Source organism: Streptococcus sp. HMSC072D03, from assembly GCF_001812855.1.
Lineage (GTDB): Bacteria > Bacillota > Bacilli > Lactobacillales > Streptococcaceae > Streptococcus > Streptococcus salivarius_D.
In genome coordinates this window covers 58,654-99,232 of record NZ_KV810634.1, presented here as the reverse complement: position 1 = coordinate 99,232, position 40,579 = coordinate 58,654, and the positions used below count along the sequence as shown (strand labels likewise).

At 39.2% G+C, this 40,579-nt stretch carries 42 protein-coding genes, 1 tRNA gene and 3 pseudogenes; 38 read left to right on the top strand and 8 right to left on the bottom strand.

The features are described from left to right. The first annotated feature begins 96 nt into the window (after positions 1-96). A complete protein-coding gene (gene pfkA, locus HMPREF2877_RS02850) occupies positions 97-1,116 on the top strand; it encodes a 6-phosphofructokinase (protein WP_049528851.1) in 1,020 nt (339 codons plus the stop codon). 70 nt (positions 1,117-1,186) lie between these two features. Then, complete coding sequence (pyk, locus tag HMPREF2877_RS02845) at positions 1,187-2,689, top strand: pyruvate kinase (RefSeq protein WP_004182640.1); 1,503 nt, start codon at positions 1,187-1,189, stop codon at positions 2,687-2,689. A 358-nt stretch (positions 2,690-3,047) separates the two neighbouring features. Here pyk and tnpA (HMPREF2877_RS02840) read toward each other — a convergent pair. Further along, positions 3,048-3,361: pseudogene (gene tnpA, locus HMPREF2877_RS02840) on the bottom strand (IS200/IS605 family transposase); the annotation flags it as partial. A gap of 96 nt (positions 3,362-3,457) precedes the next feature. On the opposite strand from tnpA (HMPREF2877_RS02840), the gene HMPREF2877_RS02835 reads away from it, so the two are divergent. From HMPREF2877_RS02835 to HMPREF2877_RS02770, 14 genes are all read left to right on the top strand, one after another. Beyond that, a complete protein-coding gene (locus HMPREF2877_RS02835) occupies positions 3,458-3,679 on the top strand; it encodes a DUF4649 family protein (protein ID WP_014633227.1) in 222 nt (73 codons plus the stop codon). Positions 3,680-3,815: 136 nt separating this feature from the next. Continuing rightward, positions 3,816-4,817, top strand: a complete 1,002-nt coding sequence (gene trpX, locus HMPREF2877_RS02830) for a tryptophan ABC transporter substrate-binding protein (RefSeq protein WP_014633226.1) — start codon at positions 3,816-3,818, stop codon at positions 4,815-4,817. A 9-nt stretch (positions 4,818-4,826) separates the two neighbouring features. Further along, positions 4,827-5,696 (top strand): ABC transporter permease, encoded by an 870-nt coding sequence (locus HMPREF2877_RS02825; RefSeq protein WP_002883493.1) that lies wholly within the window; start codon positions 4,827-4,829, stop codon positions 5,694-5,696. After that, entirely contained in the window at positions 5,693-6,451 is a 759-nt protein-coding gene (locus tag HMPREF2877_RS02820; RefSeq protein ID WP_002883503.1) for an ABC transporter ATP-binding protein, read from the top strand. The genes HMPREF2877_RS02825 and HMPREF2877_RS02820 overlap by 4 nt, the downstream gene beginning before the upstream one ends. A gap of 179 nt (positions 6,452-6,630) precedes the next feature. Next, complete coding sequence (locus tag HMPREF2877_RS02815; RefSeq protein ID WP_045772080.1) at positions 6,631-8,292, top strand: ribonuclease J; 1,662 nt, start codon at positions 6,631-6,633, stop codon at positions 8,290-8,292. 134 nt (positions 8,293-8,426) lie between these two features. Beyond that, entirely contained in the window at positions 8,427-9,209 is a 783-nt protein-coding gene (locus HMPREF2877_RS02810; protein WP_070578587.1) for an alpha/beta hydrolase, read from the top strand. A gap of 119 nt (positions 9,210-9,328) precedes the next feature. Next, complete coding sequence (locus HMPREF2877_RS02805; RefSeq protein WP_070578585.1) at positions 9,329-10,048, top strand: matrixin family metalloprotease; 720 nt, start codon at positions 9,329-9,331, stop codon at positions 10,046-10,048. 12 nt (positions 10,049-10,060) lie between these two features. Further along, positions 10,061-10,432 (top strand): hypothetical protein, encoded by a 372-nt coding sequence (locus HMPREF2877_RS02800; RefSeq protein WP_037611697.1) that lies wholly within the window; start codon positions 10,061-10,063, stop codon positions 10,430-10,432. A gap of 85 nt (positions 10,433-10,517) precedes the next feature. Beyond that, on the top strand, positions 10,518-10,961 hold the full coding sequence (locus HMPREF2877_RS02795) for a flavodoxin (RefSeq protein ID WP_002888085.1): 444 nt from the start codon (positions 10,518-10,520) through the stop codon (positions 10,959-10,961). Positions 10,962-11,010: 49 nt separating this feature from the next. Beyond that, complete coding sequence (locus HMPREF2877_RS02790) at positions 11,011-12,546, top strand: ClC family H(+)/Cl(-) exchange transporter (protein ID WP_049553838.1); 1,536 nt, start codon at positions 11,011-11,013, stop codon at positions 12,544-12,546. A 73-nt stretch (positions 12,547-12,619) separates the two neighbouring features. Beyond that, positions 12,620-12,904 carry a chorismate mutase gene (locus tag HMPREF2877_RS02785; protein ID WP_049553837.1) on the top strand — a complete coding sequence of 95 codons (285 nt, stop codon included), beginning with the start codon at positions 12,620-12,622 and terminating at the stop codon, positions 12,902-12,904. Continuing rightward, entirely contained in the window at positions 12,901-14,127 is a 1,227-nt protein-coding gene (locus HMPREF2877_RS02780) for a voltage-gated chloride channel family protein (RefSeq protein ID WP_049553836.1), read from the top strand. Before HMPREF2877_RS02785 ends, HMPREF2877_RS02780 begins: the two co-directional genes overlap by 4 nt. A 127-nt stretch (positions 14,128-14,254) precedes the next feature. Beyond that, positions 14,255-14,602 carry a 50S ribosomal protein L19 gene (gene rplS, locus HMPREF2877_RS02775; protein WP_002883489.1) on the top strand — a complete coding sequence of 116 codons (348 nt, stop codon included), beginning with the start codon at positions 14,255-14,257 and terminating at the stop codon, positions 14,600-14,602. Positions 14,603-14,652: 50 nt separating this feature from the next. Further along, positions 14,653-14,724: transfer RNA gene (locus HMPREF2877_RS02770), tRNA-Arg, on the top strand. A gap of 11 nt (positions 14,725-14,735) precedes the next feature. Here the strand turns inward: HMPREF2877_RS02770 and HMPREF2877_RS02765 are convergent. Then, on the bottom strand, positions 14,736-15,185 hold the full coding sequence (locus tag HMPREF2877_RS02765; RefSeq protein WP_239665625.1) for a site-specific integrase: 450 nt from the start codon (positions 15,183-15,185) through the stop codon (positions 14,736-14,738). 119 nt (positions 15,186-15,304) lie between these two features. Here HMPREF2877_RS02765 and HMPREF2877_RS02760 point away from each other — a divergent pair, with 119 nt between their 5' ends. The 3 genes from HMPREF2877_RS02760 (at position 15,305) to HMPREF2877_RS02750 (ending at position 16,910) form a co-directional block, all read left to right on the top strand. Beyond that, entirely contained in the window at positions 15,305-16,018 is a 714-nt protein-coding gene (locus HMPREF2877_RS02760; protein ID WP_014633218.1) for a phage minor head protein, read from the top strand. Positions 16,019-16,223: 205 nt separating this feature from the next. Next, complete coding sequence (locus tag HMPREF2877_RS02755; RefSeq protein ID WP_013990700.1) at positions 16,224-16,466, top strand: hypothetical protein; 243 nt, start codon at positions 16,224-16,226, stop codon at positions 16,464-16,466. 303 nt (positions 16,467-16,769) lie between these two features. Further along, positions 16,770-16,910 (top strand): hypothetical protein, encoded by a 141-nt coding sequence (locus tag HMPREF2877_RS02750; protein WP_013990699.1) that lies wholly within the window; start codon positions 16,770-16,772, stop codon positions 16,908-16,910. Between the two features lie 363 nt (positions 16,911-17,273). Here the strand turns inward: HMPREF2877_RS02750 and HMPREF2877_RS02745 are convergent, their stop codons facing one another. Further along, positions 17,274-17,450, bottom strand: a complete 177-nt coding sequence (locus HMPREF2877_RS02745; RefSeq protein WP_003092510.1) for a DUF3042 family protein — start codon at positions 17,448-17,450, stop codon at positions 17,274-17,276. 75 nt (positions 17,451-17,525) lie between these two features. Between HMPREF2877_RS02745 and miaA the strand changes: the two genes are divergently transcribed. The 4 genes from miaA to HMPREF2877_RS10580 all read left to right on the top strand — a co-directional run bounded on the left by miaA (position 17,526) and on the right by HMPREF2877_RS10580 (position 21,026). Next, entirely contained in the window at positions 17,526-18,437 is a 912-nt protein-coding gene (miaA, locus tag HMPREF2877_RS02740) for a tRNA (adenosine(37)-N6)-dimethylallyltransferase MiaA (RefSeq protein ID WP_070578579.1), read from the top strand. A 33-nt stretch (positions 18,438-18,470) separates the two neighbouring features. Continuing rightward, entirely contained in the window at positions 18,471-18,971 is a 501-nt protein-coding gene (locus HMPREF2877_RS02735) for a GAF domain-containing protein (protein ID WP_305366762.1), read from the top strand. Further along, positions 18,971-20,623, top strand: a complete 1,653-nt coding sequence (gene dnaX, locus HMPREF2877_RS02730; protein WP_013990696.1) for a DNA polymerase III subunit gamma/tau — start codon at positions 18,971-18,973, stop codon at positions 20,621-20,623. The genes HMPREF2877_RS02735 and dnaX overlap by 1 nt, the downstream gene beginning before the upstream one ends. Before the next feature lie 217 nt (positions 20,624-20,840). Next, a complete protein-coding gene (locus HMPREF2877_RS10580; protein ID WP_002883500.1) occupies positions 20,841-21,026 on the top strand; it encodes a DUF3272 family protein in 186 nt (61 codons plus the stop codon). On the opposite strand, the gene birA is transcribed toward HMPREF2877_RS10580, so the two are convergent. Further along, entirely contained in the window at positions 21,013-21,951 is a 939-nt protein-coding gene (gene birA / locus HMPREF2877_RS02725) for a bifunctional biotin--[acetyl-CoA-carboxylase] ligase/biotin operon repressor BirA (protein WP_049528876.1), read from the bottom strand. The genes HMPREF2877_RS10580 and birA overlap by 14 nt on opposite strands. Positions 21,952-22,230: 279 nt before the next feature. Here birA and metK point away from each other — a divergent pair, with 279 nt between their 5' ends. The 11 genes and pseudogenes from metK to HMPREF2877_RS02675 all read left to right on the top strand — a co-directional run bounded on the left by metK (position 22,231) and on the right by HMPREF2877_RS02675 (position 33,808). Then, on the top strand, positions 22,231-23,424 hold the full coding sequence (metK, locus tag HMPREF2877_RS02720; protein ID WP_045772072.1) for a methionine adenosyltransferase: 1,194 nt from the start codon (positions 22,231-22,233) through the stop codon (positions 23,422-23,424). A 128-nt stretch (positions 23,425-23,552) separates the two neighbouring features. Beyond that, a pseudogene (gene tnpA / locus HMPREF2877_RS11180) lies at positions 23,553-23,975 on the top strand (IS200/IS605 family transposase). Between the two features lie 184 nt (positions 23,976-24,159). Beyond that, positions 24,160-25,191 (top strand): annotated as a pseudogene (locus HMPREF2877_RS10825) (IS3 family transposase). Positions 25,192-26,268: 1,077 nt separating this feature from the next. Further along, on the top strand, positions 26,269-27,420 hold the full coding sequence (gene wecB, locus HMPREF2877_RS02710) for a non-hydrolyzing UDP-N-acetylglucosamine 2-epimerase (RefSeq protein ID WP_045772069.1): 1,152 nt from the start codon (positions 26,269-26,271) through the stop codon (positions 27,418-27,420). A gap of 2 nt (positions 27,421-27,422) precedes the next feature. After that, positions 27,423-28,211: a hypothetical protein gene (locus HMPREF2877_RS02705; RefSeq protein ID WP_070578567.1), complete on the top strand. Its 789-nt coding sequence runs from the start codon at positions 27,423-27,425 to the stop codon at positions 28,209-28,211. Positions 28,212-28,355: 144 nt separating this feature from the next. Beyond that, positions 28,356-29,666, top strand: a complete 1,311-nt coding sequence (locus tag HMPREF2877_RS02700) for a glycosyltransferase family 2 protein (protein WP_014633211.1) — start codon at positions 28,356-28,358, stop codon at positions 29,664-29,666. Positions 29,667-29,674: 8 nt separating this feature from the next. Then, positions 29,675-30,778, top strand: a complete 1,104-nt coding sequence (locus HMPREF2877_RS02695) for a family 8 glycosyl hydrolase (protein ID WP_013990687.1) — start codon at positions 29,675-29,677, stop codon at positions 30,776-30,778. Positions 30,779-31,099: 321 nt separating this feature from the next. Further along, entirely contained in the window at positions 31,100-31,336 is a 237-nt protein-coding gene (locus HMPREF2877_RS02690) for a DUF1146 family protein (RefSeq protein WP_070578564.1), read from the top strand. A 67-nt stretch (positions 31,337-31,403) separates the two neighbouring features. Continuing rightward, entirely contained in the window at positions 31,404-32,675 is a 1,272-nt protein-coding gene (gene murA / locus HMPREF2877_RS02685; RefSeq protein WP_070578562.1) for a UDP-N-acetylglucosamine 1-carboxyvinyltransferase, read from the top strand. A 1-nt stretch (position 32,676) separates the two neighbouring features. Beyond that, positions 32,677-32,865 (top strand): DNA-directed RNA polymerase subunit beta, encoded by a 189-nt coding sequence (locus HMPREF2877_RS02680; protein ID WP_013990684.1) that lies wholly within the window; start codon positions 32,677-32,679, stop codon positions 32,863-32,865. A gap of 61 nt (positions 32,866-32,926) precedes the next feature. Continuing rightward, positions 32,927-33,808, top strand: a complete 882-nt coding sequence (locus HMPREF2877_RS02675) for a DNA/RNA non-specific endonuclease (RefSeq protein WP_045772067.1) — start codon at positions 32,927-32,929, stop codon at positions 33,806-33,808. 78 nt (positions 33,809-33,886) lie between these two features. Here HMPREF2877_RS02675 and HMPREF2877_RS02670 read toward each other — a convergent pair whose 3' ends face one another. The 4 genes from HMPREF2877_RS02670 to HMPREF2877_RS02655 are packed head-to-tail and all read right to left on the bottom strand — an operon-like array spanning position 33,887 to position 36,875. Further along, positions 33,887-34,537 carry an amino acid ABC transporter permease gene (locus tag HMPREF2877_RS02670; RefSeq protein ID WP_002886253.1) on the bottom strand — a complete coding sequence of 217 codons (651 nt, stop codon included), beginning with the start codon at positions 34,535-34,537 and terminating at the stop codon, positions 33,887-33,889. 11 nt (positions 34,538-34,548) lie between these two features. Next, positions 34,549-35,247 carry an amino acid ABC transporter permease gene (locus tag HMPREF2877_RS02665; protein WP_002886251.1) on the bottom strand — a complete coding sequence of 233 codons (699 nt, stop codon included), beginning with the start codon at positions 35,245-35,247 and terminating at the stop codon, positions 34,549-34,551. 17 nt (positions 35,248-35,264) lie between these two features. Beyond that, positions 35,265-36,098: a transporter substrate-binding domain-containing protein gene (locus HMPREF2877_RS02660; RefSeq protein WP_004182611.1), complete on the bottom strand. Its 834-nt coding sequence runs from the start codon at positions 36,096-36,098 to the stop codon at positions 35,265-35,267. A 9-nt stretch (positions 36,099-36,107) separates the two neighbouring features. Then, positions 36,108-36,875 (bottom strand): amino acid ABC transporter ATP-binding protein, encoded by a 768-nt coding sequence (locus tag HMPREF2877_RS02655; RefSeq protein WP_070578559.1) that lies wholly within the window; start codon positions 36,873-36,875, stop codon positions 36,108-36,110. 285 nt (positions 36,876-37,160) lie between these two features. Between HMPREF2877_RS02655 and yycF the strand changes: the two genes are divergently transcribed. From yycF to HMPREF2877_RS02635, 4 genes are read left to right on the top strand one after another with little or no spacing between them, the layout of a single operon-like run. Continuing rightward, complete coding sequence (yycF, locus tag HMPREF2877_RS02650; RefSeq protein ID WP_002884978.1) at positions 37,161-37,868, top strand: response regulator YycF; 708 nt, start codon at positions 37,161-37,163, stop codon at positions 37,866-37,868. Continuing rightward, the gene (vicK, locus tag HMPREF2877_RS02645) at positions 37,861-39,201 is read left to right on the top strand and encodes a cell wall metabolism sensor histidine kinase VicK (RefSeq protein WP_002885062.1); all 1,341 of its coding nucleotides are present in this window, start codon (positions 37,861-37,863) and stop codon (positions 39,199-39,201) included. Before yycF ends, vicK begins: the two co-directional genes overlap by 8 nt. 5 nt (positions 39,202-39,206) lie before the next feature. Then, positions 39,207-40,019 (top strand): MBL fold metallo-hydrolase, encoded by an 813-nt coding sequence (locus HMPREF2877_RS02640; RefSeq protein ID WP_004182610.1) that lies wholly within the window; start codon positions 39,207-39,209, stop codon positions 40,017-40,019. Positions 40,020-40,077: 58 nt separating this feature from the next. Then, positions 40,078-40,437, top strand: a complete 360-nt coding sequence (locus HMPREF2877_RS02635) for a YbaN family protein (protein WP_004182609.1) — start codon at positions 40,078-40,080, stop codon at positions 40,435-40,437. The last annotated feature ends 142 nt before the right edge of the window (positions 40,438-40,579 follow it).

Genomic DNA, 40,579 nt, shown 5'->3' with positions numbered 1-40,579 from the left:
AAAAAAAAAACGATAAATCTTTTCAAATTTAAAGCCATTTAGAATTCTTTGTGTTATAATGAAAATGTTAAATATATAAAAGGAGTATCAGGAATAATGAAACGTATTGCTGTTTTGACTAGTGGTGGAGATGCCCCTGGTATGAACGCTGCCGCTCGCGCAGTTGTTCTCAAAGCAATTTCTGAAGGAATTGAAGTATTCGGCATTAACCGTGGATACGCTGGTATGGTTGAAGGAGATATCTTCCAACTTGATGCCAAAGGCGTAGACAACATCCTCAGCCGTGGTGGTACTTTCCTTCAGTCTGCTCGCTATCCTGAGTTTGCCCAACTTGAGGGTCAACTTAAAGGTATTGAGCAACTTAAAAAACATGGAATCGAAGGTGTAGTAGTTATTGGTGGAGATGGTTCTTACCATGGTGCTATGCGTTTGACTGAACATGGTTTCCCAGCTGTTGGTCTTCCAGGAACTATCGATAACGATATCGTTGGTACAGACTATACAATTGGTTTTGATACTGCTGTTGCAACTGCAACAGAAGCTATCGATAAGATTCAAGACACTGCTTTCAGTCACGGACGTACTTTTGTCGTTGAAGTTATGGGACGTAACGCTGGTGATATCGCTCTTTGGGCTGGTATTGCTTCTGGTGCAGACCAAATTATCGTACCTGAAGAAGAGTACGACATCAACGAAGTTGTCCGTAAAGTTAAAGAAGGTTACGAATCAGGTGCTAAAACTCACCACGTAATCGTACTTGCTGAAGGTGTTATGGGTGCTGAAGAATTTGCAGCTAAAATGAAAGAAGCTGGAGATACTTCAGATCTTCGTGCAACAAACATTGGACACGTGGTTCGTGGTGGTTCACCAACTGCGCGTGACCGTGTTCTTGCTTCATGGATGGGTGCACATGCGGTTGACCTCCTTAAACAAGGTATTGGTGGTGTAGCTGTTGGTATCCACAATGAAGAGCTTGTTGAAAGCCCAATCCTTGGTACAGCAGAAGAAGGCGCTTTGTTCAGTCTTACTGAAGACGGTAAAATTATCGTTAATAATCCACACAGAGCTCGTCTTGACTTTGCAGATCTTAACCGTTCATTGTCTAACTTGAGCTAATCTCAGTTACTTAAATTATTGTTAATCCGTCGCTAAGGCGACAAAAAATATAAGGGAGTTTTTATTTATCATGAATAAACGTGTAAAAATCGTTGCAACACTTGGTCCTGCGGTTGAAATCCGTGGCGGCAAAAAATTTGGTGAAGATGGTTACTGGGGTGAAAAACTTGACCGCGAAGCATCTGCTAAAAACATTGCTCAATTGATCAAGGAAGGTGCCAACGTTTTCCGTTTCAACTTCTCACATGGTGACCACGCTGAACAAGGTGAACGTATGGATGTCGTTCGTATGGCAGAAGACCTTGCTGGTCAAAAAGTAGGTTTCCTTCTTGATACAAAAGGACCTGAAATCCGTACTGAATTGTTCGAAGGTGATGCTAAAGAGTATGCATACAAAACTGGTGAACAAATTCGTGTTGCTACTAAACAAGGTATCAAATCAACTCGCGACGTTATCGCTTTGAACGTTGCAGGTGCACTTGACGTTTTTGACGATGTAGAAGTTGGTAAACAAGTTCTTGTCGATGATGGTAAACTTGGTCTTCGTGTTGTGGACAAAGATGCTGAAAAACGTGAATTCATCGTTGAAGTTGAAAATGATGGTATCATCGCTAAACAAAAAGGTGTAAACATCCCTTACACTAAAATTCCTTTCCCAGCACTTGCTGAACGTGATAACGCTGATATCCGTTTTGGTCTTGAACAAGGTCTTAACTTTATCGCTATCTCATTCGTACGTACTGCAAAAGACGTACAAGAAGTTCGTGCTATCTGTGAAGAAACTGGTAACGGTCACGTTCAATTGTTGGCTAAAATCGAAAACCAACAAGGTATCGACAACATCGATGAAATTATCGAAGCTGCTGACGGTATCATGATTGCTCGTGGTGATATGGGTATCGAAGTACCATTCGAAATGGTTCCAGTTTACCAAAAAATGATCATCACAAAAGTTAACGCTGCTGGTAAAGTTGTTGTTACAGCTACAAACATGCTTGAAACAATGACAGAAAAACCACGTGCAACTCGTTCTGAAGTATCTGACGTATTCAACGCAGTTATCGATGGTACAGATGCTACAATGCTTTCTGGTGAGTCTGCAAATGGTAAATACCCAGTTGAATCAGTTCGTACAATGGCTACAATTGATAAAAACGCTCAAACTCTTCTTAAAGAGTATGGTCGTCTTGATTCATCAACATTTGACCGTTCAACTAAGACTGAAGTAGTTGCGTCTGCAGTTAAAGATGCTACTAACTCAATGGATATCAAACTTGTTGTTGCTCTTACTGAATCAGGTAACACTGCTCGTTTGATTTCTAAATACCGTCCAGAAGCTGATATCTTGGCTGTAACATTCGATGAAATTACTCAAAAATCATTGATGCTTAACTGGGGTGTTATTCCAGTAGTTACTGAAAAACCAAGCTCAACTGATGACATGTTTGATGTTGCTGAAAAAGTTGCATTGGAATCAGGTCTTGTAGAATCTGGTGACAACATTGTTATCGTTGCTGGTGTTCCTGTAGGTACAGGTGGTACAAACACTATGCGTATCCGCACAGTAAAATAATTTAAGTAGAACTTAAATAGAAAGAAGATCCTAGGGGTCTTCTTTTTTTGCTCTCAGCTCTCAGTCAACTGTAGTGGGTGATGAAAAGCTAACATCTAGAGAGGACCGGATAGGGATTCCACTGAAAAAGTCATCAATCGATGTTTTTTGTTATCTTATATCGTATATTCAAGTAATAAAAATACCCCAAAAGTTAGATTTTCTCTGTCTAATTTTTGGGGTGCAGTTTAATTCACGGGTAGTTTGATTAAGGGCTATAAGTCCATAATAGTAACCAGCGTCTTAAGACGAAGTCTTTCACTTTGTTCAAGCCTTTATTTCTTTTATTCGTCATAAGCTTCTCAAAGAGGCAGACGCATTACTTACCGTTATCACTGAAGGGATTTTTATATTCTTTCACACTTAATTGTTCAATGCGGTATCATACTTCACTAGTTCCTAGATATATTTCTTAATTGTGGCTTCATTAAGTCCTATCGTACTTACATAAAAACCTTCTGCCCCAAAATGTTTGTTTCCAAATTTATATTTTAAATTGGCATTTCTATCAAACATCATTAATGCACTTTTACCTTTTTAATATCCCATAAAACTAGCCACACTCATTCGTTGTTGTATACTTACTAGCATATGAACATGATCTGGCATTAAGTGACCTTCTATTATTTGTATGGCCCAGCCTGCTGTTTTTTAAGTCGTCATGATTGACTTTGCTCTCTAGGAAGCGTAATCTAGACCTTAGGTAAAGGATTATAAGGAGGTCCCTCAATGATTGAAGTAACTTATTTAAATACTGCCAAGCAAGAAAAACACACTTCCTTTGAAGATTACAATGAATTTGTCAGAGCCCAGCAAGCTTGTTGGATTGCCTTGCCAGATGCAACACCAGTTACTAAGGTGACAATAAACGGACATGATATTGGCTACAAAGGACAATATGGTGACCTTTACTTTTTTATTATGAAGCTAGACTTGGCACAGTATCAGTAATAATAAGGGAAAAGAATCAGACATCTTGTTCTGATTCTTTTTCTTTGAGCAAGGTGATTTTTATAAATTAAGAATATTGCTAATTGACTGAAAATGACTTACAATAGAAAGGAAGAATTTATAGAAGGAGACACATATGAAAAACAAGCGTTTAATTTGGACTTTGGTTTTCCTAGCTATCTTGACGCTCGGTTCTATTGGTACAGATTTTTTCAAAAAAGAACACCAAGATGCCAATAAGGTCGTCAAAGTAGGTATCCTCCAGTTCGTGACTCACGACGCCCTGGATCAAATCGAGAAGGGAATTGAGGATGGCCTTAAGGAAGCTGGTTATAAGGGGGACAAGGTTAAAATCACCCTCCTAAATGCCGAAGGAGACCAGTCTAAAATTCAAACCATGTCTAAACAATTGGTTAATGACAAGAACGATGTCGTTATCGGTATTGCCACACCAGCAGCACAGGGGCTAGCGGCAGCTACCAAGGATATTCCAGTCATCATGGGGGCTATCTCAGACCCTGTTGGGGCAAAATTGGTTAAGGATCTCAAGCATCCAGAAGGCAATGTTACCGGTACCTCTAACCAAGTGCCGATTAAGCAGACAGTAGAATTGGTCAAATCACTGACACCCAACGCTAAGACGATTGGTATTCTCTACGCTTCAAGTGAGGACAATTCCAAATCACAGGTTGAAAGCTTTAAGAAATACGCAGAAAAAGATGGCCTGAATGTGGTCGAGTACGCCGTTCCATCAACCAATGAAATCAATACAACCATGTCAGTCATGACTGGTAAGGTAGATGCCATCTGGACGCCTCAAGATAATACTATTGCCTCAGCCTTTTCAACAGTAATCTCATCAGCTAACCAAGCTAAGATTCCAGTTTATACGACGGTTGATACTATGGTGAAAGAAGGCGGTTTGGCTTCAGTTGCTCAAAGCCAATATGAACTTGGAAAGGCTACAGCTCGTAGTGCCGTTAAGGTTCTTAAAGGTAAGAAAGTTAAGGATGTTCCTGTAGATGTTATCGATGATGGCACACCAACACTTAACCTTAAAGTTGCTCAAGACCTCAACATCACCATCCCTGACGATGTGCTTAAACAGTCAGACATCGCTGTTAAAGCTGATAAATAAGGAGGACTTATGATTATTTCATCTATTTATCAGGGGCTTCTATACGGAATCCTAGGTCTTGGGATTTACATGACTTTCCGTATCTTGGATTTTCCTGATTTGACAACAGAAGGTTCCTTCCCTCTTGGTGGGGCAGTAGCAGTAACCCTTATGAACTTTGGTTGGAACCCTATCTTGGCGACCTTGGTTGCCGTCTTGGCGGGCTGTGGTGCTGGACTTGTGACTGGTCTCCTCTATACTAAGGGAGAAATTCCTACTATTTTGGCAGGGATTTTGGTCATGACCTCTCTTAACTCAGTCATGCTTATGATTATGGGAAGGGCCAACCTAGGACTTCTTGATATTAAGACTATTCAAGACTTGCTTCCTTTCAGCAAGGACTACAACCTCTTGATTGTTGGTCTCATTGCGGTAACCATTGTTATCACTGCCTTGATTGCCTTTCTTAACACGCGCCTAGGTCAAGCTTATATTGCCACAGGTGATAATAGAGACATGGCCAAATCATTTGGTATCAATACAGACAATATGGAAGTGATGGGGCTTGTTATCTCAAACGGTATTATTGCCCTCTCTGGAGCCCTGATTAGCCAACAGGATGGTTATGCCGACGTTTCTAAAGGAATTGGGGTTATCGTCATCGGTCTTGCCAGCATTATCATTGGTGAGGTCCTTTATGCGACTAACTTGACTCTGTTGGAACGTTTGATTGCCATCTGTATTGGCTCAATCCTTTATCAGTTCCTTTTGACAGCGGTTATTGCTCTTGGCTTTAACACTAACTACCTCAAACTCTTTAGTGCGATTGTTTTGGCTATTTGCTTGATTTCGCCTGTCCTACGTCGAAAATTCTTTAAGGGGGTGACCTTATCACGATGACAGCTATTGTAGAACTCAAAGATGCGACTGTTAAGGTCAATAACGGTTTTGACACCGAAAAAACCATTCTGGACCATGTTAATCTTACCATTAGAGAAGGTGACTTTATTACCATTCTTGGTGGAAATGGTGCCGGAAAATCAACCCTCTTCAATGTCATTGCAGGGACTCTCATGTTGACCAGTGGTCAGATTTTCATCATGGGTGAAGATGTTACGGCTCTCCCTGCTGAGAAGCGTGCCAAATACCTCTCACGAGTCTTCCAAGATCCTAAAATGGGAACGGCTCCTCGTATGACTGTTGCAGAAAACCTCTTGATTGCCAAATACCGTGGCGAAAAACGAGGGCTTAAATCACGCCAAATTCATCTCTACACAGAGGAATTTCAAGGTCTGATTGAACGTATCAGTAATGGTTTAGAAAAGCACTTAGATACACCAGCAGGTCTCCTTTCAGGTGGTCAGCGTCAGGCTCTCAGTCTTTTGATGGCGACACTTAAACGTCCTGAGCTCTTGCTCTTAGACGAGCACACTGCAGCTCTGGATCCTAAGACCAGTGTAGCCCTCATGGAGTTGACTGATGAGTTTGTAACAGGTGACCATCTAACAGCTTTGATGATTACCCATCACATGGAAGATGCCCTAAAATATGGAAATCGTCTTATCGTTATGAAGGATGGTCAAATCATTAAAGACCTTACCAAGGAAGAAAAAGGCCAATTGGATATCACAGACTATTACGCTATGTTTGAGTAAGCCTAGTCTGACTCTAAATTGTAAAATAAGCCAAAAAGTTGTATACTTAAAGGGTATGCAACTTTTTGTTGTGGCCTGTAAATCGACAAGGAGACTGTTCGCACGAACGTTCAGCTTCTTGGACCGTCTGTAAAAATAGGCTCTAGAAGAGAGTCAAACTAAAAAGGAGAAAAACAAGCATGAGCGATATTAAAATTATTGCCCTAGGTGGAGTACGTGAAAATGCTAAGAACCTCTATATTGTTGAGATTAACGACTCTATCTTTATCTTGGATGCTGGTCTAAAGTATCCTGAAAATGAACAACTAGGTGTTGACTTTGTCATCCCTAACTTAGATTACTTGATTGAAAATAGAGATCGTATCCAAGGGATTTTCTTAACTCACGGACACGCCGATGCCATTGGTGCCCTACCTTATATCTTGCAAGAAGTCAAAGCACCAGTCTTTGGATCATCCCTCACAATCGAGTTAGCTAAACTTTTTGTCAAGAATGCTGGTGTTAAGAAATTCAATAATTTCCATGTTATTGACGCAGAAACTGAAATTGAATTTGAGGATGCTGAAGTTTCATTCTTCAAAACAACTCACTCAATTCCAGAATCAATGGGGATTGTTCTTGGTACTGACCAAGGCAATATTGTCTATACTGGTGACTTCAAGTTTGACCAAGCTGCCCGTCCTTACTACAAAACTGATTTAGGTCGTTTGGCTGAAATCGGACGTGAAGGTGTTTTGGCCCTCTTGTCAGACTCAGCAAATGCGACAAGTACTGAACAAACAGCTTCTGAAGCAGAAGTTGGCCAAGAAATTGACCAAGTTATTGCTGATGCAGAAGGACGTGTTATTGTTGCTGCAGTTGCCTCAAACTTGGTACGTATTCAACAAGTCTTTGATTCAGCTGCTGATCACGGACGTCGCGTTGTTCTTACTGGTTTTGACGTAGAAAATATTGTCCGCACAGCCATCCGTCTTAAAAAATTGACTGTGGAGCATGAGAAACTTATTGTCAAACCAAAAGATATGAACAAGTTCGAAGACCACGAGTTAATTATCCTTGAAAATGGTCGTATGGGTGAACCAATTGATGGCCTTCAAAAGATGGCTGTTGGTCGTCACCGTTACGTTCAAATCAAGGATGGAGATTTGGTTTATATCGTAACAACTCCAAGCATTGCTAAGGAAGCCGTAGTGGCACGTGTCAACAATGCTATCTATAAAGCTGGTGGAACTGTTAAGATGATTACGCAGAGCCTTCGTGTATCTGGACATGCCAATGCTCGCGAACTTCAATTGATGGTTAACCTCCTTCGTCCACAGTATCTCTTCCCTATTCAAGGGGAGTACCGTGACCTTCAAGCGCATGCAGAGTTAGCCTTGGAAGTTGGTATTCTTCCAGAAAATATTTATATCGTTAAACGCGGTGACATCATGCACTTGTCTGAAGATCAAGGTTTCCTTCATGAAGGAGCTGTTCCAGCTGGTGATGTTATGATTGACGGTAATGCCATTGGTGATGTAGGTAATATCGTCCTTCGTGACCGTAAGGTCTTGTCTGAAGATGGTATCTTTATCGTAGCTATCACTGTTAACAAGAAGGAGCGTAAGATTGTCTCTAAAGCGCGTGTGAATACACGTGGGTTCGTTTATGTGAAGAAGAGCCGTGACATTCTCCGTGAGGCTGCTGACATTGTCAATGCTACCGTTGAAAATTACTTGGCAGGAGACAGCTTCGACTGGGGTGAACTTAAAGGAGCTGTCCGCGACGATGTGGCTAAGTTCCTCTTTGACCAAACCAAACGCCGTCCTGCAATCCTTCCAGTAGTCATGGAAGTCCGCTAATAACTGACTAAAACATAAGAGTGTGAGCATGATGTTTGCACCATAGACATTGAGAAAAGTCTCAATAAGACTTTGTTCTAAAATCAAAAGCTGGGGTGTCCCAGCTTTTCTAACATTAAGAAAGGAAAATACAAATGGCTTTTTTTCAAATTGAATACTCATCAGATGTTCTAGGACAATACCGCCAAGTGGATGTCATCTATCCAGATCGCGATCAGATTGCTGAAAGGGAAAGTGATACGGACATCCCAGTTCTCTATCTCCTTCATGGCATGGGGGGAAATCATAATTCTTGGGCCTTCCGTACCAATATTCAGCGTCTCCTTCGTAAGACTAATCTCATTGTTATTATGCCTAACACGGAAAATGGCTGGTATACAAATACCAACTACGGGGTTAAGTATTACGATGCCATTGCTAAGGAGCTTCCTCAAGTCATGCAACGTTTCTTTCCGAGTATGACTAAGAAGCGAGAAAAGACCTTTATCGCTGGACTTTCTATGGGTGGATATGGTTCTTTTAAACTGGCCTTAACAACAAATAACTTTGCTTGTGCGGGTTCCTTCTCTGGTGCTCTTGGACTCTCAGTGGAGATGATTACAGATGAAACGAGTGAGTCTAGGGAATACTGGCAAGGTGTCTTTGGCGATTTGGAAGGAAAAGACATTAAGCAGCACAAATTGGTTAACCTAGCCAAACAACATGACAAGAAAACCAAATTCTTTGTCTGGTGTGGCCTTGAGGATTTCCTTTTTGATTCTCAAGATAAGGCAGTTGCTGATTTGAATGCCCTTGGTTTAGACATTGACTACCGAACAGACCATGGAAGACATGAGTGGTATTATTGGGAAAAACAACTAGAAGCCTACTTAGAATGGTTACCTATTGATTACGTTAAAGAAGAACGTTTGTCTTAATAGGTCAAGTTTGTAACATCTTATCAAAGAGATGATAAAAGCTTAAAGTGATATTTTTTGCTTGTCAGAACTATTAGAGCTTGATATACTAGGGGAAGTTTCGAAAAGGAGGCTCAATAATGAAAAAATTATTCAGAGTAATCTTCTATATTCCCAAACTTCTTTTACAATTTATTTGGAATCTTATTTGGGCTATATTTAAACTTGCCCTAGTCCTAGCCCTTATTGGTTATGGACTCGTCTACTATGCCAATAATTCTTCAAGTACCTTAGCCACAAACATTAACCAAGCCTTTCATCAAGTAGAGCTAGGTTTTAGTGGTACCAGTACTAATGACGTTGAGAAAGTTGTCTCTAACCTATCAACGACTGATACCATTCCAGAGTCTAATGGAGCTAGATGGGCGCAAAATACAGCTAGCATCTATATACAATCTACAGATGAAACCTTGGTAGCAGCTTATAAGGAAGCTATTACTAGCTGGAATAACACGGGTGCTTTCATCTTTACTTTAACTGATGATGCCTCAACAGCTGATATTGTTGCGACTGACTATTCCGATGCGAATTCACAGGCAGCAGGTTTAGCAGACACTCAAACCAATGTTTTGACCAATCGCATCACTCATGTAGATGTGAAGTTAAACCGTTATTTCCTTTTGAATAGTGACTTTGGTTATACTCACAAGCGTATTGTGAATACGGCTGAACACGAATTGGGACATGCCATTGGCTTAGACCATGATGACTCTAAGACATCCGTTATGCAATCAGCTGGATCTTATTACGGAATTCAACAGGTGGATATTGATACGGTCCATGCTCTCTATGCAAACTAAGGAGGGGCTGTCATGCGCTATTTGAAACGCCTTGCTAGACGTTACCCCATGCAAACCTTCCTTTTTCTTTTCAATGCTGGGGTCTTTACTTGGTTGCAAACAACAGGAACCATGATTGCCAATCGTTTGGGCCTATCAGGTGATGGCATTTGGATTTATATTCCCAATTGGGTAAAAACGCTGACCAGTCATTCTATACAGAGTATTCAAACCCTTTACGGAGCCTCTGGTTGGAGTTGGCTAATCACCTCTATGCTTCTCACTTGGCTCTTGACTTTTCTTAGAGGTCTCATGAGAGCAGTGATTCTCATTCTGATAGTTGGTCTTGGCTTATGGCTAGTTTATCGACACTTTGAACTCTTACAAAATCTAAAACTGTCCTGATGGGCAGTTTTTTTGAGTTGTTAGGTCATTTATTTTCTGAAGAAATATGATATAATATAACTAATTTATTATTTTGGAGGACATTATGGCTTTAGCAAAAATCGTTTATGCCAGTATGACCGGTAACACGGAAGAAATCGCAGATATCGTTGCCAAAAAATTGGAAGAATTAGGTCACACTGTAGATGTAGACGAGTGTACAACGGTTGATGCCGCTGATTTTGAAGATGCGGACATCTGTATCGTAGCGACTTACACTTATGGTGATGGTGAGTTGCCAGATGAAATCGTTGACTTTTACGAAGATTTGGCTGACCTCGACTTGTCAGGTAAAATCTTTGGTGTTGTAGGTTCAGGAGATACTTTCTACGATTATTTCTGTCACTCAGTTGATGAATTTGAAAATCAATTCACCTTCACAGGGGCGACTAAAGGAGCAGACAGTGTCAAGGTTGATCTTTCTGCTGAAGATGAAGATATCGAGAACCTCGAAGCTTTCGCTGAAAAAATTTCAGAAGCATTAGCATAAAAAAAGCAGAGTAAAGTCTGCTTTTATTGTAGTCAAAAATGGAGTTTTTATGAATGAAATAGAAAGAGATTTTAGGACGCAATCTCAACATCTTCTTTGGTCCGTTTGGCGAGGGCTCTTAGTGGGGGTGACGGCAGGAGCAGTGGTCAGTCTTTTTCGCTGGTTAATTGCCAAAGGGGCCGCATTTTCTGTAGCTATTTACGAAGACGCCCTTCGTAATCCACTTCTGATTCTGGGAATTGTACTTGTTAATCTCTTGATTGCCCTTTTTATTGGTTACCTTATTAAGCAGGAAAAAGACATAAAGGGCTCAGGGATTCCCCATGTTGAAGGTGAACTGATGGGGCTCTTACATCCGTCTTGGTGGTCAGTTTTATGGCGTAAATTCCTAGGTGGAGTCCTTGGGATTTCAATGGGACTGATGTTGGGACGTGAGGGACCTAGTATTCAATTAGGTGCTATGACTGCTAAGGGATTAGCCAAGGGACTTAAGCTCTCTGCGCGTGAGAAGCGTGTCTTGATTGCTGCAGGAGCAGCAGCAGGGTTATCTGCTGCCTTCAATGCCCCAATTGCTGGTCTTTTGTTTGTCGTCGAAGAAGTCTATCATCATTTCTCTCGTCATGTTTGGGTGACTGCTTTAACAGCATCTTTAGTGGCCAATGCTGTTTCTCTACGCATCTTTGGCCAGGTACCGGTCCTTGCTATGACAGAAAAATTACCCGTATTTCCTTTGAAAGATTATTGGATTCTTATTGTTTTGGGGATTTTTCTAGGTGTGCTTGGATACGGTTATGAGTGGGTTGTCTTACGTATTGGTAAGGCCTACCAAGGGTTAGGGAAAATCTTCCACTTGCCATCTCATTTTCATGGCCTCTTGGCAGTTCTGTTTATCATTCCTATTGGTCTCTATTTTCCACATCTTTTAGGTGGTGGGAATGAATTGATTCTTGCTCTAAATGGTTTACATCCTGCTCTAGCTGTGGCTATCCTCTATTTGGCTATTCGCTTTGTTTGGAGTATGTTGTCCTTTGGTTCAGGTTTTCCTGGTGGGATTTTCTTGCCGATTTTGACCCTAGGTGCTCTTTCTGGTAGTGTATTTGCGGCAGCTTTTGAAAATCTAGGATTCTTACAAGTCAGTCAGTTCCCTATTTTTATCATTCTTGGTATGGCTGGTTATTTCGGTGCGGTATCTAAGGCACCGCTAACTGCTATGATTTTAGTGACTGAGATGGTGGGTGACCTTCACCAATTGATGACAATTGGTGTCGTGACCCTGATTGCCTATCTAGTCATGGATTTCATGGGAGGAGAACCTGTCTATGAAGCCATGCTTCACAATCTAATCGCTCACAAACCAGAGCAAGTTGATAATATACCGACGATGATTGACTTACCGGTTACAGATAGTCTAGCTGGTCGATTGGTTAAGGATTTAACCTTACCTGATGGAGTTTTGATTTCCACTCAGATTTTTCAAGACCAGTCTGAGGTTGTTCATGGAGACACACGTCTAAAAGCAGGAGCAACCCTGTATCTGGTTGTTAATGAAAGTAATATCAGTCAGGTAAGAAAACTCTTTTTATAAGCAATTCAATGGCTTGAGGCTCTTTTGTCCTCAGGTCATTTTTGTTATAATGAAGAGAAAAAAGGAGGTCAGTATGGACTTAAATGAGATTCGCCAACAGATAGACACCGTTGATAATGAGATTGTGGCTTTGTTGGAAGAACGTATGAAATTGGTAACTCGAGTAAGTGCTTATAAACAACGCACCGGAAAGGCGATTTATGATCCCGAACGAGAGCAGGCCCTGTTAGACAAGGTAGGCGCTAGTGTCCTTAATCCCGAATATAAAGAAGCTATCGTCGCAAGTTTTGCGGATATTATGAAGCGTTCACGCATTTATCAAGCAAGTAAGCTGGAAGAAAGTAGGTATCTAGAATGAAAGTAAAACAATTAAGTGATAGTCAAGGTCTTTCTTACTTACATTTAGTAATGTTAAGTCTTTATGCAATCTTGTTAGGGGTGCTGGTTGGACTGATTGATGCTGTTTTTGGGCGCGTGCTGATAGGACTCTCGGAATTTCGTGACCACCATCTCTTTTATCTAGTCCCGGCACTTCCTTTAGCAGGTCTTTTGATAGTTTACCTTTACCAAAAGTTTGCGGGTAAGGCGGCACAGGGAATGGGCTTGATTTTCAAGGTTGGACATAATGAGGAGGATCAAGTCCCCCTAAGGTTAATTCCACTTGTGACTGTAACCACATGGCTGACCCACCTTTTCGGGGGTTCTGCAGGTCGTGAGGGAGTTGCTGTACAACTGGGGGCCACAGTTTCTCATGCTTTTAGTCGCTATTTTAAGCTCCCGAATGCTTCACGTATTTTCTTGATCATGGGTATGGCCGCTGGTTTTGGAGGACTCTTCCAAACACCAATCGCTGCGACCTTCTTTGCGCTTGAGGTCTTGACCCTAGGACAGTTAAGTCTGCCAATCTTGGTACCGACTCTTATTGCATCTTTTATGGCTAGTACGACAAGCCATCTCTTAGGTCTTGAAAAATTTAGCCACTTTGTCTCCGAAAGTTTGACTATTGACCTTGAGACGTTTATGAAATTAGCTCTTTTAGGTTTGGCCTTTGGTATTGCAGGAAATCTCTTTGCTTATCTCTTGTCACTAGCTAAAAAGAAAGTAGCAAGTCTGCTCCCAAATCCTTATTATCGTGTTCTCTTAGGAAGTGTCGTCTTAACCTGTCTTCTTTTGATTTTGTGGAAGGGACGCTATACAGGTCTTGGAACGAATTTGATTGCTTTAAGTGTTGGTGGTGGGACCATTTATCCATTGGATTGGCTCTTGAAATTGCTCTTGACCGTCTTTACCCTATCTCTTGGTTTCCAAGGAGGAGAAGTAACCCCTTTGTTTGCTATCGGAGCCAGTCTTGGTGCTGTTCTAGCACCAGTTTTAGGACTTCCAATTCCACTTGTAGCAGGTCTAGGCTATCTGTCTGTCTTTGGTAGCAGTACCAATACCCTTTTAGCCCCTATTTTCATTGGCGTTGAAGTCTTTGGTCCCGCTAATGCAGTCCCTTACGCGATTGTCATGGCTTTTGCTTATCTCATAAATCATAAGACGAGCATTTATGGACAACAAAAAATGCTAGAAATGCAATAAGATACTAGACATCCTGATAATTTTTTGATAAGATACTAAGAGTGTGTAATGGACACACAAAAATAACGGCTAATCCGCTGAGACACAGAGGTTGCTCTTAAGATTAGTAAGATAGGAGTATATAAAAATGAATCCATTGATCCAAAGTTTGACAGAAGGTCAACTTCGTACTGACATCCCATCATTCCGTCCTGGTGACACAGTTCGCGTTCACGCGAAAGTTGTCGAAGGAACTCGTGAACGTATCCAGATCTTTGAAGGTGTAGTTATTTCACGCAAAGGTCAAGGGATCTCAGAAATGTACACAGTTCGTAAAATTTCAAGCGGTATCGGTGTAGAACGTACTTTCCCAATCCACACTCCACGTGTTGAAAAGATTGAAGTTGTACGCTACGGTAAAGTCCGCCGTGCTAAACTTTACTACTTGCGTGCTTTGCAAGGTAAAGCTGCACGTATCAAAGAAATCCGTAAATAATTTACAGATTTCACATAAAAAATCTGTCCTCGTGGCAGATTTTTTCATAAGTCCTCTTAGTTAAATGGATATAACAACTCCCTCCTAAGGAGTCGTTGCTGGTTCGATTCCGGCAGGGGACATTTTTAAGCCTTTAACCATGCGGTTTTAAAGCGTTTTGTCCACATTCTGTCCAAATTTGTTTTATCTTTTCGTCATTGCGTGATTTCTGCTCTTGTAACTGGTGGGCGTAAACTTCCAGTGTGATGTTTAGGTTTTCATGTCCTAAAACTTGCGATACAGAAATCAAGTCGATATCATGGGCTATTAGATAGCTGGCATAAGTGTGCCTTAACGAGTGGACACGTACTTCACGCCCAATGATTTTACGCAAGGTCTTATTAACTGCATTGTTGGACAAGGAAGGCATCAGTCTGCCGTCCTCGGTAGGTGGTAGCTGGTCAATAAATTTTATAAATTCATCATCAAGCGGTATCTCTCGGATACTGCTTTTTGTTTTGGTCGGTAAAAAACCAGTATTGTTTTTATAGTCCCATGTCTTATTGACTGACAGCATGCCAGTATCTCGGTTGATATCATCCACTGTCAGTCCTAGACACTCAGCAAAACGGATACCAGTTTTACCTATAAGCTAAACAGTATGTAGCTGACAAAGATTTTAGTCCAGAGGCAAACAAGGAGCTTCGAGACTACAACTTTTCTATGTCTGTTGGTCGTCAAGAGCTTCTTATCCAAGAGTTAGAACTCGAACTATTGGTTTTATCTGAAGGCGAACGTCAATTAACTAACGATTATCTGATGAATGGCTATAAGAGCGAAATTGTAAGAGGAAGCCTGCTTGATCAGACGGTGCCTAACAAGAAAACACTTGAAAGGTACATGACGACGGCTGTTAACGCTAATTTCGAAGGCGCTAAATGGTCGGAGCGTATCTGGGGTAGAAATGCTCAGCTACGGCAACTTGTTAGAACTGAGGTAACGAGGGCTTTAATTCGTGGAAATAACGGCTTAACGATTGCGAGACGCATTAGAAAACACATGGATGTGCTCCGTACTAATGCAGAGCGTTTAGGTATCACGGAACATGCTAGAGTTCAAACTTTGGCGCAGAAAGATATTATGAAAGAAAACGGTTTTGAGTATTTCAAACTCATGCCAGATTCAAGAGCTTGCGATTATTGTAAACAGGTTGGCCGTGATACCGAGAAGGAACCTGTTCCAATTGACAAGATTGATAGCGGACTAAATGCCCCGCCTATGCCCCCATATTGTCATTGTGCAGTTGCTGAAGTGTATTTGGACAAAGAGAAATTGCATAAAATTAATGAAAATGGTATTGTACAAGTGGATGAAGTAATCAATGGAACTCCGCACCCTGTCGGGGAGGCGAGAAAGGTGATTCAACACAATGCTTAGAACGGTGATATTCTTGGGTGTTCTTTCTATAACTATGATGGTATGAGGTATAAGGATATTCACTTCACGAATCACAGATAACCAGATAAACATTCATTTTGAAAAAACAGGGAATACGCTCACGATATTGATTACCACGAACCTAGTAAATCAAAAGCCAAGAAGAGAACAACCAGGAAGTTAACTGATGAAGAGAGGAGTGAGAATGGCGATGTCTTATAGTCAAAACCTAAAGGAATTAAAACAACTTTGCGAATATCTTTGGGATGCAGATTTTGAAGTTGATGGTAAAACTGTTAGCATTCTTCCTGAATCAGAAAATAACATAGTTGTTGTTTACGATGGCAAGGAGATAATCGTAAAGTCGTTTGATGAGCTCATAGAACTGAAACTGGACGGCGTTACACTGCCAAAATTGATGGAAAACGTCGAAGTAAGGTATGCTTAATAAATAATTGAAGTCGTAGCAATACGGCTTTTTCTTATGCGCTGATAGCCGTGCTAGCTAAAGGGCTTTGGGGTTCGATACCTCGTCAGCGCATAGGGCTAATTTAAGCCCTAAATAAACAATACTAGCGTGGCTTGTAACGTAGTATTTCAGATGAGACTAGAAGGGGATAGCTACCTCATTCGTGGCTCTGACGGTGTACAACTAGGGGACTAGGTGGGAGGAAATTATGGAACAAGATAACAATATCGAAATGACAAAGGAGCAATTGGCGAATTCTATTCAGATGGTCATTTGACTTTGGTGCCAAATGGTTCATTGGGTTCTACCGTTTTCGGTACAACTCCAGAAGAGTCAGATTTGCAATCTGGCAATACTCCAGAAGCAGAAGTTGAAGTTGTTGATCAAGGTTTCGCAATTACAACTACTAAAACAATCGACTAGGTTAACAACCAAACCAAGGTATCAATGATTCTTTCCTTTTTTGATGCTCTCTATTTCGTAACGATTAATCAATTTAAGTATGTACCTATGTTTGTAAACGATTATTCCAAATTTATTTGAAAGTTCGTCTAATTTTTTCTTGATTTCAAAATTCATAGACCAGAACATTGTCCCCATAAGTTAATTTCATAAGAAAAACACCTCAAAAGTTAATTTTTTTCTGTCTAACTTTTGGGGTGCAGTTCACAAATGTAATGATATTATATTTTTTCTTTTCTTTTCTTTTCAATTTGGCTCTGTTCCTAGTCATAGATGAAGAGTTAAAAATAACAGTAAAAAACCAGGTTTCCCTGGTTCTCATTATTAGCGACTTACACGACGGCGAGCTGCTTTTTTACGATTTTCTTCGATGAAAGCCAATTTCTTTTCTTCTGGTTCGATAATTGTCTTTTTAACTGCGAAAACGGCACCTGCAACGGTAGCAGCAGTTCCAAGAACGCCAGTAGCAAGACCTTTAGCAAATGAATGTTTTTTAGCCATGAGACTATCCTCCGTATATGTTATAATATGCTTATATTATCTAAAAAAATATCTAGAATAGCAAGTGAAAACATTATGAAAACCAAACTTATTGTAGTAGCTGGTCCTACTGCTGTAGGAAAAACAGCGCTTGGAATTGAATTGGCCAAGCGTTTTAATGGCGAAATTATTTCAGGAGATAGCCAGCAGGTTTACCGACAATTGAATATAGGAACCGCCAAGGCCACTCCTGAAGAGCAGGCAGCAGCAGTGCATCATCTGATTGATGTTCGCGATGTTGATGAGTCCTATTCAGCTTATGATTTTGTGACAGAGGCAGAGGCTGCCATTACAGATATTGTTAGTCGTGGCAAGCTGCCTATTATAGTAGGAGGAACAGGTCTCTATTTACAAAGTCTTCTAGAAGGGTATCACCTAGGGGGGCAGGTAGATCAGGAGCAGGTCTTAGCCTATCGCACGGAATTAGAGCAATTATCTGATCAGGAACTTTTTGAAAAGATTGACAGTTTAGGTATTGAGATTAAAGAGATTAACCGTCGTCGTGCCATTAGAGCACTTGAACTCCATCGTTTTTCGGAGAATCTTGAAAATACTGAGCCGACTTATGATCCCTTTCTTATCGGATTAGATGATGAACGTTCCTTGATTTATGACCGCATCAATACACGGGTAGACAAGATGGTTGAACATGGTCTCTTGGAAGAGGCCAAGTGGCTGTACGATAATTATCCTGATGCCCAGTCAGCTCGTGGTATAGGCTACAAGGAGTTGTTTCCTTATTTTGCTGGGAACCAAACCTTGGACGAAGCCTTGGAAAAACTCAAGCAAAATACGCGTCGATTTGCTAAACGGCAATTAACCTGGTTCAGAAATCGAATGACTGTTAAGTTCTATCAGATTTCTAGTCCAGAATATCCTGAAAATGTCGTTCAAGATCTTGAATTATTTTTAAATGATAGGGAAGGAGAAAAGGTAGGTCAATCTTAGTTTTAAAAACCTATCTTTGCTATAATGGTAGTTATGACTAACGAAGAAAAAAAATCAGCCTATGAATTAATGCTATCACAGGCTGAGGTGCTTTTTGCCAATGAAGACAATGCTTTGGCCAACTTTTCTAATGCCTCAGCTCTCTTGAATACAACCCTGCCGAATTCTGTGTTCACAGGCTTCTACCTGATGGATAATGTCAAGAATGAGTTAATCCTTGGTCCTTTCCAAGGTAATGTTTCTTGTGTTCGAATTGCCCTAGGTAAGGGTGTTTGTGGCCAGTCTGCAGCAGAAAATAGAACCTTAATTGTCCAAGATGTCACCAAACACGCTAATTACATCGCTTGTGATTCTGCTGCTCGAAGTGAAATTGTTGTACCAATGGTCAAAGATGGCAAATTAGTTGGTGTTCTCGATTTGGATTCTCACCAAGTAGGAGACTATAACGACGTAGACCAAGATTATCTGGAAGCGTTTATCAAAATTCTACTCGAGAAAACCGAGCTTACATTTGGAATGTTTGAGGTAAACTAATGTATCAAGCCTTATATCGTAAATACCGTAGTCAGACCTTTGGCGAAATGGTTGGTCAAAAAGTGATTTCAACCACGCTCAGACAGGCGGTAGAGTCAGGGAAAATCAGCCACGCCTATCTCTTTTCAGGGCCACGTGGTACCGGTAAAACCAGTGCGGCAAAAATCTTTGCCAAGGCTATGAACTGTCCTAATCAAGTTGATGGTGAGCCTTGTAATCACTGCGATATTTGTCGCGATATTACAAACGGAAGTCTTGAAGATGTTATCGAGATTGATGCGGCTTCCAATAATGGTGTGGATGAGATTCGTGAGATTCGTGATAAGTCGACTTATGCTCCAAGTCGTGCGACTTACAAGGTCTATATTATCGATGAAGTTCACATGCTTTCGACAGGTGCCTTCAATGCTCTTTTGAAGACTTTGGAAGAACCAACTGAAAATGTTGTTTTTATTCTGGCGACCACTGAATTACATAAGATTCCTGCAACCATCCTTTCTCGTGTCCAACGTTTTGAGTTTAAATCGATCAAGCAGGGAGCTATTAAAGAGCATTTGGCTTCAATTCTGGAAAAAGAAGGATTGACCTTTGATGATGAGGCTTTGACCATCATTGCTCGTCGTGCGGAAGGTGGTATGCGTGATGCTTTGTCAATCTTAGACCAAGCACTGAGTCTTTCTCCTGATAATCATGTCAGCCAAGCCGTAGCTGAAGAAATCACAGGTTCTATTGGTTTAACAGCCCTAGACAGTTTTGTCGCTAACGTTCGCAATCAAGAGACTACGCAAGCTTTATCAAATCTTGAAACTCTTTTTGATAATGGCAAGTCTATGAGCCGTTTTGCGACGGATCTCTTGGAGTATTTCCGTGATCTTTTGATTGTCAAAGCGGGCGGAGAGAACAGTCACCATAGTCCCCTTTTTGAAGAGAATCTTTCTCTGGAGCAAGACCGACTTTTCCAATTGATTGACTTGGTTACAAGTGCCTTGCCAGAAATTAAAACTGGAACACATCCTAAAATCTATGCGGAAATGCTGACTATAAAATTGTCAGAGACTCATACTCAGGCTTCACAAGAAATTCCGGGGAATTTGCAAGAAGAGTTAGATAGTCTTCGTCGCGAGGTAGAAGGTCTACGTAAAGCTCTTAAAGAGGGCAAAGCCCAAGGAGAAGTAGCACCAACTCGAAAAGCCAAACCTGCTTATCAGTACAAGGTGGATCGTGAAAAGATTCTTACTATTATGCGTGAAACCATGGAAAATCCGCAGAAATCACGCCAGTGTCTGGATGCCCTAAAGGCAACTTGGCCTGAAATCTTGGATTCTATTAGCCCACAAAATAGGGCACTTTTGAATGGCTCCGAGCCTGTACTGGCCAATCAGGAAAATGCTATCCTGGCATTTAATGCCGCTTTTAATGCTGAACAGGTCATGAAACGCAGTGATCTCAATGATATGTTTGGCAATATCATGAGTTCAGCTGCCGGTTTCTCACCTAATATTATGGCTGTTCCAAAAGCAGAATTTGAAAAACTCCGAACAGAATTTGCACGAAGTCTCAAATCCAAAGAAGAATTGGAAAAAGAAGATCGCGAAGAGTATATCCCTCAAGAACTCGACTTTCTCTCTGATGTAGTAGAAATAGAGGACTAAAAAGGTCCAGTGGACCTTTTTAGGTCCGAGCCAAGAAACCCAAAAGCGAGGCTGTTCAGTGGACCTTTTTAGGTCCAATCCCAGTAAGTTAGATGGCGAGATAGTCAAGTGTAATTTGATAGATTTCTGAAGCTAATAATTGGAAGGTCCATCCGTGTAAAAATGAAAAGAGCCTAGACTGCTTGTCCTAGGCTCTATCTATTGATATAATAATCTTATGATTCAACAAATTTTGTTTATAACGCTTGAAACTATTTTTGAAACGGTTTGTTTTAATTACAGTTTACAACACGGCTATTACTTTTTTACAGCCTTTTTTGGGTATTTACTGTTTCGTCGTCTTTGGACAACCTACGTTGTTTCACGCATTGCGCGTGCAGCCGACAAGTCTACCAAGAAGTAAGGCTCACTTCGCCAGCGGTCAACCATTTTTCCCGACCATCATCAGTAAGAACGAGAAGTTGGCCCTTATCGCCAATTTCCTTGGCAACACCAGTATAAGTCTTTCCAGCTTGTTCAAAGGTCACTTGTTTGTCTAAAACGAGGGACTTTTCTTTATAGACCTTGACCAAATCGCTAGTAGGAATGGTTAAAAAGAGTCTCCAAATTTCTGAAATGAGCTGGTTTCGAGTAATGCTTGGTTTTTCAGAAGTAAAAAGACTAGTAGCTTTATTAGCTAACTCTTCAGGAAAATCACTGATTGAGAAGTTAAGCCCAACCCCGATAATGACATCTGTGATGCGACCAGATTCGATAGAACTAATGGCTTCGGTAAGGATACCAGCCATTTTTTTGTTGTTGAGATAGATGTCATTAACCCATTTGATTTCTGTATTGATGCCAGTTAGACGCTGGATAGCTTTGACAATAGCAGCTGCCGCCATCATCGTATAAGGTGGTAACTCCTCAAAATGACAGTTGGGCTTTAAGTGGATACTCATGTAGATACCACCTTGTGGACTGGTAAAGAAGTGACGTTCAAATCGTCCTTTGGCTGCCTTTTGACTTGATGCCAGGTAAAGTGCAGGCGTCGGATTATTCTTTTCCATGCCATGTTTAGCATCTAGTTGGGTAGAGTTAGAATCTGGATTAAAGTAGACTGGAATGTTGAGTTGCTTAGAGATGTCTTGAGGAAGAAGAATATCTCCCTTTTCTAAATAGTAGCCTTTCTTGCGGACACTTGTAATGTCAATTCCTTGTTCTTGAAGTGTTTGAATTGCCTTCCAAATGGCTGTCCGTGAGACACCAAGGCTTTTAGCCAAGCTCTCTCCCGTCACAAAGTCAGGACTCTTCGATAAGATGTCATAAACGTGTTCATAAGTTTTCATATCCTAAGTATAATACAAATGATGGCAAAATGCTCACTATAACTTATTGATAAGGCTTGATAATAAATAACTATATGACTAGACTGAAAAAACATGATATAATGGAAGGTAGTTATTAAGTCCCGATAAGGCAACAGTCATTCTAGAGTTGGCTGTTGGTTCTTTGTAACTTTTTAACGGCGTCTAGCTCCATTAGGAGTATAGCGTTTTACCTATTAGGAGACGGTTAAATCCGTGCTGTCTAATACTATTTTTCATATTAAAAGGGGGACATTTTATATGTCAGAACGTAAACTTTTCACGTCTGAATCAGTATCTGAGGGGCATCCAGATAAAATTGCAGACCAAATTTCAGATGCCATTCTTGATGCGATTTTAGCAGAGGATCCAGATGCACACGTTGCAGCAGAAACAGCTGTCTACACTGGTTCTGTCCATGTTTTCGGTGAAGTTTCTACAACAGCTTATGTAGATATTAACCGTGTGGTTCGTGATACTATCGCTGAAATTGGTTATAACAATGCAGAATACGGCTTTGCGGCAGAATCTGTTGGGGTTCACCCATCATTGATTGAACAATCTCCAGATATTGCTCAAGGTGTCAATGAAGCACTTGAAGTTCGTGGAACTGGTGATCAAGATCCACTTGATCTTATCGGAGCTGGTGACCAAGGTTTGATGTTTGGTTTTGCTATTGACGAAACTCCAGAGTTTATGCCACTTCCAGTTAGCCTCTCACATAAATTGGTTAAAAAATTGGCAGATTTGCGTAAATCTGGTGAGATTTCATACCTTCGTCCAGATGCTAAATCTCAGGTTACCGTTGAGTATGATGAGAATGACCAACCAGTACGCGTTGATACAGTTGTTATTTCAACACAACACGATCCTGAAGCGACTAACGACCAAATTCGTCAAGACGTTATTGAAAAAGTCATTAAGGCAGTTATTCCAGCCGAATACTTGGATGATGAGACTAAATTCTTTATCAACCCAACAGGTCGTTTTGTTATCGGAGGACCTCAAGGAGACTCTGGTTTGACTGGTCGTAAGATCATTGTTGATACTTATGGTGGTTACTCAAGACATGGTGGTGGTGCCTTCTCTGGTAAGGATGCCACTAAGGTTGACCGTTCAGCTTCATATGCAGCTCGCTACATTGCCAAAAATATCGTAGCTGCTGGTCTTGCTAAGAAAGCAGAAGTACAATTGGCTTATGCTATCGGTGTTGCTAACCCTGTGTCTGTCCGTGTTGATACTTTCGGAACGGCGACAGTTGCTGAAAGCAAACTTGAAGCTGCTGTCCGCGATCTCTTTGACTTGCGTCCAGCAGGTATCATTCAAATGCTTGATCTTAAACGTCCTATCTATCGTCAAACAGCGGCCTATGGTCACATGGGACGTACGGACGTCGATCTTCCATGGGAAAAATTGGACAAGGTAGATGCCCTCAAAGCAGCTGTAGAAGCTTAACGAATAAAATTAGTTCTAAAAAACAGAATTTTAATATGAATTCTGTTTTTTTGTCTCTAGAAAACTAATAGCTCTGGTGGTGGGGTTAAAAGGTTTTTAGAGATGTATCAAAAAAGGTTGCTAATGAAATAGTGAGTATCGGTTCCCTTGCATCTCAATATAAACGTCAAATAATTTATGACAAGTTCAAAGTAAGTATTGCTCGAATCTTACGTTTACTATATTGGCAATACGGTGTAGAAATATATTAAGTGGGCTCTTGCCCAAACCATACTTATATGTAGGTCAGTATTCCACCAAAACTAGGCATTTCCTCTTTTATGGGATACGTAAAAAGAGTAGCTTAATAATATTCGAGTGATATGCTAATTTCAGGTATAAATATGGGAATCGCAAATTTTGGTGTCAAATTTTTTATGTTGATACGGTGGTTCGGGATCAGGAGCAAATTGAAGAATATATTCGTAATCAATAATAAGAAGACGTGATAGCAGCTCAGTCTTTGTGAGGATTATGATTCGTTTACGGGTGAGAAGAATAAAAGAAAGTAGTCTCGATAAGACCAGCTAGCAAAGGTAGTGCTGAAGGAAAACAATTTGTTAGGCCTTGGTCGTTAGCATAGACATTCAGTCGAAGAACAAACCGCTGGTGATATGACCTGCACCCCAGAAGTTAGACAGAAAAAATCTAACTCTTGGGGTGTTTTTATTATAAAATTATGAGGATAAAGTTCTTATCTATGAACTGAGAAAGCAAGGGGGAAAGCTTTAAGCGACTTTTAAATCAATTTGGGATAAATATTTCTAATCTTAAGTACCTGATTAAATTGATTGATCGCTACGGAATAGAAATCGCCAAAAAAGGAAAGAATTGTTACTATTCTCCTGAATTAAAGCAGAAAATGCGGTTCTAAAAAATGAGAGTACTCCGATTGAGGGAAGAAAAACGGAAATTGTCCGAGGATTGGTAACTGAGTTTTCTTTAGACATACTTCTAAAGATTATTAAGCTTGCCCGTTCAACCTATTATTACCACTTAAATTAGCTAGATCAAAGCGATAAGGATTATGATGTTAAAGCTGAAATTCAAGCTATTTTTACTGAGCATAAAGGAAATTACGGCCATCGTCGAATGACTTTTAAATTACGAAATCGTGTTTTTGGGGTCAATCATAAGAGGTGCAGCGGTTGATGAGCGTACTTGGTTTAATGGCTAGAATTTGCTGTAAACGCAAGTATTCTTCTCACAAAGGAGATATTGGTAAGAAAGCCGATAACCTTGATTCAACGCCAGTTTGAAGCTTCAAAACCAATGGCAAAGTGCTATACGGACGTGACAGGATTTGCCATCCCAGCAAGCACTCAAAAGCTTTATTTATCACCAGTTTTAGATGGTTTCAACAGTGAAATTATTGCTTATAATCTTTCAACGTCACCGAACTTGAAACAAGCTATTGTAGACCATATTGATTATTACAACAACAAACGTATTAAGATAAAACTGAAACTTTCTAGCCAAGGACATATTACCAAACGTGGGAATCCCTATACCAGAAATATTCTCTTTAAGTGCATTCATAACATAGCTTCAGCTAGCCACACCAATCTTTGTCATATCGCAGACTTCTATGAGAAACGGAAAAGACAATCGCAAGTGACTTCAACCAAACCACACACGATTGCCTCTATACATCGTCTTATTAGAACAATGTATTACCTCATAACGCATAACAAACTTTACGATTATACTTCTACCCAAAATCGGTAAAATTGTTTATGCCATATTATTGTAACGCCTTATCAAAAAAATCACCAGATAAGGTGTTGGTTTAGTGTACACTTTTTACACTGAATTATAGTTAAAAAAGACAATTTCCTTAGTTTGACTATGGAACTCAAACTATTTTTCGGCAAATACTTTGATATACTTGACAATGGTAGAAAAGGACTTAGTCCTGTGCAATACAGGACTAAATCCTTTACTTAAATTATTTGTCTAACTTTTTTCGGGAGCGGGGAGTATAGAGAACGAGTGGTTTTGACTATATACCAAGTAGGTTGAAGGATAAATGTTTGATTAATTGAAAATTTAGTAAGATATATAAATACCTCTTAAATATATATTAAGTAGGAATAGTTAATTAGAGATACCTTTTAAAATAATTACAAAATAATTAAAATAATAAAAAATTGAAAAAGGTTGAAAAAAAAAAATAACATGCTATAATTATACCATCTATATGAATATGAAACATTGGTACTAGTAATTTGGAGCAGCCTTGTTAGTCATCTTTAATCCCTTTGGGGAAGGGGGTTAAATGCAACTTATCTGTGTTTATTGCTACATGATGTTGGATAGGTATGTCATTCCGATGTTTCAGTTTATAAGATAGGGATAGAGCGTAAGTAAAGGGGACGCTCTTTAAAATGGGGAGAAGTTATTATGAAATATATAAGTTAGCAATACTGCTGGATTCAAAAGCACTTTTATTAGCAAAGCGTTTTTTGTCCTGCAGTTTTTTTATTTATCAAATAGTCTATTTTTTAAATTGGGAAGTAAAGATTAAAATGGTTTCTAATATTACTATCTTTTGATGCTTTACATTTAGGATTCTTTTGTCTTAATTTCTTGATTTTATTAGTTATGATTGTCTTTTATTGAGACCTTTTTTCTTTATCTACTTTACATAACTTACTTAAGAAGACCAATGATAAGAGTATACCCTTTAGTGCTTTTTTTAAAAGATAAATAGTTTTATCTATTTTGTTTGGAAAAATAAAGTGTTTATGTAAAGTTTTATATGTCAATATTATATTGATTTTGTATAGGTTATAGGGGGATTTAATGGGAAAATTAAATATTATGGTTGTCTTTGGAACGAGGCCAGAGGCAATAAAAATGGCGCCGTTAATTCTTGAGTTGAAAAAACATCAAGAAACTATTAATACTATTACAGTGGTGACAGCACAACATCGTCAGATGCTTGATCAAGTTTTGGATACTTTTGAAATAGTTCCTGATTATGATTTGGATATCATGGGGAAAAATCAATCGCTTCAGGAAATTACTTCTAAAATTTTGGCTAAATTTGATCCTGTTGTAAAAAAAGAAAAACCTGATTTAGTTTTAGTTCATGGTGATACAACAACAACTTTTGCTGCCGGCTTAGTTGCATTTTACAATAAAGTAAGTATCGGTCATGTTGAGGCTGGACTTAGAACATACGATAAATATTCACCATATCCAGAGGAAATGAACCGTCAGATGACTGATAGCTTTTCTGATTTATATTTTGCACCTACTCAAGAAAGTAAGGCTAATTTATTGTCAGAAAATCATAAAAAAGAGGCTATTTATGTCACTGGTAATACAGCGATAGATGCCCTAAAACTAACAGTTAAAGATAATTATTATCATGAAGTTCTAGATAAAATTGATGATAGAAGAAAGATTATTTTAGTAACGATGCACCGTAGAGAAAATCAAGGTGAGCCAATGCATCGAGTATTCAAAACTCTTCGACTAATGGTTGATAACCATCCTGAGATTGAAGTAGTTTATCCTGTTCATTTGAGTCCCTCTGTACAAGCAGTAGCGAAAGAAGTTTTGGGTGACCATGATAGAATTCATCTAATTGCTCCTTTGGATGTTTTTGATTTCCATAATTTAGCATCTAGAAGTTATTTTATTATGTCGGATTCAGGTGGTGTTCAAGAAGAAGCTCCCTCACTTGGGAAGCCTGTCTTAGTATTACGAGATACAACGGAACGTCCAGAAGGTGTTAAAGCTGGGACACTGAAACTTGTCGGGACAGATACAAAAAAAGTGAAAGAAGCAATGGAGTCGCTTTTAACAGATGAAGCTCTATATAAAGAAATGTCTGAAGCTCCCAATCCTTATGGTGATGGAAAAGCAGCTGAAAGAATAGTTCAAGCTATTAAAGTGTACTTTAATTTAGCAGATTCTGTTTCAGAGTTCCATGAAGGGGGAGATTAGGTGTGAAAAAAGATAAAAAAGTCTGGTATTGGATTTTATTTTTGATTTTCTTTGAAGCTTTATTGTTTTCTTATTGTTATCAATTCAATCCTGAGTACTTTATGTTTGAGTCTATCCTTCTGGTTCTAGGTATTGGTGCAGTATGTTTTTTATCTGAACTTCTGATTACCTGGATGATAATTTTAAGTTTTGCTTTAAGTATTTTTATTTTGGTTAGTGGTGTTGTCTATATATCACTTCAAGATACTTTAGTACTTATTTTTAGTTTTCCTTTGTTGCTTGGAATTTTATCAAAGATTAAGTCTTATTTTTATAAATATATTTCTTCTGTTCAAATTGAGGAAAGAAAAGCTAGAAAATCTTATCAAGCAGTATTAAAAGAAATTAAATTGAATGAAAATAAATTTATTAATGCACTTTTGATTCATTACTCTCATGAAGAACAGTTTTTTGAGTTGGATCCTCGAGAATATAATCATTTGATTACTAGTATTTATCTTAAAATTTCAAAACAATTGAATCGTTTTGAGAAAATTTTTTATGTTGCTGATGGAAGTTTCTTAATTTTATCAAAAAATGATTCAAGAAACTTAAATGATTTTTATAAAAATAGTCTTGAAAGACAGTTAAAAGGGATAACATTCGATTGGGGAAATAATCATCAAAGTATTCAATTTCAGACAGGATTTCTTGAAATTAATAAGAATAATTTAAAAAAATTTGATGATTATAGTGAGTTAATTAGCAATTTAAACCGTCAACTAGAGACAGATATAATTGTTGAATATTAGGGGGAAAAATTATGACCATTACTAATTTGTTTTTTGTATTTGCTTTATCTATTAGTCTTCTTTTTGTTATTACTTTCATAGTTTTATTTATCCAGTATACAATTATCTATGAACGTGTTTCCCATAATTTCAAGGCGGTGGAACATGGTTAGTCAATTTTTAATGATTTTTACGCTAGTATCGATTTGGATTTCTTTAATTTGGGGAGTAGTTATCCTAGTTTCTGGTGTTCATTTTTGGCTAAAGCATAGTGATTTTAAAGTAGATAAGAAAGCATTGCCTTATTATCCGAAGGTTACTATTGTCGTCCCAGCACATAATGAAGATGTCGTTATTGCACAGACTGCAAAAGCTATATTAAATTTGAATTATCCACATGACAAAGTTGAGTTACTTTTATTTGCGGACAATTGTTCAGATAGTACTTATGAAGAGTGTCTATCTGTTCAGGCATTACCAGAATATGAAGGGCGTAATATCACAATTATTAACCGCAAAGGAACTGGTGGAAAAGCGGGTGTTCTTAATGATGCGCTCAAGATGGCAGAAGGTGATTATATTTGTATTTATGATGCGGATGCCATGCCTGAAAAGAATGCACTTTACTTTTTAGTTAAGGAAGTTTTAAAAGATCCAGAAAGAAGAGTAGCTGCTTTTGGACGGAATAAAACAAGAAATGCAAAACAAAATTTCTTAACACGTTGTATAAATCAAGAAATTGTCGTAACGCAACGTGTACACCATGTTGGAATGTGGCATTTGTTTAAAATAGGTCGTATTCCAGGTACTAATTTTATTATTCAAACTGATTTTGTAAAAAGTATTGGTGGTTGGAGAAATGGTGCTTTAACAGAAGATACAGATATTTCCTTCAAGATTATGCAAAGCGGTAAATTAATTGCATTGGCATATAATTCCGAGGCGTTTCAACAAGAACCTGAGACCCTTAAAAGTTACTATATGCAACGAAAACGTTGGGCCAAAGGTAATTACGAAGTTGTTTTATCAAATTTTAAACACTTGTTCGGTAAAGGAAATTGGCGAGTAAAACTAGAAGTTGCTAATTACTCTTGTATTTTCTTCTGGTTTAATGGAGCGATTGTCTTATCAGATTTAATTTTCTTTGCCAATGTTTTAGCTATTATTTTACATCCTTTCTTTCCTACTATACAAATTCCGTTTGCATTTGATGCAAGTAATATATACATAGCTCAATTGATGTTATTTAATTGGCTATTAATGATTGGTTTGTATTTATTACAAATCAATGTTGCGTTAGCATCGCAATTCGGACAAGCGACAAGTAAGCAAGTTTGGCTAGCGATTCTCTCTTATTTTAGTTACGCACAGTTGTTCATTATTGTTTCTTTAGATTCGTTGTGGTCTATTATCATGGATAAAGTTCTTCATCGTGAAGGAACAACATGGGTTAAAACTAAACGTTTTGCAGAATAGGAGTGTATATGAAAATAAAATACTTTAAATATTTTTGGTTTATAGTAACCCTAGGTCTATTTGTTTTTTTGATGTTTTCAGTAAGAATTAAAACCAAGACAGATATTCGTAATAGGATTTACCAACAGTGGGAGAGACACTTCGTAGTAAAAGATGGTAATGAAGCTTATATCAAAACTACAAATGATAAAGATAAGGACATTGTACTCTCGGAGTCCCAAAGTTACGGGATGCTAATAACTGTTAGAGCGGCTCAGAAAGGTCTAGCGAGTCAACAAGATTTTGAAAGACTCTACAAATATTATTTATCTCATCGTATTGAAGGAAGTCAATTGATGTCTTGGGAACAAATTGTTCAAAAGAGTTCTAAAAATGTTGACGAACACAATGCAACGGACGGAGATCTTTATATTGCTTATGCTTTAATTGAAGCCTCAAAACAGTGGCCAAGTCAGAAAGACGAGTATCAAACGCAGTCTAAGGCTATCTTGCAGGATATTCTCAAATATAATTATAATGAAAATACTGGAATCTTAACTGTTGGGAACTGGGCAAACAGAGATTCAAAGTATTATAATCTAATGAGAACATCTGATGCTTTACCAAAGCAATTCCAATCATTTTATGAAGTTACTAAAGATAAAAAATGGTTGAGTATTAGCGATAAGATGTTAAGCAGTCTGGAAACAATTAGTTCTCAAACAGAAACCGGATTAATTCCAGATTTTATCTGGGTTGACCAATCGGGAGTTCGTAATGTTAAGCCTCATACTATCTCCTCCCAGTTTGACTCTACTTATTCTTATAACGCTTGTCGTCTTCCATACAATCTTACACAAAGTAACGATGAAAAGAGTCAGAGAGTCCTCAGTAAGCTATTGGATTTCTTCATGACACAGAAGAATATTTTTTCTAATTATAATTTAGATGGTAATTTTTTAGATGACCATCAGGCTGCATGTTTTAAAGCACCAATTGCTCTTGCAGCTGATAAAGATTCAGGATATTTGAAATTGGTTCAGCAAAATAAAATTGTTTTTATGCAGAACCTACCAGTAAATAATTATTATGATTCTGCAATTATTACTTTGGTTACCATGGAATTTTTTTAAATTATCATTATAGTATTTAGTTTGAATAGAAGAATACTTTAAGTAAATTTGAAGGTATACTATTGAGCTATTAATATGAGATGGTGATTGTATTCTTTTTCAGTATTTAAGAACGTTAATTGATAAAAGTCTTTTAAATAGCTAGAGTATTAAGAAAAATTACAAAGTAGTTATTAATCACGAATAACTTAGAAACTTCCCTAAAGCTGTTCTCTAGAAACAGATATTAAGGGAAGTTTTTTGATTGTATATGATAAATGTTTAGAACTGTCTCACCCTCTTTTTATGTTTTAGCTTAGCTTTCTATGGTATAATAGTACCATGACTATTATTAATCAATTCGTCACTTTGGCGAGTCACCTTGTATTTATAGGATTGAGCTACCAAATGCTGATTAGCCTCTTTGATTGGGCAAAAATCATCAAAAATCCGATTGAAAATACTGGTAAATTGAAACTCTTTTTGCTCTTTATCAGCATTGCCTTAGGCTATCTTATCAGTTCATTTGTTCTGTCGGTTTTAGCTTTTGGACAGAATATGGCTAGCTCATTTTCTTAAATTAGTGATTTTAAAAGACTTTTGATATAATACAAAAAGATGAAAATGACCCTTGAAAGGAACCCTTATGGATAAAATTATTGTGCAGGGTGGCAACACTCGATTAAGTGGTGAGGTTGTCATTGAAGGCGCTAAAAACGCTGTCCTCCCTTTGTTAGCAGCGACTATCTTGGCCTCGGAAGGTCAAACAACCTTAACTAATGTTCCAATCTTGTCAGATGTTTACACGATGAATAATGTTGTTCGTGGTTTAGATATTGCTGTAGAATTTGACGAAGAAAACAATACCGTTGTCGTTGATGCTAGTGGAGAAATTCTCGATCAAGCACCATATGAGTATGTTAGCAAGATGCGTGCGTCAATCGTAGTTCTTGGACCTATTCTTGCCCGCAATGGCCACGCTAAGGTCTCAATGCCTGGCGGTTGTACGATTGGTAGTCGTCCAATCGACCTCCACCTCAAAGGTTTAGAAGCAATGGGTGCTAAAATTACCCAAGTTGGTGGTGACATTACTGCGACAGCAGAAAACCTTAAAGGTGCAACCATTTATATGGACTTCCCATCTGTTGGTGCCACTCAAAACCTTATGATGGCAGCAACTTTGGCTGATGGTGTTACAACCATTGAAAATGCTGCGCGTGAACCAGAAATCGTTGACTTGGCCCTTCTTCTTAACGAGATGGGAGCAGACGTCAAAGGTGCTGGAACTGAAACACTTGTGATTAAGGGTGTTAAAGCTCTCCATGGTACTAAACATGCAGTTGTTCAGGACCGTATTGAAGCAGGTACCTTTATGGTAGCAGCGGCTATGACTTCTGGAGATGTCCTCATCAAAGATGCTATCTGGGAACATAACCGCCCTTTGATTTCAAAATTATTGGAAATGGGTGTCGATGTTAAGGAAGAAGAAGGCGGCATTCGTGTTAAATCTGATGTTTCTCAATTGAAACCAGTAACCGTTAAAACTCTACCTCACCCAGGTTTCCCAACTGACATGCAGGCTCAATTTACAGCACTTATGGCAGTGGTAAACGGTGAATCAACCATGATTGAAACTGTTTTTGAGAATCGCTTCCAACACTTGGAAGAAATGCGTCGTATGGGACTTCATTCAGAAATCCTTCGTGATACGGCTATGATTCACGGTGGTTTGCCACTTCAAGGTGCTCAAGTTATGTCTACTGACCTTCGAGCTTCGGCAGCACTTATTCTTACAGGAATGGTGGCTGAAGGAACAACGACTGTTGGTAAATTAACTCACTTGGATCGTGGTTACTATCAATTCCATGAGAAACTAGCTAAACTAGGAGCAAATATTTCACGTGTAAGTGAGGCTTAGTATGGAAACTGGTAAAGGCTATGTTTTTCGTCAATTATTACTTGTTTTAAGTGTGTGTGTGATTGGCCTTGCTTTTCTAGCTATCGGTTTGATGGTTGGCTATGCTGTTTTAGGAGAGGGCAAGGATCCTATAAGCATCTTAAAACCAGAAACTTGGCAGGCAATTGTTGCTAAATTTACAGGAAAATAAAAGGGAGTGGGAAGTAATCCCGCTCCTTTAGTCATGACATTCATATAAAAGAAAGAGAACAATGGCAAAAAGAAAGACATCTTTAACAAATAAACAGAAACGTCAGCTAGTTTCGTTACTAATAGCGGTCTTGATTGCAGTTTTAGGTTACATTGGAACGAGTAATAAGCTCTCACCTAACAATCCAATCAAGCAGGTAGCTAGTCTAGTCTCGGGAAAATCCAATAACTCCGTCAAATCAAATGGCTCAACAAGTGGGCAGTCTACGCCACAAGAGCAACTCGCAGAGACGGTGATGACCAGCTCCGTCAAGAGTCAACTAGGAAACGTTATAGAATGGAATGGGGCTGGTGCCTATATTGTTAACGGTAATAAGACCAATCTTAATGCTAAGGTATCTAGCCAACCCTATGCTAATAACCAAGTCAAAACAGTTCAAGGACAAACGGTTCCTACAGTTGCGAATGCCTTGTTAAGTAAAGCGACTAGACAGTACAAAAATCGTCAAGAAACAGGGAATGGCTCAACCTCTTGGACACCAGCTGGATGGCATCAAGTTCACAATCTTTCAGGAGAGTATCGCCATGCCGTAGACCGAGGTCATTTGTTAGGTTATGCACTTGTAGGTGGTCTCAAAGGATTTGATGCCTCAACTTCAAATCCAGAAAATATTGCCGTTCAAACTGCTTGGGCTAACCAAGCTAATAGCGAAAGTTCCACAGGCCAAAACTATTATGAAAGCCTGGTACGAAAAGCTCAGGATAAAAATAAACGTGTCCGTTATCGCGTCACCCTTATTTATGAAGGAGATAACCTGATTCCATCAGGATCACATCTTGAAGCCAAGTCAGCAGATGGCTCGCTGGAGTTCAACGTCTTCGTGCCAAATGTCCAACAGGGAATTACCCTAGATTATTATTCAGGTAAAGTAACGGTGAATTAACGAAACAAACGACTCCAATAGGAGTCGTTTTTAGTATCCAGAAAAACAAGAAACTCACCCGCAGGTGAGTTTCTTGTTTTATTCACTAGCTTGCTCCCATTGTTTAGAGAGGTAGCGAGAGTAGCTAGAAATAGCAAAGTTAACCACGAAATAAGCTAAAGCCACAATACCGTATAAGGTAAAGATTTGGCTTGGTTCGTAGTAACCACCCATCAAAATCTGACTCTTACCAAACAATTCTTGTAAGGCGATAACAGAGTAAAGGAAAGAAGTATCCTTGATAACTGTTACGAATTGAGAAATGATAGATGGCAACATCTTACGAATAGCTTGTGGGAAGATGATGTAAATAAAGATTTGTTTGTTGTTAAATCCTTGAGACAAACCTGCTTCCGTTTGACCATGGTCGATAGAGTTCAGTCCCCCACGAATGATTTCCGCCAAGGCAGCTGAAGTAAAGACCGTGAAAGAGGTAATCCCTGCCGCAGTTGACTTGAGTTGGAAGACCAAGAAGATGATGAAAATCCAAAGCAAGTTAGGAACGTTACGGACGAACTCAACGTAGATAGAAGCAATCCAACGAAGAATAGGATTCTTTCCGTTACGCATCACCGCCAGAATAGTACCGAACAGGGTAGATAGCACGATGATGAAGAAAGACAAGTAAAGAGTCGTCCACATCCCTTGTGCCAAGAATTTAAGGTTAGTAGCTGATAAAACTTCTGACATAGTGGATCTCCTTAGTAAGCTTTCTTATTCTCTTCTTCTTTACGACGTGCCCAAGTAGCAAGAGGGAAACACATAATAAAGTAGAGGAAGGCAGCCCCAGCAAAGGCCGGCACATAGTTAGTGGTATCATAAGCCCAGGCCTTAGCAGTGAACATGATATCTGCCCCAGAGATAATGGCAACTGTTGAAGTATTCTTGATCAAGTTAACCACTTGGTTGGTCAATGGTGGCAAGATAGTACGCACGGCTTGAGGCAAGATGATGATACGCATGGTATCAGCGTAGGTGAAACCTTGAGATAAAGCCGCTTCGGTTTGACCTTTAGGAACCGCCTCGATACCTGTACGAATAATTTCAGAGATATAGGCTCCTGTGTAGACCCCTACACAAAGGATAGCCGTCAATGAAATTGGAATCATGACATGACCATCAGTCAAGATTGAAATTCCATAGAAGACAACCACGAATTGTACGAGCAAGGGTGTATTCTGGAAGATTTCGACATAAACACGTGAGATGCCACGAAGGACCTTGTTATGAGTCGAACTCATAGCCCCAAAGATGAGCCCAAGAAGAAGGGCTACAATCAAGGCACCAATTGAAATACCAAGGGTATAGAAGAAACCTTTGGCAAATTGCCCAAAGTTAGCGAAGAAAGCAGCCCAACGTTCAAGAGCGAAAGGACTAGCCGTTTCAGTTAAAAGATACATAAATTCAGGACTCCTTTCTATTTATCTTCAGCCTTAGCTGGTTTCAAGTGATACTTATCGTAGAGTTTTTGAAGGCTACCATCTTTTTGCCATTTAGCAATCAAATCGTTGGTATAATCAATCAACTCTTGGTTAGACTTGCTTGAAGCGATACCGTACTCTTGTGTTTTGAAACCTTCATCAAGAATCTTGGTTTTATCACTTTCGTAACCTGACAAGATTGATTTATCACCAGCAAAGGCGTCAATACGGTAAGCATAGAGTGATACGGCTAACTCAGGATAAGATCCAAGTTGAACGTAGTCAAACTTAAGGTTATTAGCTGAAGCGTACTCTTCAACAGCAGCTTTGGCAGATGACCCTTGAGACACTCCAATAGTTTTACCGTTTAGGTCAGAAAGTTTCTTATAGCCAGATTTGGTTTGAACGAGGAAACCGATTTGGTCGTAGTAGTAAGGAGTTGACATGGCATATGAAGCCTTACGCTCATCTGTAATGGTATAAGTGGCGATAAGCATGTCAATAGTCCCGTTATCCATAAGGGCTTCACGAGTTTGTGGAGTAACCGCTATAAAATTCACCTTAACCTTAAGTTCTTTGGCAATTTTCTTAGCGAGGTCAATTTCCATCCCTTGATAGGTATTGGTTTTGGCTGAGTAGTAACCAAAGTTTGGGACATCCTGTTTGACACCAACGTTTAGAGTCCCTTTTTTGACAATCTTTTGAATTGCAGCACTATTGAGTAGTTTACTGCTTTCATCTGCCTTACTACTTTTGGTGTTCCAGAGGAGAACTGCTAGAAAAGCTATAACAGAGATAGCTAAAATGCGACTAAGTTTCTTGATTAACATAAGTCCTCCTTAGGCGTCCACTTGGACACGATCAGAGTTGTGGTCGATAATCTTAGAAAGGAATTGAACTGCACGAGGTTCAGTTGGATTGTCGAAGAAACCATCCACATCCGTAGTGTCTACAAGAACTTGACCTTCAGCCATGAAAATGATACGGTCAGCCACACTGCGGGCAAAGCCCATTTCGTGGGTTACGACAACCATGTTCATGCCACCTTTGGCAAGGTTTTGCATAACCGCAAGCACGTCACCGATAGTCTCTGGGTCAAGGGCTGACGTTGGTTCGTCAAAGAGCAAGAGCTCAGGATTCATGGCAAGACCACGGGCAATAGCGATACGTTGTTTTTGCCCACCAGAAAGCATACCAGGGTATGAATCCTTCTTGTCCCACATGTTAACGTAGCGAAGGAATTTTTCAGCAGTCTTTTCGGCGTTTGCCTTACTGATTCCAAGAACCTTGATTGGTGCCAAGGTTACATTTTCAAGAACGGTTTTATGCGGGTAGAGGTTAAAGTGCTGGAATACCATCCCCGCTTCCTTACGCAATTCTACCAAGTCTTTGGCAGAAGCTTCCGTCACATTATGTCCGTTAACGATAAGCGTACCGTTATCGATGGATTCCAAGGCATTGATTGTACGGATAAGGGTAGATTTCCCAGACCCAGAAGGTCCCAAGAGAACCACAACTTGTCCTTTTTCAATTTCTAGATTGATGTCACGAAGTGCATGATAATCTCCGTAATATTTATTGACATTTTTAAATTCAATAAGTGCCATAAGAGCCTCCTAAAATTTTACATTAATATATGTAACAACAAGAGTGTATTTTACTATAGATATAGGAAAATGTCAAAAATGTTTGAAAATTCAATCATAATGTTCGCCTTTTAACCGATTACACATAGCAAAGGTATCTCAAAAAAGAAGGAAAGCTTGTATATCAGCTTAATATCTATAGTAGAAACTTGGTCCTAAACCTATTTTTTGGTATAATATGTTTGATACGTAAAGTTTTCTACTTTACAAAATTGAATGACTTAAGAAAACCGATGAGGTGTTTATATGAAAAAAATTCTAGTAGTTGATGATGAAAGACCAATCTCGGATATCATCAAGTTTAATCTGACTAAAGAGGGTTATGAGGTGGTTACAGCCTTTGATGGTCGTGAAGCTTTGGAGCAGTTTGAGGCTGAAAAGCCAGACTTGGTCATCCTGGACTTGATGTTGCCTGAACTAGATGGCTTAGAAGTTGCTAAGGAAATTCGAAAGACAAGTCACACACCAATTATCATGCTTTCCGCTAAGGATAGCGAGTTCGATAAGGTTATCGGGCTAGAAATTGGGGCAGACGACTATGTGACGAAACCATTTTCTAATCGTGAATTGTTGGCACGTATCAAAGCTCACTTGCGTCGTACAGAGACTATTGAAACAGCAGCAGAAGAAAGCTCTAACTCTGGCAAGCAGGAGATTTCAATTGGTGAGTTGATTATTGTTCCAGATGCGTTTGTTGCTAAAAAACGTGGAAATGAAGTTGAGCTCACACACCGTGAATTTGAGTTGCTTTTCCATTTGGCAACTCATATGGGACAAGTGATGACGCGTGAGCATTTGCTTGAAACTGTTTGGGGCTATGACTATTTTGGTGATGTTCGTACGGTTGACGTAACCATTCGTCGTCTCCGTGAAAAAATTGAAGATACACCTAGTCGTCCTGAATATATTTTGACGCGACGTGGTGTTGGTTATTATATGAAGAATTATGACTAGTATTGGCTTAAACATCACAAGCTTTGAACTAGCCTTACTCTTTACGCTCCTCTTTGTGGCTTTCTACTTTATTTTTCTTGCATATCGTGATTATCGACGAGTCAAAAATATTCGAAAGTTGACCAAGAGGGTCAAGTCCTTAATGGCAGGTAACTATAACGAGGAGTTACGCTTAAAGGGTGATCCAGAGCTTTTAGAGCTAGCTGACAGCTTGAATGATTTATCGGATGTCTTTCGTTTGACGCATGAAAATCTAGCCCAGGAAAAAAACCGCTTATCATCAGTCCTTTCTTACATGAGTGATGGGGTTATTGCGACAAATCGTCGTGGTCAAATTACCATGATTAATAGCACAGCTCAGCGTTTGTTGAATCTAGATTATGAAACAGCGACACAGATGTCCATTTTAGATTTATTAGATGGCGAAAATCCCTATACTTATAGTGAATTGCTCTCTAAGACACCTGAAATTCATTTGTCACGTCGAGATGCCAATGATGAGTTTGTGACCTTACGTGTTAATTTTGCCCTTATTCGTAAAGAATCAGGTTTTATCTCAGGTCTGGTTGCCGTTCTTCACGATGCCACTGAGCAAGAAAAAGAAGAGCGTGAACGTCGACTCTTCGTCTCAAACGTTAGTCATGAGTTGCGTACACCTTTGACTTCTGTAAAATCCTATCTGGAGGCACTTGATGATGGTGCTCTCGACGAAGAGATTGCTCCTAACTTTATCAAAGTTTCTTTGGATGAGACCAATCGTATGATGCGAATGATTTCTGACCTCTTGGCACTGTCACGTATTGACAATAAGAGTACCCAACTTGACGTTGAGATGACCAATTTCACGGCCTTCATGACTTATATCTTGAATCGTTTTGATCAGATTAAAAGTCAAGAAACCAATACAGGTAAAACTTACGAAATCATTCGAGATTACCCAGTAAACTCAATTTGGGTAGAGATTGATACAGATAAGATGACCCAGGTCGTGGATAATATTCTTAACAATGCCATCAAGTATTCGCCTGATGGTGGTAAGATTACAGTGTCTATGAAGACAACTGACTCACAGTTGATTGTTTCTATTTCTGACCAAGGTTTGGGTATTCCTAAGAAAGATTTGCCTTTGATTTTCGACCGTTTTTACCGTGTTGATAAGGCCAGAAGTCGTGCCCAAGGTGGAACTGGTCTAGGCTTGTCCATTGCAAAAGAAATTATTAAACAACATAAGGGCTTTATTTGGGCTAAAAGTGAGTATGGTAAGGGTTCAACTTTTACAATTGTGCTTCCATATGACAAGGATGCCATGATGGTTGATGAATGGGAGATGTAATAGAAATGACCTCAGATTTAGGGTTTAAATATAGTATTTTGGCTTCAGGGTCAACTGGTAATTCCTTTTACTTGGAAACTCCAGAGAAGAAGATTCTTGTAGATGCTGGTTTGTCTGGTAAGAAAATCACAAGTTTGCTAGCTGAGATTGATCGTGATCCGAGTGATTTGGATGCAATCTTAGTAACGCATGAACACAAGGATCACATCCATGGTGTAGGCGTTTTAGCTCGTAAATATGGCATGGATATCTACGCCAACGAGAACACCTGGCAGATTATGGATAGTAAAAATATGCTTGGCAAGATTGATAATAGCCAGAAACATGTTTTTTCTCGTGATAAGCTTCTGACCTTTGGAGACCTTGATATTGAGTCTTTTGGAGTTAGTCACGATGCTATTGATCCACAGTTCTATCGCTTTATGAAAGATGGAAAGAGTTTTGTCATGTTGACGGATACGGGTTATGTTTCTGATCGTATGGCAGGTATTATTGAAAATGCCGATGGCTATCTGATTGAGTCCAATCATGATGTTGAAATCCTTAGAGCAGGTTCATATCCTTGGTCGACCAAGCAACGTATCCTCTCTGATCAAGGTCATTTGTGTAATGAAGATGGAGCGGATGCTATGATTCGTACCATTGGTAATAAAACTAAAAAGATCTACTTGGGTCACCTTTCCAAAGAAAATAATATCAAGGAGTTGGCCCACATGACGATGGAAAATCAGTTGGCACGTGCTGACTTTGGTGTTGGAACTGACTTTAAAGTTTATGATACCTCACCAGACACAGCGACTCCACTGACAGACATTTAAAAATAGCAGAAGAGCTGCACTAATACGTTTAGTGCAGCTTTTTAAAAGGAATGTATTTATGAAAGTAATTTATCTCTCGTTAGGGTTTGTCTCGCTCGGTTTGGGAATTCTTGGGATTCCCCTCCCTATCTTACCCACAACACCTTTTCTACTTTTAGCCATTGCTTGCTTTGCTAGAAGTTCTAAACGTTTTGAGAAATGGTTATATCATACTAAGCTGTATCAAAGTTATGTAGCCGATTTTCGAGAAAACAAATCGATTGCCAAGGAACGAAAGAAAAAAATTATTATCCAAATCTATGTTCTGATGGGAATTTCAATCTTTTTTGCTCCAATTATTTGGGTGAAAATTGGGCTCTTTTGCCTGACAGTCTTTATCACTTATTATCTCTTTAAGGTTATTCCTGATAAAGACTAAGCTATCATCAAAAAATGAGACTTCCAAGATGGAAGATACAAAAATTAATTAGCACTATAATTTCTGTAGTGTGTTGAACTATTGCAGAGATTATAGTGCTTTTTGAGTGTACACAAAAAGTCCCATAAGAACTATAATGAAA

Bases quoted from the DNA above. Each gene is read 5' to 3' on its own strand.
- pfkA (WP_049528851.1), top strand. From the start codon at position 97: ATGAAACGTATTGCTGTTTTGACTAGTGGTGGAGATGCCCCTGGTATG.
- pyk (WP_004182640.1), top strand. From the start codon at position 1,187: ATGAATAAACGTGTAAAAATCGTTGCAACACTTGGTCCTGCGGTTGAA.
- HMPREF2877_RS02835 (WP_014633227.1), top strand. From the start codon at position 3,458: ATGATTGAAGTAACTTATTTAAATACTGCCAAGCAAGAAAAACACACT.
- trpX (WP_014633226.1), top strand. From the start codon at position 3,816: ATGAAAAACAAGCGTTTAATTTGGACTTTGGTTTTCCTAGCTATCTTG.
- HMPREF2877_RS02825 (WP_002883493.1), top strand. From the start codon at position 4,827: ATGATTATTTCATCTATTTATCAGGGGCTTCTATACGGAATCCTAGGT.
- HMPREF2877_RS02820 (WP_002883503.1), top strand. From the start codon at position 5,693: ATGACAGCTATTGTAGAACTCAAAGATGCGACTGTTAAGGTCAATAAC.
- HMPREF2877_RS02815 (WP_045772080.1), top strand. From the start codon at position 6,631: ATGAGCGATATTAAAATTATTGCCCTAGGTGGAGTACGTGAAAATGCT.
- HMPREF2877_RS02810 (WP_070578587.1), top strand. From the start codon at position 8,427: ATGGCTTTTTTTCAAATTGAATACTCATCAGATGTTCTAGGACAATAC.
- HMPREF2877_RS02805 (WP_070578585.1), top strand. From the start codon at position 9,329: ATGAAAAAATTATTCAGAGTAATCTTCTATATTCCCAAACTTCTTTTA.
- HMPREF2877_RS02800 (WP_037611697.1), top strand. From the start codon at position 10,061: ATGCGCTATTTGAAACGCCTTGCTAGACGTTACCCCATGCAAACCTTC.
- HMPREF2877_RS02795 (WP_002888085.1), top strand. From the start codon at position 10,518: ATGGCTTTAGCAAAAATCGTTTATGCCAGTATGACCGGTAACACGGAA.
- HMPREF2877_RS02790 (WP_049553838.1), top strand. From the start codon at position 11,011: ATGAATGAAATAGAAAGAGATTTTAGGACGCAATCTCAACATCTTCTT.
- HMPREF2877_RS02785 (WP_049553837.1), top strand. From the start codon at position 12,620: ATGGACTTAAATGAGATTCGCCAACAGATAGACACCGTTGATAATGAG.
- HMPREF2877_RS02780 (WP_049553836.1), top strand. From the start codon at position 12,901: ATGAAAGTAAAACAATTAAGTGATAGTCAAGGTCTTTCTTACTTACAT.
- rplS (WP_002883489.1), top strand. From the start codon at position 14,255: ATGAATCCATTGATCCAAAGTTTGACAGAAGGTCAACTTCGTACTGAC.
- HMPREF2877_RS02760 (WP_014633218.1), top strand. From the start codon at position 15,305: ATGTCTGTTGGTCGTCAAGAGCTTCTTATCCAAGAGTTAGAACTCGAA.
- HMPREF2877_RS02755 (WP_013990700.1), top strand. From the start codon at position 16,224: ATGGCGATGTCTTATAGTCAAAACCTAAAGGAATTAAAACAACTTTGC.
- HMPREF2877_RS02745 (WP_003092510.1), bottom strand. From the start codon at position 17,450: ATGGCTAAAAAACATTCATTTGCTAAAGGTCTTGCTACTGGCGTTCTT.
- miaA (WP_070578579.1), top strand. From the start codon at position 17,526: ATGAAAACCAAACTTATTGTAGTAGCTGGTCCTACTGCTGTAGGAAAA.
- HMPREF2877_RS02735 (WP_305366762.1), top strand. From the start codon at position 18,471: ATGACTAACGAAGAAAAAAAATCAGCCTATGAATTAATGCTATCACAG.
- dnaX (WP_013990696.1), top strand. From the start codon at position 18,971: ATGTATCAAGCCTTATATCGTAAATACCGTAGTCAGACCTTTGGCGAA.
- HMPREF2877_RS10580 (WP_002883500.1), top strand. From the start codon at position 20,841: ATGATTCAACAAATTTTGTTTATAACGCTTGAAACTATTTTTGAAACG.
- birA (WP_049528876.1), bottom strand. From the start codon at position 21,951: ATGAAAACTTATGAACACGTTTATGACATCTTATCGAAGAGTCCTGAC.
- metK (WP_045772072.1), top strand. From the start codon at position 22,231: ATGTCAGAACGTAAACTTTTCACGTCTGAATCAGTATCTGAGGGGCAT.
- wecB (WP_045772069.1), top strand. From the start codon at position 26,269: ATGGGAAAATTAAATATTATGGTTGTCTTTGGAACGAGGCCAGAGGCA.
- HMPREF2877_RS02700 (WP_014633211.1), top strand. From the start codon at position 28,356: ATGGTTAGTCAATTTTTAATGATTTTTACGCTAGTATCGATTTGGATT.
- HMPREF2877_RS02695 (WP_013990687.1), top strand. From the start codon at position 29,675: ATGAAAATAAAATACTTTAAATATTTTTGGTTTATAGTAACCCTAGGT.
- HMPREF2877_RS02690 (WP_070578564.1), top strand. From the start codon at position 31,100: ATGACTATTATTAATCAATTCGTCACTTTGGCGAGTCACCTTGTATTT.
- murA (WP_070578562.1), top strand. From the start codon at position 31,404: ATGGATAAAATTATTGTGCAGGGTGGCAACACTCGATTAAGTGGTGAG.
- HMPREF2877_RS02680 (WP_013990684.1), top strand. From the start codon at position 32,677: ATGGAAACTGGTAAAGGCTATGTTTTTCGTCAATTATTACTTGTTTTA.
- HMPREF2877_RS02675 (WP_045772067.1), top strand. From the start codon at position 32,927: ATGGCAAAAAGAAAGACATCTTTAACAAATAAACAGAAACGTCAGCTA.
- HMPREF2877_RS02670 (WP_002886253.1), bottom strand. From the start codon at position 34,537: ATGTCAGAAGTTTTATCAGCTACTAACCTTAAATTCTTGGCACAAGGG.
- HMPREF2877_RS02665 (WP_002886251.1), bottom strand. From the start codon at position 35,247: ATGTATCTTTTAACTGAAACGGCTAGTCCTTTCGCTCTTGAACGTTGG.
- HMPREF2877_RS02660 (WP_004182611.1), bottom strand. From the start codon at position 36,098: ATGTTAATCAAGAAACTTAGTCGCATTTTAGCTATCTCTGTTATAGCT.
- HMPREF2877_RS02655 (WP_070578559.1), bottom strand. From the start codon at position 36,875: ATGGCACTTATTGAATTTAAAAATGTCAATAAATATTACGGAGATTAT.
- yycF (WP_002884978.1), top strand. From the start codon at position 37,161: ATGAAAAAAATTCTAGTAGTTGATGATGAAAGACCAATCTCGGATATC.
- vicK (WP_002885062.1), top strand. From the start codon at position 37,861: ATGACTAGTATTGGCTTAAACATCACAAGCTTTGAACTAGCCTTACTC.
- HMPREF2877_RS02640 (WP_004182610.1), top strand. From the start codon at position 39,207: ATGACCTCAGATTTAGGGTTTAAATATAGTATTTTGGCTTCAGGGTCA.
- HMPREF2877_RS02635 (WP_004182609.1), top strand. From the start codon at position 40,078: ATGAAAGTAATTTATCTCTCGTTAGGGTTTGTCTCGCTCGGTTTGGGA.